The following is a 57671-nucleotide window of genomic DNA, read 5'->3' on the forward strand; positions in this document are numbered from 1 at the left end:
CAATCATTATGGTACAAAGATATAATAACGGAACGATCATTCCGTTATTATTAGCGTTAATTTTTAGTTAAAATAATTAATCTCTTAAAAAACACCCCTAAATACAAGGCTTCTATCTATCGAACCATAAACGAAAGAAATTATAAATTGTAAAACATTCTTAATTTATGCTTAATTTTGTAACCTAAAAACAAAAAAGATGGATATTCATTTACATAACGAAAGTCCTTTTAAAACTATCATTTCTTTTCACAAGCTAATTGAATCTTTTGAAGAAATAGCTTCCTCGAATATTGATTATCGTGCAAACTATGCTAAGGCCATACTACAACAAATTGAATCAATTCCCGAATTAAGAACAGGAATTGAGGATTATTCCATAATTAAAAATAATGAAGCTTTAATCAAATACATATTAGCTGATTTATTCCCGACGGCCTTAACTCAAAACGAAATCAAAGCGGTTACGATTCCTTTTCAAAATATTTCCTTTAATTATACGGAGCGTTTCAAAAAAATCCTGCGTAATGCGGGTGATGAATTTTATATGGAAATTCGGGATTTTGATGATCATCAGTTTTACATTAATAACTGTTGCTTAATTCTGAGTAGTTATTACAAACAGCGTATCGATTTTAACAAACCGTTTTTCTATGATATTCCGGATGAAGATGGGATCGAGAAACATTATAGAATCTTATACAATGCGGATTTTATGGAAATTACTCCAACAGAAAACGCTGTTCCCTTAACTCAGGATGACATTGATACATTAATTGACAACTATGATGATATTGAACTTTGGAAATCTAAATTTCCAAAAGGAAGCTGGATCTTAAAGGGATTCGGAATAGTATCCTTATTTGATGCCACGACAGAAAGTGCCATATCAAATTTGAAAAGTAATCTGTTAAAACCGGATACAAAATCAGTTGCAACTGATGAAATTATAGCTAATATCTTTAAATCAATATTTAAAATTCCTGATTTAAGAGTAGGTTTCATTATTTATAATCCCGAAGAAGAAAAATTTGTCAAACCTACAAAATTAGAAAGTCAGTTACAGAGTTTTTTACTTTCCCATGATCAGGAAATAGATTGTAAAAACGCCTTTTTTGGATGTTCTTTTGAGAATTTATTGAATAAGAAGGAGCCTTTTGTGATTTCGAGCGTAAGCAAATTCATAGAAGAATCACCAAACAAAAAATTGGGTGAACATTTATTAAAACAAAATATTCAAAGTTGTGTCTTTGCACCGGTTATAAAAGAGGATCATTTATTAGGTGTTTTAGAATTAGTATCTTCAGATGTAAGAGCCTTAAACAGTGTTAATGTTAAGAAACTGGAACTAGTCTTACCGTATTTAACCGATACTATCGATCGTTATAATACAGATATGCAACACCAGATTGAGGCGATTATTCAGCGTGAATACACTACAATTCACCCAAGTGTTTATTGGAAATTCAGAAAAGAGTCTCAGAATTACTTCCAAAACAACAATCCTACAAAAGATTATATTTTTAAAGAAATCGTCTTTAAAAATGTGTATCCATTGTATGGACAGATTGATATTAAAGGTTCATCAGAACATCGAAATGAAACCGTAAAAAGAGATTTAAAAAGTCAGCTTAATACGCTTTTGGAAATTTTTGATAACCAAAAACCAAATTCGAATCTGGTTCTTTTAGAACAAAGAAAATTTGAGTTGGAATCGCTTCGTGACGAATTGGATTTTCCATTAAAAGCAGACACAGAACAACATATTCAGAGATATATTGAAGACGAAATACATCCGATTTTAAGAAACACAAAGGGTAATGCCAAAAACGAGAAATTAGAAGAATTGTACTTTGAAAACCTGGATGAAAAAACCGGTTTGTTTTATCAGGAAAGAAAGAAATTTGATAATGCAATGTCTATTATCAATAAAAAATTAGCTTCTGTTTTAGATAAAAAACAATTAGAAGCACAACAAATTTATCCGCATTATTACGAACGTTTTAAAACGGATGGTGTAGAACATAATTTATATATTGGATCTTCAATTTCTCCATCTAAACCTTTCGATATTATGTATTTGCACAACTTGCGTTTATGGCAATTACAAACTTTATGCGAAATGGAATTAGAACATCATCAGCTTAAAGAGTCGCTTCCGTATGAATTGGATGTTACTTCTTTGATTTTAGTTTTTAGTGCGCCACTTTCAATTCGTTTTAGAATGGATGAAAAACGTTTTGATGTTGACGGAACTTACAATGCAAGATACGAAGTCGTAAAAAAACGAATTGACAAAGCAAATATCAAAGGAACAAAAGACCGAATCACAGAGAAAGAAAAAATCACAATCGTTTATTCTCAAAATAACGAAGAAACGGAGTATTTAAAGTATATCAAATACCTACAGCACAAAAAAGTTCTGGAACCTGCTATAGAACAATTTGAAGTTGAAGATCTTCAGGGTGTTTCAGGACTCAGAGCAATTCGTGTCAAAGTGATCAACAATACTGCGAGTCCTGCAAAAAAAATTACCTATCAGGATTTATTAGATGAGCTCAACTAAATTAGTTGAGCTTAACTTTATGCTCCCACTCCTTTAAAAGCAATTACAAACGCAATTACGGTTACGATTATGCCAACCATGAAAATATTGTACGCAATTCGCAATAAATTATACTTTCGCTGTAAAACCAATCCGAGATAATATAAATCTTTGATCATTGTAGAATAAAGATAATCGCGGTCTTTCATCATTTCGTTCATTGCCCAATCATATTCTGCTAAGGGCATTTTGTAGAAATTTCCAAAAAACAATAAATTAATCTTTTTGGCCTCAATATCTTCCCGGGTAAAAATGCCTGTAGTTACTTTTGGGCGTGTAGACAGAATCGCAAAAATAATTGTCGTTACACTTGACATCAACATAATAAAAGTTGGAATCACCAAATGAGCATTTTTAGGGCTGTCTAATTTTGGAATAATTGACGAAAGTGCAATCGAAATAATAATTGCATTTACAGACAATAAAATATTGGCTTTACTATCTGCAATACCACTTAATCGCGTATGATTACCAAGAGTTACGCGGAATAAAGTGTCAACACCACGGTCTGGTTTTTCGACTTTCTCTTTCTTTTTATTTTCTTCTTCAATTGCAGTGGCCGCCTTCAATTCTTGTTTGTCTATCTTTTTCTGAACAAGGATCAGGTTTTTCTCTTTTAGAGGTTGCCATTTTTTTAAAGCATAATCGGTATAAAAGCGGTGTTTGTTCAATAAAAAATTTAAATTTTCTTTTGTCCATTCGGCATTTGAAAAAACTGCTAATCCTGTATTTTTCATTTCCAAACGCAATAATTCACACGTTGTCACATATTCCGTTCCCATCAAATGGGCATAATCTGCATCTTTAATAATTTTCTCTAAATGCGTTTTAGGAACATATTCTTTTGAAGTTGTCAAAATCAAATTAGAAACCTTTGCAATCAATTCATCAGACTGACTTTTCTCTTTCAAAAAAGCTGTCGCAATTCTTATGCTTTCTTTTTCATGATTTTCATAGCCCTCAATATAACCTGTATCATGAAACCATGCTGCCAACAAAAGTGCTTCTTTATCATCACCACTTACATCTTCTTTTTTACAAAGCTCTTTTACAGCATTTACTACAGTTAAAGTATGGTTAAAATTATGATAAGAATATAAATTAGAAAGTTTATCTTTGAGTAAATTACTGACGAAATCTTCGGATTGTTCTATTAGATTCATAGAGATTTTTTTTATACTACTAAATTATGAAATTGTTTTTGTATAACCATTTTATTACGAAGATTAAAACTTATTCTTTTGTAATAAGCATAACACTTCTGCTTAATTCCTGCGCGACACATAAAGCACAATATGGCAAAAATGTAAGTGCAAATGAAACGGAGAACGCAACAGACACCATAAAAATTGCCCATACCCTATTTTTAGTAGGCGATGCCGGAAATGCCGATGAAGAACAAGCGCAACAAACATTAGAATTATTACACCAAAAACTTAAAAACGCGAATAAAAAATCGACTTTAATTTTCCTTGGAGATAATATATATCCAAAAGGTTTTCCTGCTGATAAAAATGATTCAGAAAAGGCTTTAGCCGAAACCAAACTTACCAATCAATTAAAATTGACGAAAGGATTTAAAGGAAAAACGATTGTAATTCCTGGAAACCATGATTGGTATAGTGGCATAAAAGGTTTAGAAAATCAGGCTGATTTTGTTACCAAATATCTTAATGACAAAAAAGCATTTCTTCCTCGAAAAAGTTGTCCTATTGAAGATGTGAAAATTGATAGCACAACTACGTTAATTACTGTTGACAGTGAATGGTTTTTAGAAGATTGGGACAACCATCCAACGATAAACGACAATTGCGATATTAAAACACGCGAAGACTTTTTTGATGAACTGGAAAATATTTTAAATAAAAATCAGGAAAAAACAGTTGTTCTTGCCATTCATCATCCTTTATTAAGCAACGGGTCGCATGGAGGACAATATTCATGGGAAAAACAGTTGTTTCCTTTGGAGAAAAAAATCCCACTGCCTGTAATTGGTTCTTTCATTAATCTGCTTCGAAAGACTTCCGGTGTAAGTCCGCAGGATCTTCAAAACAAACAATATACGATTTATGCCAAGCGAATTAAAACCTTATTGCAAGGCCAGAAAAATGTTATTGTAGTTTCTGGTCATGATCATAATTTGCAATTTATAAACAAGGAAAATATCACACAGATTATTAGCGGCGCCGGATCTAAATCTGAAGCAGCAAGAGCCATCAATCCAAATGATTTTTCGTATGGCGGCAATGGTTACGCAACACTGACTTTATTTAAAAGTGGTGATGTAAAAGTTACCTTCTTTGGAAATGAAAATAAGCACGAAAAAAAGCTTTTTGAACGTGAAATCATTAAGGCAAAAGAAATTAACTGGGCGGCAATTGTAGCCAATAAATTTCCGCCAACAGTTACAACTTCTATCTATTCGGCTAAAATGACAGATAAGAGTATCTTTCATAAATTCTTATTCGGGCAACATTACCGAAAGTATTACAGTATGCCAATCGAAGCCAGAACAGCTACTTTAGACACTTTAATGGGCGGTTTAAAACCTATTCGCGAAGGCGGAGGACATCAATCTGTTTCTTTAAGAATGTCTGACCCGAAAGGAAGAGAATATGTAATGCGCGCAATGAAAAAAAGTGCTACCGCATTTTTACAGTCGGTTGCTTTTAAAGATCAATATGTTGTAAATGATTTTGAACAAACCTATGCCGAAGATTTTCTATTAGATTTTTACACCACTACGCATCCATACACTCCTTTTGCAGTAGCAAGTTTGTCTGACCACTTGGGACTTTTGCATACCAACCCGGTTTTATATTATATTCCGAAGCAAAATGGCCTGAAAGAATTTAATTCGAATTTTGGAGATCAATTGTACATGGTTGAAGAAAGACCCGCTGACAATCATCTTGATGGGAAAAACTTTGGAAAACCTACTGATATTATTAGCACTGACGACATGATGGCTAATCTTCATAAAGACGAAAAATATTCGGTTGATCAAAAAGAATATATCAGGGTTCGTTTATTTGATATGCTTATTGGTGATTGGGACAGGCACAGTGATCAATGGCGTTGGGCAGAACATAAAATTGGCGATAAAGTAGTATATACGCCTATTCCACGCGATCGTGATCAGGCTTTCCCTAAATATGACGGAACTTTACTTTCCCTTTTAATGAACGTTCCTGCTATTCGTCATATGCGAACTTTTAAAAATAAAATTGACAATGTAAAATGGATTAACAGAGAACCTTATCCATTAGATTTGGCTTTCCTAAAAACTACTGAAGAAAAAGACTGGATCGAACAGGCTAAATATATTCAGGAACATTTATCCGACAGCGATATTGATAACGCATTTAAAAATTTACCAAAGGAAGTTCAGGACGAAACAATTGAAGACATTAAACGAAAATTAAAAAACAGAAAAAAAGAGCTTCAAAAATACGCTTCAGAATATTCAGATGTGCTTGATAAAACGGTAATGCTTGCCGGAACTGACAAAAAAGACAAATTTATTTTAAATCATAACGCTAGAAAAAACATCGAAATTCAGGTTTTCAGAATGAAGAAAGAAGGCGATGAATTGATTTACACCAAAACAGTAAATGATGACAAAACTAAAAATTTATGGATTTATGGATTAGATGATGCCGACGTTTTTCAGGTTATTGGAAAACAAAAATCTAATATTAAAATTCGTTTGATTGGTGGTCAAAATAATGATACCTATAACATTGAAAACGGAAGAAAAGTTATTGTTTACGATTTTAAATCAAAAGAAAACACCTACAATCTGGATTCTGAAACAAAAACTCAGTTGACAGATGATTATGATGTGAATTTATACAATTATGAAAAACCAAAATACAATGTAATTTCAGGCCTTCCAAATATTGGATACAATCCTGATGACGGTGTAAAAGTGGGCGTTAATATCAATTATACTGTAAATAATTTTAAGCAAAATCCTTATACACAAAGACATGTTTTTAATGCCTTTTATTATTTTGCTACTGGCGGTTTAGAGTTTAATTATGCCGCTCATTTTCCAGGTTTATTAGGTAAGTGGGTTATTGACGTAGAATCCTTATACACAACACCAAATTTTGCAATTAATTATTTCGGGTATGGAAATGAGACTCAAAATAATGATGATGAGCTGGGATTAGATTATAATCGCGTGAGAATCAAAAAATTTAATGTTTCTGGTGCCATAAGACACGTTGGAAGATATGGAAGCGAATTTAGCGTACAACCTATTTTTCAAAGAATGACCGTTGAAGAAACAGAAAACAGATATATTGATATACCTAATATAGTGAATCCAATTGTTTTTGACAGCCAGAATTATGGAGGTTTAAAAGTAAAATATCTTTTTAAAAATGCTGATTTTGCCGCAAAACCAACTTTAGGAATGGCTTTTATGATTGCGGCTACGTGGACAACAAACTTAAACGAAACCAAGCAAAATTTTCCAACACTGGAAAGTATACTTGGATTTACACATAAAATTGATCCTAATGGAAAGTTGGTTCTAGCAACTCTGATTAAAGGAAAAGCAATTTTAAATAACAATTATGAATTTTATCAAGGTGCGGCTTTAGGTGGAGATACTGATTTACGTGGTTATAGAAACGAACGTTTTTTAGGAAATTCGTATTTCTCTCAAAGTTCTGATTTGAGATTTAGTATTGGAAAAATCCAACGAACTGTTGCTCCTCTGACTTACGGAATTTTAGGTGGTTTTGACTACGGACGAATTTGGCTTGATGGCGAAGATTCTAAAAAATGGCATCAGGATTATGGAGGCGGACTTTGGTTGAATGCTATTAATGTAATTACTGCCAGAATCTCTTATTTTCAGTCTCCTGATGAAAAAGGACGCGTTATTTTTGGAGCGGCATATAGTTTTTAAGAGAAGGTACTGAGGCCCTGAGGCTCTAAGGTTTTTTTGTCACGAATTCACGAATTAAAATTCGTGAATTCGTGACATTTTTTTTCTTAGTACCTCAGTCCCGAAGCTTCGGGGTAGCATCTTAGAACCTTAATTTATTTTAGTTTGAATTCGTAAACGTTACCTCCTACTTTATTCGTTTTCTCGTCAGCTATCAGTAAAGTATTGTTGTCTTTAAAAACTATGGCTTCTTTTTGGGAAAAGTGATTTAGTTTTATTTCGGTTTGCTTGCCTTTGTGAAATAAATCTCCTTTAAAATCTTTGAATAAAACAATTTTATCATGGCTTAACAGCACTACTTTTTTACCATCAGGACTAATGGTTGCACTGGTTAACACACAGTGATTGTAGTTACTGCAGGTTTTAAACTCTCCAATTTTAGTTGCTTTTTGAGTTCCGGCCTTGTTTGCTATTTTATAAATATAGGCTGTTCCGTCAAAATCCTTGCTTCGGTTTTTTGTGAATAAATAGAAGTTGTTTTGATATTCAAAAAAACCTTCAACATCATAAAACATTTCCTTTTTCTTTGGAGGAAATTCTGTTTGTTCCGGATAGGAAAATGAAACTTTATATTCGGCGGAAGCCTGATCTTTATTTAACTGATTTTTATTGACTTTATAAATACAAAGATCTTTTCGGTCATTATCATTATTCCCAAAATCCCCTATATAAATATTGCCGCTTTGATCTTTCGTAATATCTTCCCAATCGACATTTTTTGCATTTGATATAGTGATCGTTTTATCTAATTTTCCTTCAGAATTTATAGCATAAACTGCATTTTTATTCCCTCTGTCTTCTAAGGTATAAATCAATTTAGAATCTGGAAAATAAGTAATTCCAGAAACTTCTTTTAATTTTTTTGGAAGTGAATAAAGCGTTTTTAAATCATCATTCGATTGTTGTTGACAAGCCAATAAAAAAATAGAAGCTACCAATAAAAGAGACTTTTTCATAAATCTTATTTTAGTTTAATTAAACCTTTGTGAACTTAAAGTTAAGCATTTCAAACAATAGTTTTGCGAGCTTCGCGTAAATCTTAGCGAACTTTGTTTGCAGTTAATTTTACCGCAAAGCGCGCAAAGTATTTTTTTCGGTGTGTTTGTAATTGGCTTTATTAAGTTCGCAAAGCTATGTGAGACGACCTTTGCGTAAACCCTTTGCGGCCTTTGCGGTTAAACTCTAAATCAGGTTAGTATTCTTAAAGTTACGGGTAATAAATTCAAATGCCGCGAACATAATATGCCCCATCGATTTTGCATTTTTAAATTTCATATCATTAGTATAACGATACAATTCCATTTTTAGTTGATTCAGATGTTCTTCTGTCGAAATGGTATCGTGACACATAATATTCAGCAATTTTTTAATCCTGTTTTCAGCAGAATGAATACGTTTGGCCAGAATAGCCCTTTCTTCATCTTTATATTGAATAATTGATCGTTCTTCTAATTTCTCTTTAATGAGTTTTATCATCGGATAATTTTCCTTGAAAAACTGCGGACGATAGACTTTAAAATTCCCCTCATAACACTGCTGATCAAAATCAATAGGGCGAATTTTATAAACTACCTGATCAAAATCATGAATCGGGACAATTACATAATTATACGCACGCATATCTCCTAAAAGCCTGATCATACAACGTTCATTGAACTTGACAAATTCTTTTGCAATTTGGGATTTTTCCATTTCAGTACAACTATCCAATAAAGTATCCATGAAAACGTCACCCGGAATTCCGATAATATGTTCTTCGATTAAAGTGTCTTTAAAAACTAAGAAATTGATTTTATCCGGCGAAAGAATATCTTCTAATTCTAATCCGTAGATTCTGGAAGCATCTGCTTTTTTAATGTAAAAATGAACATAATTATCATTCAGAATATTTCTGACTTTGATTCGGAAAGGTTTTGAATTTCCGAAAGTGCAATAGTCAATCGCATCAATATTTAGAAACTGAATAATCTCGCTATTTCCATCAGAATGTAAAAGCGAATAGATTTTTTTCAGATTTAAGTCAATTTCATTTCTTTCAAATTCACTGTAGTAAACACGAATCCACAAAGTATCCGTTTCATTTTTATCGTAGACATTTATAGAACCTGCAAATCGCAACAAATCATCATAGAATACTGATACTTTCGAGATACGTTCATAGCGTTCTAAATAACTTAACAGAGATGGCGTTAAAGGATAAGACGGTTTTTTTAAAACCATTAAAGGTTCGCTCATTTTTCAATATCTTTAGTACAAATTTACATCAATCGCATGATATAAATAAATTTAGCGTAACAATATACAAGTTGGATCGTCATACTAAAAACTAAAACCGAAATAAATTTGGAAACCATTCTTACCATTGAAAATCTTAGTAAAAGATACGGCCGAATTCAAGCCCTAAAAAATGTATCTTTTGAAATACAGAAAGGCCGTGTTTACGGTATTTTAGGCCCAAACGGAAGCGGAAAATCGACTACTTTGGGAATTGTACTTAGTGTTGTAAACAGGACTTCGGGCGATTACCGTTGGTTTAACGGTCAAATGCAAACACATGAAGCTTTAAAAAAAGTGGGAGCTATTATAGAAAGACCCAACTTTTACCCTTATATGACAGCTGAAGAAAACCTGAAATTGGTTTGCAAAATAAAAAGTATCAATTATGCTAAAATTAATGAAAAACTTGATTTAGTTGGTTTAACCGAAAGAAAAGACAGCAGGTTCAGTACCTTTTCTTTAGGAATGAAACAACGTTTAGCAATTGCTTCGGCGCTTTTGAACGATCCTGAAATTTTAATTTTAGATGAACCAACAAATGGTTTAGATCCGCAGGGAATTCATCAGATTCGTGATATTATTAAAAAAATCGCTTCGCAGGGAACTACGATTTTACTGGCTTCGCATTTACTGGATGAAGTCGAAAAAGTGTGTTCGCATGTAATTGTTTTAAGGAAAGGCGAAATTTTATATTCGGGTTCAGTTGACGCAATGTCGGCAAATGAAGGTTTCTTTGAAGTTCAGGCCAATGACAATTTACTTTTAAAAACAGTTTTACAAGAACATCCGGCTATAGACCGAATCGCAGATGAAGATGGAAAATTTTTGGTGTATTTAAAATCAGAATTATCAGCTTCAGAACTCAATCAGTTTTTGTTTTCTAAAAATATTGTTTTAAGTCATTTAGTAAAACGCAAAAACAGTTTAGAAGCACAATTTTTAGAATTAACCAAAAACGCCACCATTCAAAAAAACTAAACCATGAAAAGACTTGTATCTATAGAATTACAAAAAATCTGGAAAAACAAAGCCAGTCGTGTTCTTACTTTAACCTATTTCGTTTTACTTTCCTTTATCGCTTTAATTGCCTCAATAAAGTTTGATTTAGGCGTTTTTAAATTTCATTTGGCCGAAATGGGAATTTTCAATTTCCCGTTTATCTGGCATTTTAATACTTATGTTGCAGCCTGGCTGAAATTTTTCTTAGCTATTGTCATTGTTTCTATGATGGCTAACGAATACAGCTATGGTACACTAAAACAAAATTTGATTGACGGCTTAAGCAAAAAAGAATTCATTTTGTCCAAGTTTTTAACGGTGGTGCTTTTTGCATTGTGTTCGACAGTTTTTGTATTCATAATGAGTTTAATTCTCGGATTATGCTTTTCATCTTATAACGAATTTGATGTCATTTTTATGGATCTGGATTATCTTTTAGCCTTTTTTGTAAAATTGACCGGTTTCTTTTCTTTCTGTTTATTTTTAGGAATATTAGTAAAACGTTCTGCTTTTGCTTTAGGTTTCTTATTAGTATGGAGTGTTTTCGAAGGAATCGCAAAAGCACTTTTAGTTTTTAAACTTTTTCCGGAAAGCACAACTGGCTATACTATAATGAAGTTTTTACCATTAGAAGCGATGTCAAATTTAATTATTGAACCGTTTACAAGATTATCAGTAATCAGAAGTATCGGGACACAAATAGGAGTTGAAAACACGAAAGATTATGGTGTACATTATCTGTCAATTTTTATCGTGCTGGTCTGGACATTTTTATTTGTTTACTTCTCATACAAATTATTAAAAAATAGGGATTTATAGTATATTTGTTACTATGAATTATATTAAATGCTTTTTGCTTACTGTATTTATTTGTTGTTTATCTGGAAGGATAAATGCACAATATATCAATATTAACGATCAAAAAACACCGCAACAACTTGTTGAAGATGTTTTAGTAAACAGTTCGTGCGTTTCTATTGCCAATGCTTCCGGAAAAGGAGATAATTTTACACCCTCACAAAATAGTTTTGCTTATTTTAATGCCGGTACAAGTAAATTTCCTTTTGCGGAAGGCGTTGTTTTAACAACCTCTACAAGTAGAAATGCTGTTGGGCCTTATTCTAGTTATTTGGGAGAAGGGAGTCCTGATTGGTTTGGTGATGCAGATTTAGATCAGGCTTTAGGAATTAATTCTATAAACTCGACGGTACTAGAATTTGACTTTGTTCCCCAAACAGATTTTTTAAGTTTCAATTATATTTTTGCTTCTAACGAATATCAGTTTTTTTATCCTTGCGTATATTCAGATGGATTTGCATTTTTAATTAAAGAAGCCGGAACAAATGATGCTTATAAGAATTTAGCAGTATTACCGGATACTACAACACCAGTTTCGTCAACGATTGTACATCCAACAATTCCACCTAGTGTTGCTATTAATGGAGACCGATATGATGGATGTCCTGCCATAAATGAAAATTACTTTAATGGGGTAAATACTAATACGAGTCCAATAAACTATGCCGGTCAAACTATTGTAATGAATGCCCAAACCAGTGTGGTTGCAGGTAAAAAATACCATATAAAACTAGTTATTGCTGATGATAAAAATAGATATTATGACTCGGCAGTTTTTTTAGAAGCCGGTAGTTTTGCCTCTAAAATTGATTTTGGACCAGACCAGACATCCCTGACCAATAATCCGGTTTGCTATGGCACTCCGAAAACTTTAAATACAAATTTGTCAGCTGCCTATTCTTATAAATGGTATAAAGATGGCGTTGTCATCAATTCAACAAACCAACCCTCTTATACTCCAACTGAATCAGGAACTTATAAAGTAGAAGTTACTTTAACACCTTCAGCTTGTGTGCTAACCGGAGAGATAAAAATTGAATTCGCACCAGAAATAGTAACAACGAATACTTCTATTTATCAATGTGATGATAATACTGATGGAATCTCCATTTTTAATCTGACAAAAGTCAATAACATTGTAAAAAACAATACTACCGAAAATAGCAACCAGGGATTCTATGAAACATTAGCCAATGCTGAGGCAAAAACAAATCCTATTTTAACACCTGAAAAATATAGTAACAAGACAACAAATCAGGTTGTTTTTGCCAGAATTGAAAACAAATATGGCTGTTTTAAAATCGCCGAAGTGACCTTACAGATTTCAAACAACAACACTGCAAATCAAAACCCGATAGGAATTTGTGATGGCGATGAAAATCAGGATGGCCTGTATCAATTTGATCTTAATTCGGAGGTAACTCCACAGGTCATTTCAGGTTTGCCTAATGGATTGACTGTTAATTATTTTTTAAATTCGAATGATGCATTAACAGAAACAAATCCTTTACCAAATATATTTAAGAATACAACCGCTTTCAGTCAGACAATTTACGCAAGAATCATTAATGGTCCTGATTGTTATGATATTGTTCCAATTGCACTTGTAGTAAACACTTTTGATCCTGAAAATTTTGAGGATGAAACTGAATATTTATGCAGCGGAGATGAAATTACCTTAAGCGTTGCGACCGGTTTCAGCAGTTATCTATGGAACACCGGTAGTACAGCAAATTCCATAACAATAAGTGCAATTGGCGATTATTCAGTAACTGTTACCAATACTAATGGTTGTGAAAAAATTAAAAAATATAAGATACTTCCATCAGGGCCTGCAATCATAACAGGAGTGTCTATAAAGGATTTTACTGCCAATGAAAATTCAGTTTTAATTGAATATACGGGTGTTGGAAACTATGAATTCTCATTAGATGGTATAACCTTTCAGGACGAACCTTTATTTAATGGTGTAAATCCGGGAATTTATAATGCCATTGCAAGAGATAAAAATGGCTGTGGACTTTCTAATTCTTATCAGCTAATTGTTTTAGATTATCCTAGATTCTTTACACCAAACGGAGATAGTTATAATGATATATGGTATGTTAAAAATCTGGACCAGCTTCCGGATTATACGATTTCTATTTTTGATCGTTATGGAAAATTAATAAAACAAATGAATCAAAATAGCAGCGGATGGACAGGTTTATTTAACGGACAACAATTACCAGCAGATGATTATTGGTTTAATTTAATTTTTTCTGATGGCAGGATTGTAAAAGGTCATTTTAGTTTAAAAAGATAAAGCTAAAATAAATCCCAAATTTAAAAAATTCTAAATTGCAATGTGAGCTTAAAAATAAAAATCCCAAATTCCGGAAGGAATTTGGGATTTTTTATATTCAAATTTAAATCCTTAGATTTTAAATCTTTTTCTATCAGTTTCTGTTAAATAGATTTTTCTCAAACGAATAGATTTTGGAGTAACCTCTACATACTCATCTTTTTGAATGTATTCTAAAGCTTCTTCTAATGAGAAAATAATTGGAGGAATAATTCTAGCTTTTTCATCATTTCCAGAAGAACGTACGTTAGATTGTTTTTTCTCCTTAGTTACATTTACACACATATCATCAGCACGAGAGTTTTCTCCAATTACCTGACCTTCATAGATTTCAGCATTTGGTTCAACAAAAAACTTACCACGATCTTGCAATTTATCGATAGAATAAGGAATAGCTTTTCCTTTTTCCATAGAAATCAATGAACCTTTGTTACGTCCCGCAATTTCTCCTTTGTAAGGCTCATATCCAATAAAACGGTGTGCCATAATAGCCTCACCAGCTGTTGCAGTAAGCAATTGATTACGCAATCCAATAATTCCACGTGATGGAATATTAAATTTTACAATCATACGTTCTCCTTTAGTTTCCATAGAAAGCATTTCTCCTTTACGCATCGTAACGAATTCAACTGCTCTACCTGAAAGGTTTTCTGGTAAGTCGATTGTCAATTCTTCAATTGGCTCACATTTTTTACCATCAATTTCTTTGATGATAACTTGCGGCTGACCGATTTGCAACTCATAACCTTCTCTTCTCATTGTTTCAATAAGAACAGATAAGTGAAGTACTCCACGACCAAAAACCATGAATTTATCAGCAGAATCAGTTTCACCTAACTTCATAGCTAAGTTTTTCTCTAATTCTTTTGTTAATCTTTCTCTAATATGACGAGAAGTTACAAATTTACCTTCTTTACCAAAGAAAGGTGAGTCGTTAATTGTAAATAACATACTCATTGTTGGCTCATCAATTGCGATAGTTTGTAAAGCTTCAGGGTTTTCAGAATCAGCGATAGTATCTCCAATTTCAAAACCTTCAACTCCAATAATAGCACAGATATCACCAGCAATTACTTGTTGTACTTTTTTACGGCCTAAACCTTCAAAAGTATGTAATTCTTTAATACGTGATTTTATAATTTTACCATCTCTTTTTACCAAAGAAATTGGCATACCTTCATTTAATACACCTCTTTCAAGACGACCGATAGCGATACGACCTGTAAAAGCAGAGAAATCCAAAGATGTAATCAACATTTGAGGAGTTCCTTCAGATACTTTAGGAGCTGGTACATTTTTAATTACCATATCCAACAAAGGCTCGATGTTATCCGTTTGGTTTCTGAAATCATCAGACATCCAGTTGTTTTTAGCAGAACCGTAAACAGTTGGGAAATCTAATTGCTCTTCAGTAGCACCTAATTCAAACATTAAGTCAAAAACTTTTTCATGAACTTCTTCAGGAGTACAGTTTTCTTTATCCACTTTATTGATAACTACACATGGCTTAAGACCTAAGTCAATAGCTTTTTGTAATACGAAACGAGTTTGTGGCATTGGACCTTCAAAAGCATCCACTAGCAAACATACACCATCGGCCATGTTCAATACACGTTCTACTTCACCTCCAAAATCGGCGTGGCCTGGAGTGTCAATAATATTGATTTTTGTTCCTTTATATTGAACTGATACGTTTTTAGAAGTAATAGTAATACCTCTCTCACGCTCTAAATCGTTATTATCAAGAATTAAATCACCTGTATTTTCGTTGTCACGAAATAATTGACAGTGATACATAATTTTATCAACCAAAGTGGTTTTACCGTGATCGACGTGGGCAATAATTGCAATGTTTCTAATAGATTCCATCTGTGATTTTTAATGGGTGCAAAGGTACACTTTATTTTGATATAAAAAACGTTTCTTTGATAGTTTGCGTATATCCAAGTAATTAGTTCCTGATTCAATGTAAATTTAAGTGTCAAATTGGCATCTAATAATTGCTGAATTATAGTTAATTTAACTATATTTGAGTAATGAAAAGTAAAACTCTCCAAATTACTCTAATTTATATTATTATTTCGTTATTTATGGCCATAATCTGTCATAAATTACTCACTAATTACTTTTCATCCACAGAAAACTACAATCTATTCCTTATTAAAGATTTTTTTTTCATTTTAGCCACCGGACTGGTGTTCAAATATATACTCTCAAAAAATGAAGTCAGAAACAAATCTGTTTTTGAAAAATTAAAACAGACAAACGAAGAGATTAAAGAATCGAACGAAAAATATGATATTGTTGCCAAAGCAACAAGCGACACAATTTGGGACTGGAAAATTCAGGAAGACAGTATTAGCTGGAACAAAGGAATAGAAAGCGTGTTTGGCTATAAACAAGAAGATGTTGGCACAACTTCAAAATGGTGGTTTGACAAAATTCATCCCGAAGACAGCATTAGAATGTCAATTAAATTATATTCGTTCATTGAACAAAAAACAGAGAAATGGCAAGACCAATACCGTTTCAGATGTGCTGACGGAACCTATAAATACGTATTAGACCGAGGGTTTTTACTTAAAGATGAAAAAGGAAGAGCCATCAGGATGATTGGAGCTATTCAGGATATTACGAAACAAAAAGAAGAAGAACAGCGATTAAAACTTTTAGAAACTGTAATTACACAATCTAAAGATTCTATTTTAATAACAGAAGCCAATTCTGTGAGCCACAGAATTCCAAAAATAGTATACGTAAACCCGGCATTTTCTGAAATGTCAGGATATCACTCCAACGAAATTATAGGAAAATCTCCAAATATTTTTAAAGGACCAAAATCTGACTCTGACGAGCTGAAAAAACTTTTAAGAGCTATTAAAAATGAAGAAGAATGCCTAATTGAAACTATCAGCTACACCAAACAAAAAGAAGAATACTGGGTTCGTTTTTCAATGATTCCAATTTTTAACAATGAAGGCGTAATTTCCCACTGGATATCAATACAAAGAGACATTACTGATGAGAAAAAACTAGAAACAGAAAAAGAACACTTAATTCGCGAACTAACCCAAAATAACAAGGATTTAAAACAGTTTTCATACATCACATCACACAATCTTAGAGCCCCCCTATCCAATTTAATTGGACTTTTAAATCTTATAGAAGACATTCCTGTCGACAATCCGGAACTCCAGGAAATTATCGCAGGATTTACAAAATCGACACACCTCCTGAACGAAACCATCAATGATCTCGTGAAAGTCATCATTATCAAAGACAATCCTTCAATGCAAAAAGAAGAGGTTTCATTAAAAGAAGTATTCGAAAATGTCTTTAGTCAATTATCGTTTCAAATAGAATTACACAAGCCAATTATCAAACTTAAATTCGACAGAGTGCCTTTATTAAACACAAACAAAGCCTACATAGAAAGCATCTTACTCAACTTACTAACGAATTCCATTAAATACAAATCAGAAAATCGAAAATTAAAAATATCAATAATGGCGGAACAAATAGACCATCAAGCCATATTAACTTTTAAAGACAACGGAATTGGCATAGATCTTGAAAGAAACCGGGACAAGGTTTTTGGTCTTTATCAAAGATTCCACAATTATCCTGATAGTAAAGGATTAGGATTGTATCTGGTAAAATCTCAGGTCGAAACCATGGGCGGAACGATTAGTATAGACAGCGAAGTCAACAAAGGAACCACATTTACAATAACATTTAAAAATTAACTATCATGCTTGAGCAAATCTTATGCATTGATGACGATCCAATCACATTAATGCTATGCAAAAAAGTAATTTCAAAATCGGAGTTTTCGAATGAAATTATTACGGCTCAAAACGGCGAAGAAGCACTACTCCACTTCAATACCCTAAAATATACCAACAATAAAAATAAGGCAAACAAAAAACCTGAGCTTATTTTTTTAGACTTAAACATGCCTGTGATGGGTGGCTGGGAATTCCTGGATCATTTTACATCTGACGATTACACTGAGTTTAACACCGCTGCAAGTGTCATTGTTTTATCTTCCACAATTGATCCTGAAGACTTAGCGAAAGCAAAAAAATACCCAATAATTATTGATTTCCTTTCAAAACCAATTACCCAACCCATGTTGGAATATCTCAAAAAGAAGATAGACATTTAAAAAATTCCAAATGAGAAATTCCAAATTCCAATATTACTTTTAAACGAAAGTTTAGTATTGGAATTTGGAATTCTCATTTGGAATTTATCATTTATCCGTTTTATCCAAACAAAAAAAGTCCTCTAAAAGAGGACTTTTTGTATATTTAGGAAATTGTAGTTAATTACAATTTAGCAACATGTTTCGTTAATTTAGACTTCAAGTTTGAAGCTTTGTTATCGTGAATGATGTTCTTTTTAGCTAATTTATCAATCATAGAGATTACAGTTGATAATTTAGAAGCTGCATCAGATTTTTCAGTAGCTAATCTTAATGCTTTAATTGCATTACGAGTAGTTTTATGTTGGTATCTGTTAAGAACTCTTCTTTTTTCGTTACTTCTGATTCTTTTTAATGCTGACTTATGATTTGCCATTTTTTTTTAATTTTAGATGTAATAATTATTATAAATACTAGTTAAAAAAGAAAAACCTCCCACAATTGCAAAACAATCACTTTGGTTTTAACTAATAAAACAAAAATCGAGACACCAATCTTTATTTTATAAAACTTATTCACAACTAATTTAGTAGTCCGTAAGGGAATCGAACCCCTGTTACCAGGACGAAAGCCTGAAGTCCTAACCCCTAGACGAACGGACCATTATCGTTCTAAGTTTTTCTATATTTAAATAGAGGTATTATTGTAGCCCGTAGCGGAATCGAACCGCTCTTACATGGATGAAAACCATGCGTCCTAACCGATAGACGAACGGGCCATTTTAATTCTCAGTATTTCAAGAACAATTTCGCAGTAAAAGTAGTAGCCCGTAGCGGAATCGAACCGCTCTTACATGGATGAAAACCATGCGTCCTAACCGATAGACGAACGGGCCTGCTTCTCTAATGCGGATGCAAAAATACAACTATTTTTAAGATGTACAATACCTGATGCAAAAAAAATTAAAAAATTTTAATATGCCTTTGCAAATAGCACTCTTTTTGTAGACGGATTCCCAGTAAATATGCAGGTTCCCGCCTCTTCTACACTATCCAAAGGAATACAACGAATTGTTGCTTTTGTCAAGTCTTTTATTTTCTCTTCAGTAGCAGCCGTACCGTCCCAATGAGCCGACACAAACCCTGCTTTACCATCTAAAATTTCCTTAAATTCCTCAAAACTATTTACTTCCGTAATATGTGTATTACGATAGTCCAATGCTTTATTAAATAAATCAACCTGAATCCTTTCTAATAGATCATTTATATAGGTAACGATTCCTTCACCAGAAACTGTCTCTTTTGTCAATGTATCCCGTCTTGCAACCTCAAAAGTTCCATTTTCTAAATCTTTTGGCCCAACTGCAATTCGAACAGGCACACCTTTCAATTCCCATTCAGCAAATTTGAATCCTGGCTTTTGAGTAGTTCTGTCATCATATTTAACAGAGATCTTCAACTTTCTTAGCTTCGCAGCTAAATCATTAACAGCAGTTGTAATTTCAGCTAATTGCTCATCTGTTTTATAAATAGGAACAATTACAACTTGTATAGGTGCTAAATTTGGAGGCAATACCAACCCCTGATCATCAGAGTGAGTCATAACCAAAGCCCCCATTAAACGAGTTGAAACCCCCCATGAAGTCCCCCAAACATGCTCTTGTTTTCCTTCGGCATTCGCAAACTTCACATCAAAAGCTTTTGCAAAGTTTTGTCCTAAAAAGTGAGAAGTGCCAGCCTGCAATGCTTTTCCGTCCTGCATCAAAGCTTCAATACAATAAGTTTCATCTGCACCGGCAAAACGTTCTGTTTCAGTTTTTATACCTTTTACAACCGGAATTGCCATGAAGTTTTCCACAAAATCAGCATAAACATTCATCATTTTTTCAGATTCCTCTATAGCTTCTGCTTTTGTAGCATGCGCAGTATGTCCTTCCTGCCATAAAAATTCTGCAGTTCTTAAAAACAAACGCGTACGCATTTCCCAACGAACAACATTAGCCCATTGGTTAATCAACAAAGGTAAATCTCTATAAGATTGTACCCATCCTTTATATGTAGACCAAATAATAGCCTCACTAGTCGGACGAACAATAAGCTCCTCTTCCAATTTAGCATTTGGATCAACCATTAATTTCCCTGGTTTATCCGGATCATTTTTTAATCTGTAATGTGTTACGATTGCACATTCTTTTGCAAATCCTTCTGCATTTTTCTCTTCCGCTTCAAACATGCTTTTTGGCACGAATAAAGGGAAATATGCATTTTGATGTCCTGTTTCTTTAAACATTCGATCTAACTCCGCCTGCATTTTTTCCCAAATGGCATATCCGTACGGTTTAATAACCATACATCCTCTAACGCCTGAATTTTCAGCTAAATCTGCTTTAACAACCAGTTCGTTATACCATTTCGAATAATCTTCTGATCTTGTAGTGAGGTTCTTACTCATATTGAATAGTTTGGCACAAATTTTGTTTTAATAATTTTAACTAAATAGTTTGACAAAACTAACTATTTTTGTAATGTGCAACAATAAAAAACACCACAGATATGAAAACTTCTACTACTCTCCGCCAAAACTCAAGTTATTTTTACTTAATTGGATTACTGAGTTTTCTGGTTACGTCGTGTGGTTCTTACCAAAATTCATCTTATCAGGACACTGATGGAGTATATGGTGGTTCACAAAGAACGTATACTCAAAATAATACCTCAAACGTTAATAATCAATATAAAGATTACTTTAAATCGTTACAAAATGACGGTCAGCCAACTGAAATTTTTACAGATGTAGACAGCTATGGCAATTACGCCGAAAATGATAGCACCCAGACAGCTTCTGCTACTTCTGCCACCGCTTATCCAGCTTGGGGAAGTGCTAATTCAGACGTATCAGTAACCGTTTATTCTGATCCAATGTGGTCATGGGGAATTGGATTTGGCTGGGGTTATCCATATTACGGATATGGCTATGGTTACGGATGGGGTTACCCTTATTACGGATGGGGCTATTCTGGATATTATCCTGGATGGGGCTACCCAGGTTATTACCCACACTACTATGGTTACAACAACTACTCTTACAACTACGGAAGAAGAGGATCTGCTGCTTATTACGGATCAAGAGGATATTCTACAAGAAGCTCCTATAATAGTACTGGCAGAAATTATGCTGGCAGAGGAAACTACACCACAAACAGAAACAGCTACACAACTAACAGACGTACAGATTACTCTGACTTCAGAAGAAGTTCTAATGTAAACGGAAGAAATTATTCAAGTCCAAATTTTACAAATAGAAGAAGCACTACACAAGGTCAAAGCAACAGTTATGATTACAGAAGATCTGGCACTACAACTACAAACAGAAGTTACAACAATACCAATAGTAACTCGTCAAGATCATACTCTCCTAGTCCATCCCGCTCAATGAATAGCAGCGGCGGAAGCATGAGATCATCTGGTGGTGGATCATACGGCGGTGGCGGTGGTGGTGGTGGTGGTGGAAGATCTGGCGGCGGAGGTGGAGGAAGAAGATAATTCTTCTTTTCGCTAATCAGATAATTCATATTTAAAACTTAACCACATGAAAAAAATACTTTTCCTTTTTATTACAGGACTAACTTTTAGCGTCTCACATTCTCAGGAAGTATCAGATGCTGTTCGTTATGCACAAGACAATTTAACCGGAACTGCCAGATTTAGAGCTATGGGCGGTGCTTTTGGGGCCGTTGGAGGAGATTTATCTGCCTTAACTGTAAACCCTGCCGGTTCTGCAATATTCAACAACAATCAGGTTGGGGTAACTTTTAGCAATCAAAATATTAAAAACAATTCCAATTATTTTGGAACACAAACCAGCGAAAAAGAAAACTCTTTTATTTTAAATCAGGCTGGTGGTGTTTTTGTTTTTAATAATCCAAACAACAACTGGAAAAAAATTGCAATTGGTGCCACTTATGAAAATACCAATAATTTTAACAATCAAGTTTTTTCAGCAGGTACAAATCCAACAAATTCTGTTGATCAATACTTTTTGACTTACGCTAACGGAATTCCATTAAATGTAATTGCTGACGTTCCTTATAGAGACCTGTTTTATGATGAACAACAAGCTTATTTTGGCTACAAAGGATATGTAATAAACCCTGTTTCTAACGATCCAAATAATACACAATACACTTCGAATGTTCCGGCAGGCGGAAATTATTATCACGAAAACGAAATTTACACTAGTGGATATAATAGCAAAGTAAGTTTCAATATTGCAACATCATTTAAAGACAGAATATATTTTGGAGCAAACCTAAATGTACATGTTACAGATTTTAGAAGATCAAGTAGTTTTTATGAAGACAATAGTAATCCGTTAGAACCTACTGAAACTATATCTAATTTACGTTTTAACAATGACCTTTATACTTATGGAAATGGGTTTTCTTTTCAATTAGGTGCGATTGGTAAAGTTACAGAAGCCTTCAGAGTTGGTATCGCTTACGAATCCAATACATGGTATGAACTTTATGACGAAGTCACCCAAAGCCTGCAAACTACAAGACAAGCTGATGGAGGACAACCTATTCACGAGAATATCAATCCAAATGTTGTAAATGTTTATGAATCTTATACTTTACAAACTCCGGCAAAATGGACTTTTAGTGGTGCTTTGGTATTTGGAAAATCTGGTTTGATCAGTGTTGATTATTCTATTAAAGATTATTCAAACACAAAATACAAGCCAACAAGCGATCCTGGTTTCAGAGGATTAAATGGTGATATCAGCAATCAATTAACTAGTAATGGTGAATTAAGAATTGGTGGTGAATACAAAATAAACCGATTGAGCCTGAGAGGTGGTTACCGATTTGAAGGAAGCCCTTATAAAAACGGATCAACAATTGGAGATTTAAACAGCTATTCAGGTGGTTTAGGCTATAGCTTTGGATCTACAAAAGTAGATTTGGCCTATTCTTATTTAGAAAAAAAATCAAATCAGGGATTTTTTGCCACCGGATTTACTGATGGCGCCAACATTTCATCGAAACTTAATAATGTTTCTTTGACTTTATTATTTGAATTGTAATTAAATTAAAATAGATTAATTTGAATTTCCGTTAGGCCTGCTTAACGGATTTTTTTTTTAGCCCTGATGGAAGCGGCAGGAAAAGATATAGCGGACAGCAGGATTAGCTTCACAAAAAACAGCTAAAAGAAACTGAAACAAGCGGTGTTTGAATAAAAAAGTGTAATTTTGCACTCCAATTTATAAAAGTATGAGAACCAAGTCTTTAAAAAAGAACAAAATTAACGTAATCACTCTTGGGTGTTCGAAAAATGTATATGACAGTGAAGTGTTGATGGGACAGCTTCGTGCTAATGGCAAAGAAGTACAACATGAAGCACCTGCAGCAGAAGAAGGAAACATTATCGTAATAAACACTTGTGGTTTTATTGATAACGCTAAAGCCGAATCAGTAAATATGATTTTGGAATATGCTGATAAAAAAGACAAAGGATTAGTTGATAAGGTTTTTGTAACCGGATGTTTATCTGAACGCTACAGACCTGATTTAGAAAAAGAAATTCCGAACGTAGATCAATATTTTGGTACAACTGAATTACCTCAACTATTGAAAGCCTTAGGAGCTGATTATAAACATGAATTACTGGGGGAACGTTTAACTACTACTCCTAAAAATTACGCTTATTTAAAAATTGCCGAAGGTTGCGACAGACCTTGTAGTTTCTGTGCTATTCCGTTAATGAGAGGTACTCATGTTTCTCAACCAATTGAAAAACTGGTTAAAGAAGCCCAAGGATTAGCGAAAAACGGCGTTAAAGAATTAATTTTAATCGCTCAGGACTTAACTTATTATGGTCTTGATATTTATAAAAAGAGAAATCTTGCTGAACTTCTGGAAGAATTAGCAAAAGTAGAAGGCATTGAGTGGATTCGTTTGCACTATGCTTATCCTACCGGTTTCCCGATGGACGTTTTAGAATTAATGAAACGCGAACCAAAGATTTGTAATTACATTGATATTCCGTTGCAACATATTTCGGATTCTATTTTAAAATCAATGCGTCGTGGTACAACTCAGGCTAAAACGACTCAATTATTAAAAGATTTCCGTGCTGCTGTTCCCGGAATGGCAATCAGAACTACTTTGATCGTTGGTTACCCTGGAGAAACTCAGGAAGATTTTGAAATTTTAAAAGATTTTGTTCAGGAAATGAAATTTGACAGAATGGGATGTTTTGCTTATTCTCATGAAGAAAACACTCATGCATATTTATTAGAAGACGATGTCCCTGCTGATGTAAAACAAGCCAGAGCAAATGAAATCATGGAATTGCAATCGCAAATTTCATGGGATTTGAATCAGGAGAAAGTTGGACAAATTTACAAATGTATTATTGACAGAAAAGAAGGTGCACATTTTGTAGGCAGAACTGAGTTTGATAGTCCGGATGTTGACAACGAAGTTTTGATTGATGCCTCTAAACATTATGTAAAAACTGGCGAATTTGTTAATATACGCATAATAGAAGCAACAGAATTTGATTTATACGGAGAACCTGCTTAAATTTACGCTAAACTATTGTCAATTTTAGATAAATAATATTTTATGAAACCTACACACACATTTTTCCTTTTGGTTTTCAGTTTATTCTGTTTCAATTCTGTTTCAGCTCAATATGGAAACGGATACAATAATGGCTATGGCGGTGGCGGTTATGGTGGTGGTGGCTACGGAAGAGGTGGCGGAATGGGGATGGACAGAAGTATGATGGCAGGACCACAAGGCAACACAAGTAAACCTAAAGAAATACCTGCTGAAGAAACAGCTGCAAAGATTGTAGACCAAATGAAGCCGGAAGTAAAACTGGATGATTTACAAGCTATTGCAATTACTAATGTTATTGCTGATAGCATGAGAGAACAAGGAATTCTTTTGAAAAATGAAAATAGCAGCCAGGATCAAAAAATTGAGCAAATGACTGCATTAAGAGAAAGCACTACTAAAAAAATCACTGCTTTTCTGAATCCTGATCAAATAGAAAAATACACCAATTTCATGGCAAATTTTAAAGAGATCAAGAAAACGAAAAACAAAAAGAAAAAAGATTCTGACACAAAAGAAGTAAAAGAGGAAACAGAAACAACAAAAGTTCACGAATAATTGTTTTTTAACTTACTCCTAAAAAGTAACGAACCATGGCGAAAAAGCATTTTTATTATTTGATTTTAGCAATTATAATTACTTCTTGCTCAACGAATCCTTATAAATCCACCGAAAAAGTCTACGACCAACAGCTTAAAACTTTAGAAAATCAAATTACAAGTAAAGAAGCAAAAGCAATACCGGCTGTTAGCCCTGTAGTTATTGATACTTCTTATGCTTCACAATTAGGAATCGTCAAAGACACTTTATCTAAAACAGGCTCAACCGCTTTATTGAACGGTATTAATACAGAATGGATTGGTACTGTTAACTTCAACCTAAGAAAGCCTAGCTTTATCATTATTCATCATACTGCACAAGACTCTGTACAACAAACTATTAGCACTTTTACTAAAACAAAAACACAGGTAAGTGCCCACTATATAATTTCTGAAAACGGAAAAGTAGTACAGATGCTAAACGATTATTTAAGAGCTTGGCACGCAGGGGCATCTACCTGGGGTAAAAATACAGACTTAAACTCCTGCTCTATTGGTATTGAATTGGATAATAATGGCTTTAAACCTTTTACAGAAGCACAAATTAGCAGTTTAGTAGCGCTTTTGACAAAGCTTAAAAAAGATTACAATATACCTACTCAAAATATTCTGGGACATTCTGATATTGCTCCGGGAAGAAAACAAGATCCAAGTGCTTTATTTCCATGGAAAACTTTAGCAGAAAAAGGATTTGGAATCTGGCCGGACCTAGTACTGGAAGAAGCCCCTTTTGATTTCAAAATAGAACCTGCTTTACGCATTATTGGTTATAATACTAAGAATCTTTCAGCTGCCATTCAGGCTTTTAAATTACATTATATTCAAACAGATGCCACAGCTGTTTTAGATCGAAAAACAATAGATGCCATTTATTCGATTTATAAAAAGCAAATTCAGTAAAAGAGTAATTACTAAAATACAAAACGCGTTTCTAAATATTCAGAAACGCGTTTTTTTGTTGTCGCGTAAAAAGTTTGCCGCTAATTACACGAATTAAAATAGAGCGTTTTAGCCACAGATTAAAGGAGTAAAAGGATTATTTTGCATTGCTCCTTTTGCCACGAATCGCACTAATTTTTTCTAATTTTTCACATCGCCTTAATTAAAATTTCTCTTAACTTATTAAACCATGTAATTTAGTAAAAAAGACTTTTTTTAAACTTTTAACCTCTTATCAGAAAATTTACTTTTTAATTTGTGCTAATTCGTGCGATTCGTGGCAAAAAGAAAATAATAAGGAAGAAAATCTTTTTAATCCTTTAATCTATGGCAAAAAATCAAAGCTAAAATAAAAAAGCTGCCAAAACATTTACATGTTTTGACAGCTCCAAAAAAAAAAAAAAATATCAATCTTTATCTCTAGAAAGAGTATGTTGTAGCTATTAATCCGTAGAAAGATCCACCTGTTGGAAGCGCATCGCTATCTAAAAAGATATCTTCTGATGCAGCATCGTATCTTAACTCAGGAATAATGGTTAGTTTTCCAACTTTATAGTTTAATGAAACCGTGTTTGCAAATACATTAGATCCCGTTAATGTCCCTAAACTTGCCGGAGCAGCATCTTTGGCGTCAAAATATTCTATTCTGTACGCTAATAATAAAGAGGGGCTAAAGGAATAATTAGCATACCCTACTAATGAAAACCATTCTCCATCACCTGCGCTTGAAATATCATTTTTAGTTTTAGCGTATGTTGCATTAAATCCAAGTCCAAAACTATCACTTATTGTTTTTGAAGCCACTAAATCAAATTGTGTTTTATTATCTGTAGAAACCGGATTACTGCTTCCTGATGTAAAATTCAAATAAGCACTACCTGTTTCTCCAACGTATCCTACTTGTCCAATGTATGTTTTTTGAGTAGAACCCGCATCCATAGCTGATTTAAAATCAGTAGGATTAGTTATACCTAACATAGCTGTAAATTTTCCCGAAGTATACTGTGCTTTTACCCCAGTATTAAAGAATGGCCCATATGAGAATGCGTATGACATACTGTAGTTTTTATTTGCAACAGCATCTAATACCTCATATCCGATATGTGTACCAAAGCTACCTGCTACAAATTTAAGTTCATCAGTAACCTGATAAGTAAAGAATAATTGTTTTATCAAAAATTTTGCAGTAATATCTTTGTCAGTTGTTTCATTATATGAAAATTCGCCAGCTCTTTTTCCGAATCCTAAGTCAACAAATACAGAAGCTTTTCCGAAAGTATGCCCTGCATTAATAGAAGCCATTCCTAGTTCAAATGAATCCTGAGAGTTGGTAAAGCTCGTTAATCCATTCATTTGTTTTGAAAAATCATATTTATAGTAAGCATCTGCGGATCCTCCCCATGTAGTTGCTGGTACAACTGGAGTTTCAGTATCTTCTTGAGCAAATGCAAAAGAACTCGTCAACATCACGGCTAAAATGTGTAATACTTTTTTCATGTTTTAATTGGTTTTTAGTTATTAATTGATTCTGGTTAGTTAATCTTTTATATATGTATCTGCTACTATAAGTCTATTCTAAAACCTTTAATCTCCCCCTAAAACCTCTTCATTTCCATTAGCGAATTTATTAACTTTTGTATGAGTACAAGAATTGAAATCTATTTTTTTGACGTTTTACAAGCAGAATTATGGATTACAAAAATTAAATTAACAATAATCGTTATTTGACATTAATACTGATTTATTTTTGAAAATTCCCTAACGTTATTTTAGCAAAAATCAGAATTTTTTTAGGGTAAACAACAAAAATACAACCACAAACAACCTAAAATAAACCACAAAACACAATTAAAAAGATGTACCCCTATAAAAAATGGGGGTGTTTTTGTTTTTCAATCAAAAATTACAAAATAATCCTCAATTTGATATTTTAGCAAATAACAGTCATTCAAGAAATAAAAATTCTTACAAAAACAAACACCAAAAAACACGTTCATCAGCCTGAAACACTCAATATAATTCTTAAATCAAAAACAAAAAGCTTTACAATTAAAACGAGAAAAGCCTCTTCAAAACTTGAACAGGCTTTTCTAAAATAAAGTAACTACCTCTACTCTTGCGTATTATACTTTCGTAAAAACTCACGAACTTTAATTCCGGCTTCTTTTAGATCCTCATCCTTCCACTTGCCTTCTGATTTTGCCGATTTTTTAAGAATAGAACAAGTTTCATCTTTATCAGAGACCGACCAGGTTATCCAACTCAACTTTCGGTTCTCAATCCAATCAATATATTCTTGCCAGGCCTTCATGTTTAAGGGTCCGTCACCAGAAGCTTCCATTCCTGCGGACTCGGAAACAAATATCGGCAGGCCTTTTTTCAGGGCTTCATCTGTTCTGTCTCGTAAATCTTTACCATGTGTAGCCGCGTAAAAATGCATGGTATACATTATATTATCATAGCCTTTTATAGGATCTGCCGCCGGAAGATCAACATCCTGATCCCAATGAGGAGAACCCACCAATATAATGTTGTCAGGATCATTTTTTCTAATTACCTTAATTACTTCTTCGGCGTAAGCCTTAATTTCCGGCCAGCTTTCGTGATCAGGTTCATTAAAAATCTCATATATTATATTGGGATATTTAGCATACTTTTTAGACATCTCATTAAAAAATTCTGTTGCTTCTTTGAGATTTATGTTATGACTGTGCCAATCGATAATTACGTAGATATCTGATTTAATTGCTCCATTTACAACTGCTTCAATTTTCTGTTTTGAAAACTCAGGATCTTTGATATAAGACAGTTGCCCAAGTTCGACACCCATCGCTGCACGTACCACATTACAATGGAAATCCTTTTTTAACCAACTTACCGCTTTCTCATTATAAAATCTCGGCCACATACTATGCCAGCCAAAACTCATTCCTCTCAATACAACAGAATTGTTATTTTGATCTGTCAATTGAGTTCCTTGTACACGAAGCCGTCCATGATGTTTTACAAATTGTGCTTTTGAAACACAAAATATAAGCAACATAATAATGGTATAAAATTTAGCTTTTGATTTCATTTAAATCGAATTTACGGAATTAACCTTAATGTGATTACATCATGAGAAGCAATATCAGATTGAAAATTCTTTTTTGTATTACCGATTTCTTTATTCTTCCAAAGATCTTTTAACTTAAAAACCACTTTACTAAAATCAGCTTCATAACCAAAATCGGTATCTTTAATGGAATGTTTTTTCCAATCAAAATTGATTTTTTTAGCAACATCACTTCTGTTTAAAAAAGTAATTGCCCAATTTCCATCTGCTAAAGGTTTTACCCAAACTTCCAAATCATCTTCGGCAGAATACTTAAATCCCTGAATTCCCAATTTATCCTGATTCACCGCAATCAATTCCTTATTGGTTAAAATTGCTAATGTTTCTTTTGACATTTTTCTGAAATCATTTCCTGCAATTAGAGGTGAAGCCATCATACACCACATGGCAAAATGAGATTTATCTTCTGTATTTGTCATTCCGTCACCCACTTCCATCATATCAAAATCGTTCCAATGATCCGGGCCTGAATATTTACGGATGTCTTTTCGCATCTCGATTATTTTCATAAATCCCCAGGAAGACCAGTTTCCTTCTACATGTTTATATTCGCAATCAAAACATGGATAGATATCTCCTGAAATTCTCCAAAGATTTCCTACTAGTTTTCCCCATTCCCATGGCTGGTTGTCTCCCCATTCGCAAAGACTAAAAACAATTGGTTTACCGGCCGTTTTAAGTGCATTACTCATAGTTGTGTATGCTTCTTTGGCTGTAATTCCTTGTGTATTACACCAATCGTATTTTAAGAAATCTATTCCGAGTTTAGCATAAAAACGGGCATCCTGATATTCGTAACCACGTGTACCCGGATATCCTGCACACGTTTGAGTTCCTGCACAATTATACAAACCAAACTTTAACCCTTTACTGTGTACATAATCAATAACAGCTTTCATTCCACTTGGAAATTTAACCGGATCCGGAACCAAATCTCCGTTTGCATCGCGTTCTTTGGTCATCCATCCATCATCAAGTACTATATAATTGTATCCTGCAGCTGCCATTCCTGATGAAACCATAATATCAGCGGTTTCCTTTACTAATTTTTCATCGATATTAGTTTCAAAAGTATTCCATGAATTCCAACCCATTGGCGGCGTCATTGCCAGACCTTCAAATTTGCCTGCTCCCTGTGAATGTGTATTTCCCTGAGTGAAGCCTAAACTTGATATACTTAATGCAATTGCTAAAATGATATTTTTCATTCTTTAAAATTTTAAAAGATATTATAAAAAGATATTCCCTAATCTTTCAATTAGGGAATATCTAAAACTAACTCAAATAATCAATTCTTTTATTTTAGGACAAATCCCATGTCATCCATAAGTATTGTGTTACCTCCAAAATTACCTGATTCCTGAAGCGTCAGCTGATCGAAAGTAGTTGGGTTTCCGATTGCTGAAAATGGAATTTCAATTGTTGTCCATGTCGAAGCAATTGATTTTTGGATTTGATAAGCCCATCCTCCAAATACAAACGTTATTTTAGCATCTGTATTGGCAGAAATACTTCTAACCTTAACTCTGAATGCTTTGTATTTTGAAACATCTCTAGAATTAAATTTCATATCGGCTCCGCCCCATCCAGCAAAAACAAATCTAATTGACGAATCTCCCTGAGTCTTATCTGTTTTATAATTTGTATCGAATACATCTGAACCATTCCACATCCAATGCCCTGCATCTCCTTGCATTACATCATCATATAATGCCGATCCAACAGCAACAGTAGACGATGTGACACCAGAAATATTGGCAACTGATACATATTTATCTAAACCATTTGCTGGCATTTTAAATTTAACTTCTGTTAAAGTAGAAGATATAACAGTGGCATTTTGAGTTCCAACTTTTACAATAGGATTTAGAAAATAATCTCCATTAATAGTTACAACATCACCTTCCGCAGCATTTATAGAATTGAACCACTTAAATGTTGGTATAGGAGGCGCAACCGTTAAATCAAAAACAGCAGTTCCACTTGTGGTCACAACTTTTAATTGATTGGAAGCATTCGCATACGGCGTTTTTTCATCTACCAATACAATTATATCCGTATCAGTTACAAATACTGGTTTAAAGTAGGTATCAAAATCATTAAAATAAACCTTTGTAGTACCAAGAAATCCTTTTCCGTGAATGACATAATAGTTTTTAGGATCTACTAGCGTTGTTGGAGTTAAAGGCTTAAGGCTGCCATCCAGATTATAACCAGAAGGCATAACCGACTCAATAACCGGAGCTCCACCATAAGAAGAAGAAGCACTATCATCATTTGAGCAGGAACTAAAAAGCATTAAAGATAACATCCATGCCATACATGCTGTTAACGAAACAATTTTTATATTTTTCATGTTTTTATTTTTAAAAATTATTTAAAAGTATATGGTACTACTTCTGTCAATTTTGGGTTTTTAATCAAATCATCTGAAGGATAAGGCAATAAAAGGTTAGTTGCTGAAATTGAAATATGTTTTTCAGTTTCTCTGTTTCCTCTGTTTTGCGCTTCTAAAATTGCTTTGGCTTTTGCAAAAGGCAAACGTCCTAAATCAAAATAATAATCTCCTTCGCAAGCTAATTCAGCTCTTCTTTCTTTGAATATATCATCAAAAGAAATAGATACTTTTTGGGCTACACCAGCTCTTTTACGAACTGCATTAAATGATTTAAGCGCATTTGGATCAGAAGTACTTCCTGATTGCGATCCTAAAATTGCTTCTGCGTGAATTAACAATAATTCTGCATAACGCATCATGTAACTGTTCATGCTGCTTTCTCCATTGAAAGGAGGATTAAAAGGACCTGTAATAGGTAAATTTTCTTTTCCGATTACGTATTTCTTCAATCCAGCACCAGATTTTTGCGCTTCATATTGAATATCAAATGTATATCCTAAAAGTTTTGGAGAATCGACAGCAAGCGTTTGCGCATAAGTCAGGTTTGGATAAAAATCTCCAGGTAACATAAAAGTCTCTATTCTTCTTTTATCACCATTTTCATAAACATTTTTAATTAAATCCTGTGAAGGTGCTATTTGACCTGAATAAGTAGTTTCAACCAATCTGTTCTCAGGAGCAAATAATGTATTTGAAAAGTTACCATCAAAGTAAGTTCCTGCACCATTCCATTGCCAGGAAAAAATTGACTCTTCATTATTGTTGTTTTTTTGCAGCCATAGATCAGCAAAAGATTTTGTAGGCAAATCATCTCCACCTAATAATTTAAACTCTCCACTATTAATAACTTCCTGCGCCATTTGTCTGGCTAAATCATATTTCTTTTGATACAAATAAACTTTAGCCAAAAGTGCTTTTGCAGATCCGGAAGATACGTGTGCATTTGCAGCATAATCAGAACCTCTGTTTTTTGTTCTTAAATTTGCAATGGCAAATTTTAAGTCATTTTCAATAAATTTATAAACGTCTTCAGTAGGATTACTTGGAACTACAAAATTCTGAGAATAATCAGCATTGTTTTCTATAATTGGCACATTGCCAAATAGTCTTACTAAAAAGAAATAAGAGAAAGCTCTAATAAAATGTGATTCTCCCATCGCATTATTTAAGGCTTCTTTACTCACATTTGGACCAACACTTTGTGGCAAATTACTAATATAAGCATTAGAGTTTGCAATAGCGCCAAAACAGGATCTCCAGGCATCAGATATAAACGATTGCGTGTTGGTAAAACTCAAATCAGTAAATTTTCCAAAATCATTATATATATCAGCATACATATTACCAGAAATTACATCTGTAATACCGTAAAAAGCTGATTTATTCATATTAAACCACACCAAACCATATAATCCGTTTGTAGCATTATCTAATTTTACATCTGAGTCGTAATAGTTACCTATAGTTGGTGTTCCTTCTGCCGGTACGTCTAAGAATTCCTGAGAACAAGACGTTGATATTAACATTACAAATGTCATAGCAATAGCAACGCTTCTTTTTATTATATTTTTCATATTAATTCGTATTAAAATTCAACATTAAAACCAAAAGTGATCTGTCTAGGCACTGGATAACGACCGTTATCAACCCCTGATAACAAGGCGTCCTGGTTGTAAGCACCTACCTCAGGATCATAACCTTTGTATTTTGTAAAAGTGAAAAGATTTTGTCCAGAAGCATAAATTCTCAATCTTGACAAACTAAGTTTTGAAATCATATCTGAAGGTAAAGAATACCCTAAAGTTACGTTTTGAATTCTTAAATAAGATCCATCTTCAATAATACGTGATGATACTGCATTATTGATATTATCATAAGTCGATGGTCTTGGCAAAGATCCATCAATATTTGAAGCTGAATAAAAATCTGCAGCTTCAGTTAAATAATTTGTTCCAGTACCATTGTTCAAAGTCCCTGACAAACGAGTCAGGTTCATTAACTTGTTTCCAGCTGTACCTTGAAGAAAAACAGATAAATCAACATTTTTGTATTTAAAATTGTTTGTAAATCCGTAAGTGAATTTAGGATTTGGATTTCCAATGGCTTTTAAATCGTTTTGATCAATAATACCATCGTTATTTAAATCTTTATAAATAACATCACCTTTTTGAAATTCCGGAAGCAAAGAATTGGTTCCATTTTTCAAAACTACTTTCGTACCTGTAGCATTTGTATGACCGTAAGTTGTCAAATCTTCGTCTGTTCTATAAATCCCTAAAGCTTCATATCCAAGAAATGAACCAATTGGTAAATCTTCCGTAGTTCTGGATACCGTTACAGTATTATAAGCCAGAGTACCCATTGTTTTCACAATATTTAATCCGGCCATATTAGTAACCTCATTAACATATTTAGTAAAATTCAAACTACCATTCCATGAAAAATTATCAGAGAATTTTTCTGTGTAGCCAATTGTAAACTCTATACCCTTATTCTGCATACTTCCAAGATTAAAGTATGGAGGATTTACACCACCTTCATAATCACCACCTCCGGAAAGGAAGTTTGGTAAAGGAACCTGATACAAGAAATTTTTAGAAACTTTTTTATACATATCTACTGACGCTGTAAGTTTAGATTCAAACATTGTAAAATCTAATCCTATGTTGGTTTGATCCTGAGTTTCCCATTTCAAATTTTTATTTGGTGTATTTGATGGCAAATAAGAAGTTCCCATTGAGCTAATAACCAAATGCAGGTTTGAATCATATAAATTATTTCCTATTTGATTGTTTCCTGTTTGCCCCCAACCTACTCTTATTTTAATATTGTCAACATATTTTCTAGTGCTTTCCATAAAATCTTCATTAGAAAGTTTCCAGGAACCACTAGCAGAACTAAAAACACCCCATTTGTTTCCAACAAAGAATTTTGAAGACCCATCAGTTCTTACAGCTCCGGAAACGCTATATTTATCACCAAAATCGTAAACTACCCTTCCTAAATAAGATGCTAAAGTTTGAGTTCCTGAATACACTCCGCTAGTAACTGCATTAGGCAAATCTGACGCAGCAAGAGATTTATCGTTATTATCTTTATAACCTTCTCCTGTTATAGTATAACCCTCCCAATGCGATCTGTTAGATTCCTGAACAGCTAAAATTGTGAAATTGTGTTTACCAATAGTATTTCTATAAGTAAGCATGTTTTTTAAGTTCCATGAATTACCACTTGAAGGACTGTAATATAAATTGGCAAAGCTTTTTACTGCATTACCCAATGAATACATAGGATCAAATCGCTGTCCTAAATTGTCATACATATATCCACCTACTTCAAAACGATATTCTAAACCTTTTACTATATCAATTTGAGTATAGAAATTTCCTGAATAATTTTTTCTTACCAAAGTATTTGAACCTAATAAAGAGGTCGCTACCGGATTTACAAATGATGTATTACCTCCAGCTGGCGGTCCGGAAAAAGCACCAGACAACTCTCTCACTGCAACATCAGGAGTAGCTAACAAAGAAGTAGCAACAACTCCGTTAAACTGACCATTCAAAGTAAGTTTTTCATCTGTAAGCGCTCCGCTAACGTTTACTCCAACTTTAATGAATTTATTAACTCTTGCATCAATATTAGATCTAAAATTATATCTTTTAAATCCTGATTCAATTACGATACCTTCCTGATTCAAAACGCCACCAGAAATATAATAGTTAATTCCCTCTTTACCACCTGAAAAAGACAATTGGTTCGAAGTCATAATTCCCGTTTCATAAATTGCATCTTGCCAATCAGTACCTTTTCCTAAAAGTTCCGGATGAGCAAATTCAGGACGTTTTGACGACGGGTCATAAACATCAGACAAAGCATTTTGATGAGTTGCATATTCTTGCAAATTCATAGAATGCAATTTTTTCGGCAAATTACTTATAGAATAAGAATTTTCGAAAGTCAATTTTCCAGTTCCTTTTTTACCTGATTTTGTAGTAACAATTACAACCCCGTTTGCTCCACGTGAACCATAAATTGCTGTAGCCGAAGCATCTTTCAAAATATCAATCGATTCAATATCACTAGGATTAATAAGTGCTAACGGACTTTGCGTAATATTACCATTATTAGAGAAATTGCTATTTCCTTGTGCATTTCGTCCAGAAGTAGATGAATTACGAGCATCCCCGGAAATTGGCACGCCGTCAATTACATATAAGGGCTCATTTGTACCAGTCAATGACGAAACCCCTCTAATTCTAACTGAAACGTTACTTCCCGGCTCGCCTGAATTACTGTTAACCACAACTCCGGCAGCCTTACCCTGCATCATCTGGTCAAATGAAGCAACTTTTAAATTTTCCATGTCTTTGGAACTAATACTGGAAATTGCACTGTTTACGTCCTTTCTTTTTTGGGTACCATAACCAATTACAACTACATCCCTTAAATCTTCTACATTAGATTTTAAAACTACGTTTATAGTTGTTTTTCCTGCTACGGCTATCTTTTGCGTATTGAAACCAATAAAAGAGAATAATAATGTAGAATTTGCCGGAACATCGATAGTATACTTACCATCAAAATCGGTTGAAACTGTTGTTTTTAATCCGACAGCCGAAATATTTGCACCTGGAATAGAAAGCCCCTTCTCATCAGAAACGGTTCCCGAAACCTTTACCTGAGCCGTAATAAAATTACTCAGTAATAAGAATAAAATCAAAGGAACTGCTCTGTGGTTAGCATTCCAATGAATAAAGTTAGTCATTAGTTTTTTCATAATAAAGTTTGGTTAGTTTAAATTGTTTTATTCATAATCAAGTAATAAAATGCGTGTGATTTATTTTCTAAATTATTTAACAAATCTATAACAGAAGAAAACATTAAATCGATAGTATTATATCATTTAATGATAATATTTTTACTATATCTTCTTAAAAAAACATATATGAAAATAAAAATAATAAAAAATTGCATTTTTCGCAATCACACTCCCCTAGATCAATACAAATTATAAATAAAAATTAACGAATCACTGAAAAAGCAAACGATTTCGTTAAAAATAATATTTGTTTGTGCAAAAAAAGTATCATTACAAAATGCGCTTTAATCCAGAAAAATCTTCTCTATATTGGCTAGGTGTACAATTTTTAATAGCCTTAAAGCTACGATTGAAGTTGGCAATATTATTAAAGCCTGATTTAAATGCAACTTCTGAAACACTCATATCCTTTTCAACAAGCCAGCGCGCTGCATATCCAATCCGAATATCATTAATATAATTCACAAAAGTTTTTCCGGTACGTTTTTTAATAAATCTATTAAAAGAAATTATCGACATGCTGGCAACATTGGCCACACCTTCTAACGTAATTTTTTCAGCAAAATGTTTTTGCACATACTCGTAAACTAATTTCATTTTATCATAGTCATCAAACGTATCATAGTCGACTGTGTAAGTTGAAAGCAATCGTTGATTTCTTGAATTAGCCAGATCATATAATAAGGAAGTAATTTCCAAAAAATAATCCATACCATCTAATTTAGAAAGTCTTACAAGTCTTGGAGTCAATTCTTCAGCCACTTTTTTAGAAAATAAAATACCATGAATGGAACGATTGAACATATCCCGAATCGGATTCATAATTCGTCTGGACAAAAAAGACTCATGGAACAAATCGTTATGAAACTGAATCGTAATTTCGTGAATTTTTTTACTGGTACATTTACTTAATTCCCAACCGTGATATAAATTTGGGCCAATTAAAACCAATTCAACACTATCGATTTCTTCAATATTATCTCCAACAACACGCTTCACTCCTTTTCCATTTAGAATAAAATTGATTTCAAATTCCGGATGATAATGAACCGGAAAATCAAAACTATCTTTAACTCTATCGAAAACTAAAAAACTGTCTCCAGCCGAAAGCGGAGCAATTTCTCTGTAAAAATTTTTAGCACTACTCATCTTTAAAAGGTATTTATTTTAACAACTCGTGATTTTTTATTTGCAATAATATGATATATAATTGATAAAATAATATTAATTACGCGATAAACATCCGATTATCTTTGAAAAATAGAATTATCATTTTTACAAAAAGTATATTGATAATAAACATTAATCATTTTTAATATAATAACTTTTTAAAGTTTTAATAATTTTAATTGATAAACAATATTAATTTAAAGATTGAAAAAGTGACAGTTTTATAATACATTTATCAATTGTTACTTTTACACTTATATACGAAAAAACAACTATACTTCTAATGAAAAAAAATATACAAATGCTAATAATAACAATACTTATAGGGACTTCATGTTCTTCTAAAGCAATTGTTACTAATACTAATTTGTCACTTTCAGATAAAAAAGCGACATCTGAAACTATTTCTCTTTACAAAAAACTAAATCAATTAGCCCAAAAAGGTTATTTATTTGGGCATCAGGACGACCTTGCCTATGGAGTAAACTGGAAATACGAAAAGGACAGAAGTGATATAAAAGATGTCGTTGGAGATTATCCGGCTGTGTATGGCTGGGATCTGGCAGGCCTGGAAAAAGACAGTTCCAACAATATAGATGGAATTCCCTTTACAAAAATGAAGCAATACATAGAAGAAAGTCATGAAAGAGGCGGAATTACAACCATAAGCTGGCATTTTGACAACCCTGCAACCGGAAAAAGTGCTTGGGATAGTACTCCAAATGCTGCAAAAACAGTTTTGCCGGGTGGAGAAAACCATCAAAAATTCACTCTTTGGCTAGACAAAGCAGCAAACTATCTTTTATCCTTAAAAGATAAAAAAGGAAAAAACATTCCAATTCTTTTTAGACCTTATCATGAACTTACCGGAGGCTGGTTTTGGTGGGGAAAAGGAAATTGTACTCCCGAAGAGTTTAAAACTTTATGGAAATTCACTATTGATTACCTTCAGAAAAAAGGCGTTCATAATTTAATTTATGTCTACAACACCAGCAGTTTTAACTCAAAAGAAGATTTTTTAGCCCATTATCCGGGTGACAATTATGCTGATGTTTTAAGCTTCGATTCGTATCAAAATAATAATGATAAAGAAGGCAAAAAGTTTATTGAAGAAGTTCAGAATCAACTTAAAATAGTAAACGAAATCGGGATTGAAAAACACAAATTAATCGCTGTCGCAGAAGCGGGTTACGAAGCAATTCCAGACCCAAAATGGTGGACAGGCACTTTATCAAAAGCTATTGGTGATTACAAGATATCTTATATTTTATTGTGGAGAAATCATGGCTGGCAGGAAAAAGAACAAAAAATGCATTATTACGTTCCATATACTGGACAAATAAGTGAAAAAGATTTTGTCGATTTTTATAATCTCGACAAAACCTTATTTGAAAAAGATATTCAGAAAGCATTAAAATAATAACCAACTCAAATTACAACCTTTAAAAAGAACCCAATGCACGACAAAATTAGTTTAAAAGAAAAAGTAGGTTATGGTCTTGGAGACGCTGCGTCATCCATGTTCTGGAAAATTTTCAGTATGTATCTGCTCTTTTTCTATACCGACGTTTTCGGATTGGCACCTGCTGTTGTAGGAACCATGTTTTTAATCACCAGAATCTGGGATTCCTGCTTTGATCCAATTGTTGGAATCATTGCCGACAGAACCAAAAGCAAATGGGGAAAATTCAGACCTTATTTATTGTGGGTTGCCGTGCCTTTTGCCGTTATTGGAGTTTTAACTTTTTACACCCCTGATTTTGATGAAAAAGGAAAAATAATTTATGCTTACGTAACGTATTCGGCAATGATGATGATTTATTCGCTTATCAACGTACCGTATGCATCCCTTTTGGGCGTAATGTCGTCTGACCGAAAAGAGAGAAATACCTTATCTTCTTACCGAATGGTTTTTGCATTTGGAGGAAGTCTTTTAGCACTTTGGTTAATTGAGCCTCTGGTAAATTATTTCGGCGGAAGCCTAAACTCTAAATCAGGCTGGTTGACAACAATTGCCGTTTTTGGAGTGATTACAACTGCTTTTTTCTGGGGTTGTTTTTTCTTCACAAAAGAAAGAGTGAAACCAATTTCTGATGAACAGTCCAACTTAAAAGAAGATTTAAAAGACTTATTAAAAAATAAACCATGGTGGATTTTGCTGGGAGCCGGAATTGGCGCCTTAGTTTTCAATTCTATCCGTGATGGAGCTGCCGTTTATTACTTTAAATATTATGTAAGCAGTAGTATCAACTTTGATTTCAATTTATTCGGAACAGATTTCCACATGACACCAACTTCCATTTATTTGGTTTTGGGTCAGGCTGCCAATATCATCGGCGTTATTATCGCAACACCAATTGCTAATAAAGTCGGGAAGAAGAAAACCTTTTTTGGAGCCATGGCTTTAGCCGCCATTTTGAGTTTAGTGTTCTATTTCTTCGGAAAAGAAGATATTCTCCTAATCCTGAGTTTTCAGGTTTTAATCAGCATTTGCGCAGGTTGCATTTTCCCATTAATCTGGTCCATGTATGCTGACAGCGCCGATTATTCAGAATGGAAACAAGGCCGTAGAGCCACAGGATTAGTATTCTCTGCTTCATCCATGTCACAAAAATTTGGCTGGACCATTGGAGGAGCCGGAGCAGGATGGCTTTTAGGATATTATGGTTTTCAGGCTAATGTCGAACAAACGGCCGTTGCTCAAAACGGAATTCAATTAATGTTAAGCATACTTCCTGCAATTGCAGCTTTTATATCAGTCGCTTTTATTTTGTTTTATCCTTTATCTGAAGAAAAACTGCAAACCATAGAACAAGATTTAAACGAAAAAAGAGACCAGACCATTTAAAATTATACAGATACAGAAATCGATTAATATGACAACAATAGCCACTTCCACTACATTTCAGGATAGAAAAGTAGCATTAGAGAAAGAACATAAAACCCTTATAGAGCAAAAAAATGCTCCTGAAGAAAATGCTGGAAACGGCATATACCAACGCTATAAAAAACCAGTAGTTACAGCGGCTCACGTGCCATTGAACTGGCGTTTTGATTTGAATGAAAAAACAAATCCATTTTTGCAGGAACGAATCGGAATGAACGCCGCTTTTAACGCCGGTGCCATGAAATGGAACGGTAAATATTTATTAGCTGTTCGTGTTGAAGGAATTGACAGAAAATCCTTTTTCGCTATTGCTGAAAGTCCAAATGGGGTCGATAATTTCAAGTTTTGGGAGAAACCATGCGTCATTCCACAAACTGCAGAACCGGATACCAACGTTTACGATATGCGTTTGATCAATCATGAAGACGGCTGGGTTTATGGCATTTTTTGTACGGAAAGAAAAGATCCGAAAGCACCAAAAGGCGATACAAGTTCGGCTGTAGCCAATGCGGGAATTGTGCGTACAAAAGATTTAGTGAATTGGGAAAGGCTTCCTGATTTGATTTCAAACACCGGACAACAACGAAATGTCGTTTTGCATCCGGAATTTGTAAACGGAAAATACGCTTTATATACCCGTCCGCAAGATGGATTTATTGATGTTGGAGCTGGTGGCGGAATCGGTTTAGGTTATGTGGATGACATGACAAATCCGGTTGTAAAAGAGGAGAAAATTATTTTCGGAAAACAGTATCATACTATTTATGAATTAAAAAATGGTCTTGGCCCTGCTCCGATCAAAACCGAAAAAGGCTGGCTGCATTTGGCACACGGCGTTCGTAATACCGCTGCAGGTTTACGTTACACACTTTATATGTTCATGACTGATTTGAACGATATTACAAAAGTAACACACGTTCCTGCCGGTCATTTTATGGGACCTGAAGACATTGAAAGAGTTGGCGATGTATCGAATGTGCTGTTCTCTAACGGGTGGATTGAAGATAACGACGGAACAGTTTATATATATTATGCTTCATCAGATACGAGAATGCATGTTGCGGTTTCATCAGTTGCAAAACTAGTTGACTATGTTATGAACGCTCCGGCAGATACTTTTATTTCTGCAGGATCTGTGAAAACCATCATCAGTCAAATTGAAAAAAATAACGCAATTTAATTTATCGTGTCAAAACTAAAGCAACTCAAATCTGAATTAACTGCCGAACTTGATGCTATCCTGAAGTATTGGTCAAAAAATACAATTGACAATCAAAATGGAGGTTTTATTGGTCAGATTGATTTTAACGATCATCTGATTGCTACTGCCGAAAAGGGTTCTGTTTTGAATGCCCGAATTTTATGGTCGTTTTCTGCCAGTTATCAGGTTACTAAAAATGAAGAACATAAAAAAATGGCGACGAGAGCTTTTGACTTTCTTTCAAAATATTTTTATGATGCAGAGTTTGGAGGTCTGTTTTGGAGTATAAATGCTGATAAAACGCCAAAAGACACTAAAAATCAGATTTACGCTTTGGCTTTTGCTATTTATGGATTAACAGAATATTATGCTATTTCTAAAGAGGAAAAAGCTTTAGAAATGGCTATAAACTTATATTTACAAATACAACAACATAGCTACGACCCTGTAAACGGAGGCTATCTGGAAGCTTTTACTCGGGAGTGGAAACCTATGGCCGATTTGCGTCTTAGTGATAAGGATGCCAACGAAAAGAAAACGATGAATACGCATTTGCATATTGCTGAAGCATATGCAAATTTGTTTAAAGTCTGGAAAGACAAAAAACTCCAAAATGTTATTGTTGAATTATTAGCAACAATCGAAGAGCGTTTTATCAATACTGAAACAGGGCATTTAAGATTGTTTTTTAATGAAGAATGGATCGAAAAACCGGATGTAATCTCCTATGGACATGATATCGAAGCAGCCTGGCTTTTACTACAATGTGCCGAAATTTCAGAAGATGAAACTCTAATTGCCAATTATAAAAAACATGCCATTCAAATAGCCGAAGTTACTCAGGAAGGCTTAGATACTGACGGCGGATTATGGTATGAATTAAATCCAAAAAACAACGAGTTAATCGCTGAAAAACATTGGTGGGTTCAGGCCGAAGCTTTAATTGGATTTTATAATGCGTATCAATTAACCGCTGACGAAAAGTATGTAGACCTTGTTTTGAAAAACTGGAATTTCATCAAAAGATACATTTTAGACCAACAAAATGGCGAATGGTTTTGGGGAATTAACCGCGATTATTCTTTGATTGAAAAAGACAAAGCCGGTTTTTGGAAATGTCCTTATCATAACAGTCGCGCATGTTTAGAACTAATTCTGAGAATAAAGGACTAAACTTCTCCACAACAAAAAACAAATTATTGTATTTAAAAATTTTGATTATGAAACAACTCTTATTTTTTAGTTTATTATTTCTAACTACAATAACAAACGCCCAAACCAATCTGGTCAAAAACGGTGGATTTGAAACCGAATTAATCAATTGGCGCGGTGATGTTGCGACAATTTCTCCTTATGATAAAAAAACAGGGAAAAACGGCGCTGTAATTAATCAATTTGTTGGAAACGAATGGAAGGCAATTGACCAAATAATGACGATTCCTAAAAATACTTATGCTGTAGCGTTTAGTGTCTGGATTAAAACAGAAGGTATTGAAGGCGGAAAAGAAGCCTACAATGCAGGCGCCATGATTGCTGAATTTACAAATAATTCCGAAAAGCAAATCAGTTCAGACGCAATTGCACAAGTAAAAGGATCTAATCCCTGGACAAACTACAAAAAAACAATTAAGACGCCTGCTGCTGCGCAAAAAATAAGAATAATGCTGGCTTTGGCACAGACAAGCGGTTCTATTTATTTTGATGATGTAAAAGCTGTTGCTTTATCTGAAGAAGAATATTCTAAATTAAACCCGGTTACAGCAAATCCAGAAAATTAAAAAAATGAAAACAACATTTCTCAAAATAGCATTTTTAAGTTTGTCGATTTTAACATTGGTGAATTGTTCATCGGATAATGAATCAGGCCCTGAAAAGATCGACCCAAATCCCGTAGACGATACTAAAATAACCGCTCAAAACGTAACAAAATTTATTGTAGATAAAGGTGCCACTGCAGAAACTGTAGCTTTATTTTATAATTTAAAAAAACTAGGTGAATCCAAAGTTGCTATTGGACAACAGGATGCTTTTAATAATTTTTATCAGGATGCGGCAGGAGAATCTGACATTAAGAAAAATACAGGCTTTGATCCAGCCGTTTTAGGTTCTGATTTCATATTTATTACAGATAAAAACAATAATAATCAGGCTGATAACTGGTTTTATCAACAGGAAACAAAAACTATAGCTGATGTGAAACTTGCTTACGCCAAAGGTATTGTAAATACTTTTAGCTGGCATTTAAGAGAACCTAATAATGAAGATTCTTTTTATGCATCTGATATGACATCGACACAAAAAAACACTGCTTTTAAAAGTATTTTACCTGGCGGAGCAAATCACGAATGGTACAAGAAAAAACTGGATAAAGTGGCCAGCGTATTTTTAAATCTAAAAGGTTCAAAAGGAGAATTGATTCCGATAATCTTCAGGCCTTTTCATGAATTTGACGGAAGCTGGTTTTGGTGGGGTGCTAATTTTTGTACGCCCGAAGAATACAAAACTGCCTATAAATTTACAGTTGACTATTTAAAAAACACAAAAGGTGTTCATAATGTTTTGTATGCGTTTTCGCCGGATAACTCTTATTCGACAGCCGAATCTTATTTAAGCCGATATCCCGGAGATGCCTATGTTGATGTTTTAGGAATGGACAATTACGGCGACTTCAACAATCAAGGCCTTACTGGTGCCAAAAATGCCAATTTAAAATTAAAACTGATATCGACTTTAGCTTATACCAAAGTTAAAATTGCGGCATTGACCGAAACAGGATACCAGGTTACAGCAACAACTCCGCCTATTACAGATTGGTTTTCTAATTATTTATACACAGCGTTAAATGATCATCCTACACTTGATGTCCCTCTTATTTCAATAAGTTATGTAATGTTTTGGACAAATAGTAAAGAGGCATATTTTGTACCGAATGGTTCTGTATCAAATGCAGCTGATTTTAAAACGTTCACAGAAAAACCAAAATCGGCATTACTGAATTCTTTGCCGAAGATGTATGAATTGCCGAAGTAATTTACTGGGAAATGGCACGCGAATTTGGGCGGATTTATTCTTATTTTTTTGTCATTCCGAGAAACGAGGAATCACACTCGTGAATCGGCAAAGATCGACGAATTTGATTCCGAAATTTCTAGTGTGATTTCTCCTTCGTCTAAATGAAAAATTTGTGAAAAATTGAAAAAAAAAAAACATCTTACAAGCCGTAAACTCCTAGACCTGATAGAAATGGAAATCCTTTTGTATCTGGGTTCGGCACAAAAGATTGAAACGGATAGGAAATAGCCTGCTTTGAATACAAATAGTTATGTTTGGAACATCCGAAAAGACTACTATTACAAATATATCTATTTCAACCAGGTTATTTTCAAAACATTTACAACAAAAAATAAAATCAGCATTAGTAAATTCTTTGCTTAAAAATGCATAAACCATTAAAATAGTCAAGATGAAAAAATTAACTCTTATAGCATTTACAATTATTTTGTTGCAATGCTCCTGCTCAAAATCAGATGAAAACTCCACTGATCAAACTCCAACCCCCGAAGATCCTGTAATAAAAGAACAAATAGATCCTGCTACAGCAAATACTATTGGTTTTTTTCTGGATAATTGGGCAGCTAAAAACTTTACTTCTCCAGCAAGCTTTACAGATGCAACTATTCCTGAAGCAACAAATTCAACTGTAACTGTTGATTATGCTAACGTAATAACAAAAATTCCCTCTTCAATCTACGGAAATAACGCCAATTTATGGTCGGGTAAATTAATTACAAATACGCCTTTAGTAACTGACATCTCAAATCTAAAACCAAATATTATTAGATTTCCTGGCGGAAGCATTAGTGATATCTATTTTTGGAATGCAAACAGTACTCCCTCAACAGCACCTTCAAAATTAATGAAGGCTGATGGAACGGAAGAAAATTCTGGTTTCTGGTTCGGAAAAAATGATGAAGACTGGACCATTTCATTAGATAATTATTATCAGCTTTTACAATCCACGAACAGTAAAGGAATTATTACCATTAACTACGGTTATGCAAGATATGGAACAGGCGCAAATCCTGTTGCAGATGCTGCAAAATTAGCAGCTGACTGGGTAACGTACGACAAGGGAAGAACACAATATTGGGAAATTGGAAATGAAGTTTATGCCGATTGGGAAGCAAGTTACAGAATCAATACAGCCAACAATAAAGATGGACAACCTGAATTATTAAATGGCCAATTATACGCGCAACACTTTAAAATAATTGCCGATGCAATGCGAAAAGCTGCAGCTGCGGTTGGAAATTCAAATATTAAAATTGGTGCCATAATGGTCGAAATCTCCCCTGCAAGTTATCTGCCGGATTGTTATAAAACCTGGAATGACAAACTGCTTAAAAACATTGAAAACAAAGCTGATTATTATGTAATTCATAATTACTATACCAACTACAATACAAATGCCCCTGCAGCTGAAATCTTAGAAACTCCTAAAAAAGTAACGGCCGACATGATGACTTTTTGCAAAAATGCATTGATATCTACCAGTAATGAAATTAAACCTTTTGCTTTAGATGAATGGAATATTTTCTCAATCGGAAGCAAACAGCAAGTATCACACATCAACGGAATGCACGCCGTCTTGATTTTAGGAGAAGTTTTAAAAAACAAAATTGGCCTTGCAGCACGTTGGGATTTAGCAAACGGCTGGGCAAATGGAGATGACCACGGAATGTTTAGCAACGGAGATGAGCCTAATATTCCCAAAGGAAATCCCCGTCCGGCATTTTATCATATGTATTATTTTCAAAAATACATGGGAGATCGTTTAATCGAAGCCAGTAAAGATACCAATGAAAATTACGAAGTATATGCTTCCTCATTTTCTGACGGAAAAATAGGTTTGGCCTTTGTAAATAAAGCAACTACTTCAATAAATATAAAGTTAAAATTGAATAACTTCCTGACAGGTAAAAGAATGTTTTGGTATACTTTAATTGGCGATACTGATAATGGAGAATTCTCAAGAAAAGTAATCATTAACGGAAACGGGCCAACCTTGACAGCAGGCGGACCAACAAATTATGCCACTATTAAGCCTTTTTCTTCCTTGATAACAAATGGAACAAATGTAACCTTACCCGCAAGATCTTCGGTTTTTGTGGTTATTGAAAAAAAATAAATTAAAATTATCAATTTAATAAGAATGAAAAATTCAATTTCAAAATTAGTACTTCTTGCCTTATGTGTGGTAAACTTTAGTTGCCAGGCTCAGGAACAACCAAGAATTACCGTAAAAGGAACGCAATTTTACAAAGGCGATAAACCGTACGCGTACATTGGAACGAATTATTGGTACGGAAGTTTATTGGCGTCGAAAAAAATCGGTGACCGAAAAAGACTTTTACGAGAACTCGATTTAATGCAGAAAAATGGCATTGACAATCTTCGAGTTTTGGTGGGTGGTGACGGCGGAAAATACGATTTTACCGTTCGTCCAGCGTTGCAATATGAGCAAGGAAAATATGATGAAGATTTGCTTGACGGATTGGATTTCCTGATGAATGAAATGCATAAACGTAAAATGTATGCGGTTTTGTACCTGACAAACAACTGGGAATGGTCTGGGGGAATGTCGCAATATTTGGAGTGGAATGGCAAAGGCCCGATTCCGGTTCCGGGAATTGCACCCAATACCTGGCCACAGTTTATGTCCTATACAGAAAAATTTCATAGTTGTGATCCTTGTATGCAGGCTTTAGAAAATCACGTGAAATTTATTATGGGAAGAACAAATGCCTACTCTCATAAAAAATATACGGACGATAATACGATTATGGCGTGGCAAGTTGGAAATGAACCGAGGCTTTTTACAGTTGAAAATGAAGCAAAATTTACGGTTTGGCTCAATAATATTGTGAATTTAATGGACAGTCTGGATAAAAATCATTTGATTTCGACTGGTTCTGAAGGATTGAATAGCTCGAATGATGATATTGGAATTTTTGAGAGAACACATCAAAATCCGAATATTGATTATTTGACGATGCACATCTGGCCGAAAAACTGGGGATGGTTCAAAGCAGATAATCCGGAGAAAACATTACCAACAACACTCGAAAATGCCGGAAAATATATTGACAAACATGTGGCTGTTGCCAATCATTTAAAACGCCCCATTATCATTGAAGAATTTGGTTTAGGGAGAGAAAATGAAAGTTTACTTCCTACCGCATCAGTAGCAAACAGAGATCTTTTCTACAATTATATTTTTGGTCGAGTTGCTCAAAGTGTTAAAAATAATGGCCCGTTGCAGGGAGCCAATTTCTGGGGATTTGGCGGTGAAGGAAAAGCAGTTAATGAAAGTGGAAAATGGAGTCCCGGAGATCCTTTGACGACTGATCCTCCGCAGGAACCACAAGGATTGAATTCGGTTTTTTCTTCGGATAAATCGACTTTGGATATTGTAAAAAAATATAACAACCAACTGAAAAAAAATTAAACCATATAAGTTCATCTAAGAGATTATAAGCTGAACTTTGCTCAATATTAAACTTATATTTTCTAAATCATATAAGCTAACTTTGAGCTATATTTAAATGAACATATATCACTTATATGGTTTAAAAAACATTCCAGTATGAAAAAAATCTTTATTCTTTTTTGTTTCGTTTTTGTAAATCTTTCTTTTTCACAAAAGAAACAAGATTTAATTTTGAAATCTCCTAATGGAAAAATTGAAATTAAAATTTTGGTTAATGATAAAATAAGTTGGACAATTTCACATGAAAAGGATTTGATTTTGACTCCTTCTGAAATGTCTGTGACTTTGGATGAAAATGTTATTTTAGGAAAAGATCCAGTCGTTTTAAATTCAAAAAAAGAAAGTGTTGATAATTCATTTGAATCTCCGTTTTATAAAAAGAAATCGATTCAGAATAAATACAATCAGCTGACTTTAAATTTTAAAAATGATTTCAGTATTGAATATCGGGCTTTTGACGATGGTGTTGCATATCGATTTATAATTAAAAAGAAAAAGGATATTACAGTAAAAAACGAAGAAGTTATTTTGAATTTTGATTCTGATTACAACACTTTGATGCCGTATGTCCGTGATTTAAGAAATCCGAAAGATCCTTATATTTCTTCTTTTGAATCACATTATGAAAACAAGAAAATAAGTGAATTTGCAAAAGATACTTTGGCTTTTTTACCCTTTTTAATTGATTATAAAAATCACAAAAAAGCCGTTTTCCTGGAAGCGAATGTGGAAGATTATCCGGGATTGTTTGTGACGAATAATAAATCAAAATCTGGTTTTGAATCTAGATTTTCAAAATATCCAGTAAAAGAAACCAATGGCGGTTTTAATAACCTCAACAAGTTAATTACGGAACGAGCTGATTATTTGGTTAAAACCAAAGGAACCCGAAATTTTCCGTGGAGAATTATTGTGATCTCTGAAAATGATGCCGAATTAGCCAACAATGATATGGTTCAGAAACTCTCTGAACCATCCAAAATAAAAGACATTTCATGGATCAAACCCGGAAAAGTAGCCTGGGACTGGTGGAACGACTGGAATATCTATAACGTCGATTTTAAAGCCGGAATTAATACGCAAACCTATAAATATTACATTGATTTTGCCTCAAAAAACAAAGTGGAATATGTGGTTTTGGATGAAGGCTGGAGTGTAGAAACCGATATCATGAAACACAATCCGAATGTGGATTTGGAAGCTTTAATCGCCTATGCAAAAGAACGAAACGTTGGCATTATTTTGTGGAGTTCCTGGATGGCATTGAATGAAAATATAGAAGGTATTTTTGAGAATTATTCGAAACTCGGAATCAAAGGATTTAAAGTTGATTTTATTGATCGTGATGATGCTAAAATGGTGAATTCAGTTTATACTATTGCTGAAAAAGCCGCTAAATATAAATTGCTATTGGATTTTCACGGCATGTACAAACCAACCGGCATTCAGAAAACCTATCCAAATATTCTCAATTTTGAAGGTGTAAAAGGACTAGAAAACAATAAATGGACACCAAATGATGATGTTCCGTTATACGATTGTACGATTCCTTTTATCAGAATGATGGCAGGCCCGATGGATTATACACCCGGTGCCATGCGAAATGCTACGAAAACCGAATTCAAACCTAGCAATTCGAATCCTGTAAGTCAGGGAACCAGATGTCATCAATTGGCACTTTACACTATTTTTGAAGCACCTCTGCAAATGATGGCTGATAGTCCCACTGCTTATATGAAGGAACAGGAAAGCACGGATTTTATTGCTAAAATTCCGACCACTTTTGATGAAACAGTTGCCTTAGATGGTGAAGTTGGAAAATTTGTTGCAATCACTCGCAGAAAAGCAAATATCTGGTATTTAGGTGCCATTACCAATTGGGATTCTAGAGAAATTACTATTGATTTTTCTTTTCTTGAAAAAGGTAAAAAATTCCAGGCTGAAATTTTCTCAGATGGGATAAACGCCGATAAATCGGCGGTAGATTATAAAAGAGAAATTATTACAGTTGATTCAACAACGAAATTGAAATATAGATTGGCATCCGGCGGTGGATTGGCGATGATTATAAAATAAAAAATGGGACAAATTGTCCCATTTTTTATTATTTCACATTTCACAAATTACATTTCACAATAAAATCTTTTCAATCGCATTCAACTCATCTGTTGTAAACGCAGTATTTTGCAAACAATCAATATTATTACATAATTGTTTTACAGAGCTTGCGCCAATTAAAACCGAAGTAATTCGTTTGTCTTTTTGCAGCCAGGCCAAAGCCATTTGTGCCAAAGATTGGTTTCTATTTTGAGCAATTTCATTCAGCTGAACTAACTTCTGAATTCTTTCTGCGGTAACTTCATTTTCTTTTAAATGTCCGTTTGGATTGTGCGCTCTTGAGTTCTCCGGAATTCCGTTTAGGTATTTATCGGTTAAAAGTCCTTGTGCCAAAGGCGAAAAAGCAATACACCCTACTCCTTTTTCTTCTAAAACATCCAACAAACCATTTTCAACCCAACGTTCCAACATCGAATATTTCGCCTGATGAATCAAACATGGCGTACCTAATTGTTTTAGAACATCAACCGCAACTCTAGTCTGCTCCGCCGAATAATTACTGATTCCAACATACAATGCTTTTCCGCTTCTTACCGCATAATCTAGAGCCATCATGGTTTCTTCAATCGGAGTTTCAGGATCCGGACGATGCGAATAAAAAATATCAACGTAATCAACTTTCATTCTCTTTAAACTCTGGTCTAAACTCGACAATAAATATTTTCTTGAACCCCAGTCTCCATAAGGACCATCCCACATAGTATAACCGGCTTTGGTCGAAATAATGATTTCATCACGCAAATTTCCCTGAAAATTATGCCACAAAATTTTACCAAAATTGGTTTCCGCAGAACCCGGAACCGGACCGTAATTATTAGCTAAATCAAAATGCGTAATTCCTTTATCAAAAGCTTCAACGGCAATACTTTCGGCATTATCAAAATTATCCACCGATCCGAAGTTATGCCATAATCCCAAAGAAATTTCAGGCAACAATAACCCGCTTTTTCCACATCTGTTATATTTCATTATATTCTTTTAAGGTTGTCGTTTAATAGATTTTAAAGGTAAAAAAAAGTAATAAATAAAGCTGTATTTTTTTAATCTCGCGAAGACGCGATCCCGAGGCTTCGGGAGCAAAGTTTTTTTTGAATTTTAAGATTCAATAGCGTCCGGCTTTAGCTGGATGGACTATAAATCTGTAAGAAGGGGCTTTAGCCAAACTTTGATAGTTTGGCTAAAGCCCCTTCTACTTAAAACTTATTCCCCTGGCTAAAACTAGGGGCTATGCAAAAAAATTTGTGAATTCGTGGCGAAAAAAAACTCTCGCAGATTTTGCAGATTTAGGAGATAAAAAAAATCTGCCGAATCTGCTAAATCTGCGAGAAAAAAAAGAAACCGCCACGAATTCACAAATTTTCAAACAATTCATTCGTGAATTCGTGGCGAAAAAACTTTGCTACTTTGAAATTAAAAACTTCGTGTCTTAGTGCCTTCGTGGCAAATTATTATTTTATCTCAAAGCCACTCTCTAAACCTTTGTCAGAACTTCCTCCAACCATAATTTTAAAAGTCCCTTCTTCCACTAAATAATTCCCTTCGTTATCATAAAAACCAAGTTCCTTATTCGTTAAAGTAAAAGTTACGGTTTTGGTTTCACCTTTTTTCAAATTCACTAATTCAAAACCTTTTAATTCTTTAATCGGGCGAACGATACTGGCAAATTCATCATGAATATACAATTGTGCGACTTCTTTTCCGTCATAATTTCCTGAGTTAGTTACCTCAGCAGTAATTTGCACATTTTCACCTTTTGCAAAAGAGGTTTTGTTTACTTTCAGATTTTTATAATCGAATTTCGTGTAACTCAAACCAAATCCAAACGGAAATTGAGGCGTTTTTTCTACATCCATATAATGCGACCAAAACACGTTTTTATCACTGTCAATTGGTCTTCCTGTACTGTATTTGTTGTAATAAATTGGAACCTGACCCACATTTCTTGGGAAAGACATTGGCAATTTTCCGCTTGGGTTATAATCTCCGTATAAAACCTGTGCCACAGCATTTCCTGTTTGAGTTCCTAAATGCCAGGCTTCAACAATCGCAGGAACATTTTCTGCAGCCCACGGAATACTTAGTGGGCGACCATTATTTAAAACCAAAACTACATTTGGATTTACTTTGTAAATTTCTTCTAACAACTCTTGCTGTAATCCAGGTAAATTAAGATCGGTTCTACTTCGTCCTTCCCCACTCTGAAAACCGTATTCTCCTAAAACCATGACTACAACATCGGCGTTTTTTGCTGCTGTTTTTGCAGCTTCAAAACTACTTTTATCTGTTGTATTGAAAACAGTTTCCGTCAAAAAAGTAGCTTTTTGTGATAGTAAATCCGCTCCTTTTTCAAATACTAATTGATTGTCTTTATATTGCTGCATTCCTTCTAAAACTGAAACAGCCGAATTATCATCTGCTGCAATTCTCCAGCTTCCCAACGGACTGTTTTTATCGTTTGCCAAAGCGCCAATCAAAGCGATTTTTTGCCCGGATTTTTTCAGCGGCAATAAGTTTTTATCATTTTTTAATAATACGATTGACTTCTTCGCCATGTCTAAAACACCATCGTTGTTCGCTTTATTTCCAATAGTTGCTTTTTCACGTTTTTCATCGCAATATCTATACGGGTCATCAAACAAACCTAATTCAAATTTCACACGTAAAATTCGGCGAACAGCATCATCAACCAAAGCTTCTTTTACTTTTCCTTCTTTCACCAAACCAGTCAATTTCGCCACATACAAATACGATTCCATATCCATATCAGAACCGGCATTTACCGCTTTTGCAGTGGCATCGGCTTCGTCTTTTGCATAACCATGCGCGATCATTTCACGAATCGAAGCATAATCTGAAATCACAAATCCGTCAAATTTCCATTTTCCTTTTAAAATATCTCTTTGTAAAAATGTATTTCCAGTCGCCGGAACGCCATTCAAGGTATTAAATGAATTCATAAACGTACGAACTCCAGCCTGCACTGTCGCTTCAAAAGGAGGTAAAACCGAATTATACAATTTAGAATTGCTGATGTCTACAATGTTATATTCCAGTCCAGCTTCAACATAACCATAAGCTGCAAAGTGTTTTGCACAGGCTGCAATCGTATTTACTTTAGCTAAATCGGCAATTGTTTCACCCTGAAAACCTTTTACTCTTGCAATCGCAATTTTGCTTCCCAAATACGGATCTTCTCCTGCACCTTCCATCACACGTCCCCAGCGCGCATCGTTCGCCACATCGACGTTTGGACCAAAAGTCCAGTTGATTCCAGATGCCGAAGCTTCATCCGCCGCAATTGCAGCCGATTTTTTAATGGCTTCTAAATCCCAACTCGCGGCTTCTGCCAACGGAATCGGGCTTAACGTTTTATAGCCATGTATTACATCAAAACCAATAATCAGAGGAATTCCCAAACGGGTTTCTTCCACGGCAATTTTCTGTACGGCACGAACTTCTTTTACACCACGAACAGTTAGCATCGATCCAACCCATCCTTTTCGCAAATGTTCGTATTTTAATTCGGCTGTTCCGCCTTTTGGAGCCGGTCCTGTAACATCCCAAAAACCATTATATTGGTTCATTTGCCCCACCTTTTCCTCCAAAGTCATCAACGGCAAAAGCAAATCAATACGCTCTTCAATGGTTTTATTTTTATCCAGATACGGCTTTTTTTGTGCATTCATATTTCCAACAGTAAACAGGGCAAAAACCCCGATAGTTATTATTTTTTTATTTTTCATTTTAGTTAGTGGTTTATATTTTGGGCGTGTCCCGCCGAAAAAGGCGGGTCGGGCTTTCGGCTATATCTTTTGCTCCGTTCCACTTCACAAAAGGATACCGCCTCAATCCCTCACGCGATTTACGGTAAATGAGAATGTTTTATTTTCAAAAGAACCTTGTCATTCCGAGAAACGAGGAATCACACTAGTGACTCGACAAAGATTGGCGATTTTGATTGTGGAATTTCTAACATTTACAGGAATCACAAAAAAATGTACAAAAATCTAAAATCTAAAATCTTTACTCTTGACTCTTTCCTCTATCTTCTATGTTCTATGTTCTATTCTCTAAAATCCTCTCACTCCGTTACAAAACAAGAAGCCGGCAAATGCGCTTTATTAAACAAATCAGATTGAATCGTATTTCCCCAGGCAAATCTCACTTTCACTGGGTTTGGAACTTTCTTGCTGGTTAAAATCACCTGATTATTTTTTATGGAAGCTTCTGCAGCATAAAAGGTTCCATCGGCTCCAGCCAGTTCAAATTGATTCGAAGTTTTGTTTTTGAAATACAATCCGTCAGCATAATCAAACGAAACTATAACTTTGCTTTTTTCAATTTTAATGTCTTTAAAAAGTGGCCCGTTTACCAAATTAGAATTGACTTTATACGTTTCTGCTAAAGCCAAATTGGCCAAACGAATTCCAACATCTTTTTTATTCTTCGGATGAATATCAATTGTATCTGAAATATCAGAGGTTAAGACCATTCCCGTTTTCGGAACTTGATTTAAGATTTTTCTTTGAGAATTTCTAACCGTAACATTTGAGAAGTTGTTACTTCCGGTTTTATAAGGCGCAATCTGAACGAAATAAAAAGAAAATTCGTCCTGCCAGGCTTTTCTCCAGGAGGAAATTAAAGCTGATAATGTTTTGTCGTAAACCAAAGAACCAACATTCGATTCGCCTTGATACCAAAGCGTTCCCGCAATTTTAAATCCGACAAAAGGATAAATCATCGCATTGTACGCACGTCCGGGTTGGCGTGGTCCATATTCTTGTTCGTTGAGTTTTTTGGCATTTTCTAATAAAACTGCATCATTCTGAATTACTTCTTCCGGCATCCAGATTTCAGCCGGAGTTCCTCCCCAATTCGAAGATATTAATCCGATTGGTACGTTTTTTAAATCTTCTCTCAAGCGTTTGGCAAAGAAGTAGCCAATGGCACTGAAGTTCTTCATGGTTTCCTGAGTCGATTCCGTCCAGTTTCCTAAAAGGTTATTTTGAGGTGTGGTTGCTGTTAATTTCGGAACGGTAAAAAAACGAATGTTAGGATTCGTGGCGTTTTTCATTTCTTCCTCGCCATTGTCAATTCCCCAGCTTACAGACATTTCCATATTCGATTGTCCGGCACAAACCCAGACTTCTCCAATTAAAATGTTTTTAAGGACAACTTCATTATATCCTTTAATTGAAATCGTATAAGGTCCGCCCGCTTCCGGCGTTTTTATATGAAGTTCCCATTGTGCCTGATTGTTTGCAACGACTTTATATTCCTGATTGTTCCAGCTCGAAACCAGTTTGATTTCTTCTTTTGGATTTGCCCAACCCCAAATTTTAACTTCGGAATTACGTTGTAAAACCATATTGTCGCCAAAAATATTCGGAAGGGAAACGTTTGCCATCATAGTTGTGGAAATCATCAGAAAGAAAACAAACTTAAATATATTATTTTTCATTTAACAGCTTTTTTAAAAACGGACCATATTGATCAGCCATTACTTTTTGATCCGCAACATCAGGATGTCCTAAACAGCCTTTCGGCGTCATCGGTTTGAATTTAAAAATCTTGATTTCTTTATGTGTTTTATCCGCAGAAAATACCTCTTTTACTTTATTTAAGCACACTTCAAAAACCACCGCTCTTTCACCGCCCACCATTGGACTATTTGTAATCACAATCTGTGCATTCGGATTATGTTTGTATAACATTTTTATAAAATTGATGTAATTCGAAACGTACTTTTCGGCATTAAAAGGTAAACGCTCTTTTTTGCCATCTCCACCAGAAAAGTCGTTGGTTCCTAAAGCAATGCTGATAATATTCGGTTGAAAAGCAAAATCATATTTAGGTTTTGAATTGTCTTTTGTCAAATACAAATTCTCATACACTTCCGGCATTATTGGTTCTTCTTTATTTTCGTCATTCCAGTTGCGATACATTCCAATTCCGGAAACAGAACTTACCAAATAATCAACATCAATTGCTCTCGAAAGCACCGGTCCATAAGCATAATAACCATTATGATGATCCATGTATTCTCCTTTATCACAATCAACCGAATCACTCGCTGCCGCACAGGTTATTGAATCTCCTATAAATTCGATTTTCTTTTTCTTTTTGGATGAAATTGATGTCAGTTTTGCGGTTGTTCCGGCAAATAAAATTCCTCCGGAATGTGCTTCGGTATTTTTATAAATTTCGAGACGGTGTTCTTTTTTATTTGAAGTAACTTTTATTGGAAAAGATTGTACATCACCTTTTTCAATTCTAATTTTCCCTATATATTTTCCGTCTAAAACTAAATCAACATAATTATGATGCTCATAAGAATCGACGCTTTGCAGTTTAATTGAACATTCACTTCCTGTAAAATTAAATGATACGGACGACGCTGTTCCAATTAAAACAACAGCATCATTTTGAAGTTTTTCAATTCGGCCTGCATATAAAAAAGTGTTTGTGTTTTGTGAAATAGAAACAGTCGAAATCAGCAAAAACAAAATTAAAAACGGTAATTTTCTGATAAACATAATTTATTTGTTAAATAGAAATAGTATTCACAAATATATTTGAAATGAAGAAGACAGAAAGATACTAAAACGTCAAAATGCAATAAAAAAACACCACATAAATACATCAAAACCGTAAATTTTATTCTTTATTCTTACAAAGCCATTTTAAAGCCCTTCTTAGTTATTTAAAAACAAGCTATCTTTATAGAAATAACATCATTAAAATGAAATCATTCTTTTATATACCTATATTTTCAGCAGTCATCTTATGTTCTTGCTTTACTTCAAAAGAAGAACCTAAAACAGAAACAATTCAACTACTAAAAACGGAAACGGATATCGAGCGGGATTCTATCGTAAATTATGCTAAAAAATATTTGGGAACGCCTTACGTATATGCGGGAAATGATCCTAAAACAGGATTTGACTGTTCGGGGTTTATCAGTTATGTCTTCCATCATTTTGATGTCAATTTGCCAAGAAGTTCCGGCAGTTATAAAAATTTAGGAACTGCCTTAAAACCAGAAAATTTT

General features: G+C 34.1%; 39 protein-coding genes and 3 tRNA genes (1 of these 42 only partly in view). 22 read left to right on the top strand and 20 right to left on the bottom strand.

The window, feature by feature from the left end:
• Positions 1 to 199: 199 nt before the first annotated feature.
• A complete protein-coding gene (locus tag ASC72_RS22025) occupies positions 200 to 2566 on the top strand; it encodes a GAF domain-containing protein (protein WP_056196087.1) in 2367 nt (788 codons plus the stop codon).
• 17 nt (positions 2567 to 2583) lie between these two features.
• On the opposite strand, the gene ASC72_RS22030 is transcribed toward ASC72_RS22025, so the two are convergent.
• On the bottom strand, positions 2584 to 3768 hold the full coding sequence (locus ASC72_RS22030) for a Pycsar system effector family protein (protein ID WP_056196091.1): 1185 nt from the start codon (positions 3766 to 3768) through the stop codon (positions 2584 to 2586).
• Positions 3769 to 3794: 26 nt separating this feature from the next.
• On the opposite strand from ASC72_RS22030, the gene ASC72_RS22035 reads away from it, so the two are divergent.
• On the top strand, positions 3795 to 7529 hold the full coding sequence (locus tag ASC72_RS22035; protein WP_056196094.1) for a metallophosphoesterase: 3735 nt from the start codon (positions 3795 to 3797) through the stop codon (positions 7527 to 7529).
• A gap of 134 nt (positions 7530 to 7663) precedes the next feature.
• On the opposite strand, the gene ASC72_RS22040 is transcribed toward ASC72_RS22035, so the two are convergent.
• The gene (locus ASC72_RS22040) at positions 7664 to 8524 is read right to left on the bottom strand and encodes a hypothetical protein (RefSeq protein ID WP_056196097.1); all 861 of its coding nucleotides are present in this window, start codon (positions 8522 to 8524) and stop codon (positions 7664 to 7666) included.
• A gap of 226 nt (positions 8525 to 8750) precedes the next feature.
• A complete protein-coding gene (locus ASC72_RS22045; RefSeq protein ID WP_056196099.1) occupies positions 8751 to 9803 on the bottom strand; it encodes a hypothetical protein in 1053 nt (350 codons plus the stop codon).
• 108 nt (positions 9804 to 9911) lie between these two features.
• Here ASC72_RS22045 and ASC72_RS22050 point away from each other — a divergent pair, with 108 nt between their 5' ends.
• The 3 genes from ASC72_RS22050 to ASC72_RS22060 are packed head-to-tail and all read left to right on the top strand — an operon-like array spanning position 9912 to position 14007.
• Complete coding sequence (locus ASC72_RS22050) at positions 9912 to 10823, top strand: ABC transporter ATP-binding protein (RefSeq protein WP_056196102.1); 912 nt, start codon at positions 9912 to 9914, stop codon at positions 10821 to 10823.
• Positions 10824 to 10826: 3 nt separating this feature from the next.
• Positions 10827 to 11663 carry an ABC transporter permease gene (locus ASC72_RS22055; protein WP_056196105.1) on the top strand — a complete coding sequence of 279 codons (837 nt, stop codon included), beginning with the start codon at positions 10827 to 10829 and terminating at the stop codon, positions 11661 to 11663.
• A 13-nt stretch (positions 11664 to 11676) separates the two neighbouring features.
• Positions 11677 to 14007 carry a T9SS type B sorting domain-containing protein gene (locus ASC72_RS22060; RefSeq protein WP_056196108.1) on the top strand — a complete coding sequence of 777 codons (2331 nt, stop codon included), beginning with the start codon at positions 11677 to 11679 and terminating at the stop codon, positions 14005 to 14007.
• A gap of 111 nt (positions 14008 to 14118) precedes the next feature.
• Here the strand turns inward: ASC72_RS22060 and typA are convergent, their stop codons facing one another.
• Positions 14119 to 15915: a translational GTPase TypA gene (typA, locus tag ASC72_RS22065; protein ID WP_056196110.1), complete on the bottom strand. Its 1797-nt coding sequence runs from the start codon at positions 15913 to 15915 to the stop codon at positions 14119 to 14121.
• Between the two features lie 167 nt (positions 15916 to 16082).
• Between typA and ASC72_RS22070 the strand changes: the two genes are divergently transcribed.
• On the top strand, positions 16083 to 17792 hold the full coding sequence (locus tag ASC72_RS22070) for a PAS domain-containing sensor histidine kinase (protein WP_056196113.1): 1710 nt from the start codon (positions 16083 to 16085) through the stop codon (positions 17790 to 17792).
• A gap of 5 nt (positions 17793 to 17797) precedes the next feature.
• Entirely contained in the window at positions 17798 to 18214 is a 417-nt protein-coding gene (locus ASC72_RS22075; protein WP_056196115.1) for a response regulator, read from the top strand.
• 163 nt (positions 18215 to 18377) lie between these two features.
• On the opposite strand, the gene rpsT is transcribed toward ASC72_RS22075, so the two are convergent.
• From rpsT to proS, 5 genes are all read right to left on the bottom strand, one after another.
• Complete coding sequence (gene rpsT / locus ASC72_RS22080; RefSeq protein WP_007803459.1) at positions 18378 to 18629, bottom strand: 30S ribosomal protein S20; 252 nt, start codon at positions 18627 to 18629, stop codon at positions 18378 to 18380.
• Between the two features lie 154 nt (positions 18630 to 18783).
• Positions 18784 to 18855, bottom strand: a tRNA-Glu gene (locus ASC72_RS22085).
• A gap of 44 nt (positions 18856 to 18899) precedes the next feature.
• A tRNA-Glu gene (locus ASC72_RS22090) sits at positions 18900 to 18971 on the bottom strand.
• A gap of 45 nt (positions 18972 to 19016) precedes the next feature.
• Positions 19017 to 19088: transfer RNA gene (locus tag ASC72_RS22095), tRNA-Glu, on the bottom strand.
• A 77-nt stretch (positions 19089 to 19165) separates the two neighbouring features.
• Positions 19166 to 20644, bottom strand: coding sequence for a proline--tRNA ligase (proS, locus tag ASC72_RS22100; protein ID WP_056196118.1), 1479 nt, complete (start codon positions 20642 to 20644; stop codon positions 19166 to 19168).
• A 101-nt stretch (positions 20645 to 20745) separates the two neighbouring features.
• Here proS and ASC72_RS23990 point away from each other — a divergent pair, with 101 nt between their 5' ends.
• The 5 genes from ASC72_RS23990 (at position 20746) to ASC72_RS22125 (ending at position 26320) form a co-directional block, all read left to right on the top strand.
• The gene (locus ASC72_RS23990; protein ID WP_056196121.1) at positions 20746 to 21735 is read left to right on the top strand and encodes a hypothetical protein; all 990 of its coding nucleotides are present in this window, start codon (positions 20746 to 20748) and stop codon (positions 21733 to 21735) included.
• A gap of 46 nt (positions 21736 to 21781) precedes the next feature.
• Positions 21782 to 23278, top strand: a complete 1497-nt coding sequence (locus ASC72_RS22110; RefSeq protein ID WP_056196124.1) for an OmpP1/FadL family transporter — start codon at positions 21782 to 21784, stop codon at positions 23276 to 23278.
• A 190-nt stretch (positions 23279 to 23468) separates the two neighbouring features.
• Entirely contained in the window at positions 23469 to 24782 is a 1314-nt protein-coding gene (gene rimO / locus ASC72_RS22115; RefSeq protein ID WP_056196126.1) for a 30S ribosomal protein S12 methylthiotransferase RimO, read from the top strand.
• Between the two features lie 42 nt (positions 24783 to 24824).
• On the top strand, positions 24825 to 25379 hold the full coding sequence (locus ASC72_RS22120; protein WP_056196129.1) for a hypothetical protein: 555 nt from the start codon (positions 24825 to 24827) through the stop codon (positions 25377 to 25379).
• A 35-nt stretch (positions 25380 to 25414) separates the two neighbouring features.
• The gene (locus ASC72_RS22125; protein WP_056196132.1) at positions 25415 to 26320 is read left to right on the top strand and encodes an N-acetylmuramoyl-L-alanine amidase; all 906 of its coding nucleotides are present in this window, start codon (positions 25415 to 25417) and stop codon (positions 26318 to 26320) included.
• A gap of 459 nt (positions 26321 to 26779) precedes the next feature.
• Here ASC72_RS22125 and ASC72_RS22130 read toward each other — a convergent pair whose 3' ends face one another.
• The 7 genes from ASC72_RS22130 to ASC72_RS22160 form a co-directional block, all read right to left on the bottom strand.
• Entirely contained in the window at positions 26780 to 27856 is a 1077-nt protein-coding gene (locus ASC72_RS22130) for an outer membrane beta-barrel protein (RefSeq protein WP_056196135.1), read from the bottom strand.
• Positions 27857 to 28469: 613 nt separating this feature from the next.
• Positions 28470 to 29435, bottom strand: a complete 966-nt coding sequence (locus ASC72_RS22135; protein WP_056196137.1) for a glycoside hydrolase family 5 protein — start codon at positions 29433 to 29435, stop codon at positions 28470 to 28472.
• An 11-nt stretch (positions 29436 to 29446) separates the two neighbouring features.
• A complete protein-coding gene (locus tag ASC72_RS22140) occupies positions 29447 to 30682 on the bottom strand; it encodes a glycoside hydrolase family 27 protein (RefSeq protein WP_056196141.1) in 1236 nt (411 codons plus the stop codon).
• Between the two features lie 89 nt (positions 30683 to 30771).
• Positions 30772 to 31830, bottom strand: coding sequence for an IPT/TIG domain-containing protein (locus ASC72_RS22145; RefSeq protein ID WP_056196143.1), 1059 nt, complete (start codon positions 31828 to 31830; stop codon positions 30772 to 30774).
• Between the two features lie 17 nt (positions 31831 to 31847).
• Positions 31848 to 33446, bottom strand: a complete 1599-nt coding sequence (locus tag ASC72_RS22150; protein WP_056196147.1) for a RagB/SusD family nutrient uptake outer membrane protein — start codon at positions 33444 to 33446, stop codon at positions 31848 to 31850.
• Positions 33447 to 33457: 11 nt separating this feature from the next.
• Positions 33458 to 36652 carry a TonB-dependent receptor gene (locus tag ASC72_RS22155; RefSeq protein ID WP_056196150.1) on the bottom strand — a complete coding sequence of 1065 codons (3195 nt, stop codon included), beginning with the start codon at positions 36650 to 36652 and terminating at the stop codon, positions 33458 to 33460.
• 312 nt (positions 36653 to 36964) lie between these two features.
• Positions 36965 to 37843, bottom strand: a complete 879-nt coding sequence (locus ASC72_RS22160) for an AraC family transcriptional regulator (protein ID WP_056196151.1) — start codon at positions 37841 to 37843, stop codon at positions 36965 to 36967.
• Between the two features lie 322 nt (positions 37844 to 38165).
• On the opposite strand from ASC72_RS22160, the gene ASC72_RS22165 reads away from it, so the two are divergent.
• From ASC72_RS22165 to ASC72_RS22205, 9 genes are all read left to right on the top strand, one after another.
• Complete coding sequence (locus tag ASC72_RS22165; protein ID WP_056196435.1) at positions 38166 to 39284, top strand: glycoside hydrolase family 26 protein; 1119 nt, start codon at positions 38166 to 38168, stop codon at positions 39282 to 39284.
• 36 nt (positions 39285 to 39320) lie between these two features.
• Positions 39321 to 40712 (top strand): MFS transporter, encoded by a 1392-nt coding sequence (locus tag ASC72_RS22170; protein WP_056196154.1) that lies wholly within the window; start codon positions 39321 to 39323, stop codon positions 40710 to 40712.
• Positions 40713 to 40740: 28 nt separating this feature from the next.
• The gene (locus tag ASC72_RS22175) at positions 40741 to 41931 is read left to right on the top strand and encodes a glycosidase (RefSeq protein WP_056196156.1); all 1191 of its coding nucleotides are present in this window, start codon (positions 40741 to 40743) and stop codon (positions 41929 to 41931) included.
• Between the two features lie 6 nt (positions 41932 to 41937).
• Positions 41938 to 43125 carry an AGE family epimerase/isomerase gene (locus ASC72_RS22180; protein WP_241775776.1) on the top strand — a complete coding sequence of 396 codons (1188 nt, stop codon included), beginning with the start codon at positions 41938 to 41940 and terminating at the stop codon, positions 43123 to 43125.
• 47 nt (positions 43126 to 43172) lie between these two features.
• Complete coding sequence (locus tag ASC72_RS22185; RefSeq protein WP_131725847.1) at positions 43173 to 43730, top strand: hypothetical protein; 558 nt, start codon at positions 43173 to 43175, stop codon at positions 43728 to 43730.
• Positions 43731 to 43734: 4 nt separating this feature from the next.
• Complete coding sequence (locus ASC72_RS22190; protein WP_056196165.1) at positions 43735 to 44982, top strand: glycoside hydrolase family 26 protein; 1248 nt, start codon at positions 43735 to 43737, stop codon at positions 44980 to 44982.
• 433 nt (positions 44983 to 45415) lie between these two features.
• Complete coding sequence (locus tag ASC72_RS22195) at positions 45416 to 47140, top strand: hypothetical protein (protein ID WP_056196168.1); 1725 nt, start codon at positions 45416 to 45418, stop codon at positions 47138 to 47140.
• Between the two features lie 24 nt (positions 47141 to 47164).
• A complete protein-coding gene (locus ASC72_RS22200) occupies positions 47165 to 48460 on the top strand; it encodes a cellulase family glycosylhydrolase (protein WP_056196170.1) in 1296 nt (431 codons plus the stop codon).
• Positions 48461 to 48598: 138 nt separating this feature from the next.
• Positions 48599 to 50578 carry a glycoside hydrolase family 97 protein gene (locus tag ASC72_RS22205; protein ID WP_056196173.1) on the top strand — a complete coding sequence of 660 codons (1980 nt, stop codon included), beginning with the start codon at positions 48599 to 48601 and terminating at the stop codon, positions 50576 to 50578.
• Positions 50579 to 50632: 54 nt separating this feature from the next.
• On the opposite strand, the gene ASC72_RS22210 is transcribed toward ASC72_RS22205, so the two are convergent.
• From ASC72_RS22210 to ASC72_RS22225, 4 genes are all read right to left on the bottom strand, one after another.
• Entirely contained in the window at positions 50633 to 51589 is a 957-nt protein-coding gene (locus ASC72_RS22210) for an aldo/keto reductase (RefSeq protein WP_056196177.1), read from the bottom strand.
• Positions 51590 to 52068: 479 nt separating this feature from the next.
• A complete protein-coding gene (bglX, locus tag ASC72_RS22215; protein WP_056196179.1) occupies positions 52069 to 54363 on the bottom strand; it encodes a beta-glucosidase BglX in 2295 nt (764 codons plus the stop codon).
• A gap of 338 nt (positions 54364 to 54701) precedes the next feature.
• The gene (locus ASC72_RS22220) at positions 54702 to 56081 is read right to left on the bottom strand and encodes a sialate O-acetylesterase (RefSeq protein ID WP_056196181.1); all 1380 of its coding nucleotides are present in this window, start codon (positions 56079 to 56081) and stop codon (positions 54702 to 54704) included.
• A complete protein-coding gene (locus tag ASC72_RS22225; RefSeq protein WP_056196183.1) occupies positions 56071 to 57156 on the bottom strand; it encodes an SGNH/GDSL hydrolase family protein in 1086 nt (361 codons plus the stop codon). The genes ASC72_RS22220 and ASC72_RS22225 overlap by 11 nt, the downstream gene beginning before the upstream one ends.
• A gap of 206 nt (positions 57157 to 57362) precedes the next feature.
• Between ASC72_RS22225 and ASC72_RS22230 the strand changes: the two genes are divergently transcribed.
• A protein-coding gene (locus tag ASC72_RS22230; protein ID WP_056196186.1) for a C40 family peptidase crosses the window boundary here: on the top strand, positions 57363 to 57671 show its 5' portion. It continues 204 nt past the right edge of the window; the window shows 309 of its 513 coding nt (coding positions 1–309); the start codon lies at positions 57363 to 57365; the stop codon falls past the right edge of the window.

It is taken from the genome of Flavobacterium sp. Root420, from assembly GCF_001427905.1.
Classification (GTDB): domain Bacteria; phylum Bacteroidota; class Bacteroidia; order Flavobacteriales; family Flavobacteriaceae; genus Flavobacterium.

What these genes read in the sequence shown, in the direction of transcription:
- ASC72_RS22025 (WP_056196087.1), top strand. Translation starts at nt 200, where the DNA reads ATGGATATTCATTTACATAACGAAAGTCCTTTTAAAACTATCATTTCT.
- ASC72_RS22030 (WP_056196091.1), bottom strand. Translation starts at nt 3,768, where the DNA reads ATGAATCTAATAGAACAATCCGAAGATTTCGTCAGTAATTTACTCAAA.
- ASC72_RS22035 (WP_056196094.1), top strand. Translation starts at nt 3,795, where the DNA reads ATGAAATTGTTTTTGTATAACCATTTTATTACGAAGATTAAAACTTAT.
- ASC72_RS22040 (WP_056196097.1), bottom strand. Translation starts at nt 8,524, where the DNA reads ATGAAAAAGTCTCTTTTATTGGTAGCTTCTATTTTTTTATTGGCTTGT.
- ASC72_RS22045 (WP_056196099.1), bottom strand. Translation starts at nt 9,803, where the DNA reads ATGAGCGAACCTTTAATGGTTTTAAAAAAACCGTCTTATCCTTTAACG.
- ASC72_RS22055 (WP_056196105.1), top strand. Translation starts at nt 10,827, where the DNA reads ATGAAAAGACTTGTATCTATAGAATTACAAAAAATCTGGAAAAACAAA.
- ASC72_RS22060 (WP_056196108.1), top strand. Translation starts at nt 11,677, where the DNA reads ATGAATTATATTAAATGCTTTTTGCTTACTGTATTTATTTGTTGTTTA.
- typA (WP_056196110.1), bottom strand. Translation starts at nt 15,915, where the DNA reads ATGGAATCTATTAGAAACATTGCAATTATTGCCCACGTCGATCACGGT.
- ASC72_RS22070 (WP_056196113.1), top strand. Translation starts at nt 16,083, where the DNA reads ATGAAAAGTAAAACTCTCCAAATTACTCTAATTTATATTATTATTTCG.
- ASC72_RS22075 (WP_056196115.1), top strand. Translation starts at nt 17,798, where the DNA reads ATGCTTGAGCAAATCTTATGCATTGATGACGATCCAATCACATTAATG.
- rpsT (WP_007803459.1), bottom strand. Translation starts at nt 18,629, where the DNA reads ATGGCAAATCATAAGTCAGCATTAAAAAGAATCAGAAGTAACGAAAAA.
- proS (WP_056196118.1), bottom strand. Translation starts at nt 20,644, where the DNA reads ATGAGTAAGAACCTCACTACAAGATCAGAAGATTATTCGAAATGGTAT.
- ASC72_RS23990 (WP_056196121.1), top strand. Translation starts at nt 20,746, where the DNA reads ATGAAAACTTCTACTACTCTCCGCCAAAACTCAAGTTATTTTTACTTA.
- ASC72_RS22110 (WP_056196124.1), top strand. Translation starts at nt 21,782, where the DNA reads ATGAAAAAAATACTTTTCCTTTTTATTACAGGACTAACTTTTAGCGTC.
- rimO (WP_056196126.1), top strand. Translation starts at nt 23,469, where the DNA reads ATGAGAACCAAGTCTTTAAAAAAGAACAAAATTAACGTAATCACTCTT.
- ASC72_RS22120 (WP_056196129.1), top strand. Translation starts at nt 24,825, where the DNA reads ATGAAACCTACACACACATTTTTCCTTTTGGTTTTCAGTTTATTCTGT.
- ASC72_RS22125 (WP_056196132.1), top strand. Translation starts at nt 25,415, where the DNA reads ATGGCGAAAAAGCATTTTTATTATTTGATTTTAGCAATTATAATTACT.
- ASC72_RS22130 (WP_056196135.1), bottom strand. Translation starts at nt 27,856, where the DNA reads ATGAAAAAAGTATTACACATTTTAGCCGTGATGTTGACGAGTTCTTTT.
- ASC72_RS22135 (WP_056196137.1), bottom strand. Translation starts at nt 29,435, where the DNA reads ATGAAATCAAAAGCTAAATTTTATACCATTATTATGTTGCTTATATTT.
- ASC72_RS22140 (WP_056196141.1), bottom strand. Translation starts at nt 30,682, where the DNA reads ATGAAAAATATCATTTTAGCAATTGCATTAAGTATATCAAGTTTAGGC.
- ASC72_RS22145 (WP_056196143.1), bottom strand. Translation starts at nt 31,830, where the DNA reads ATGAAAAATATAAAAATTGTTTCGTTAACAGCATGTATGGCATGGATG.
- ASC72_RS22150 (WP_056196147.1), bottom strand. Translation starts at nt 33,446, where the DNA reads ATGAAAAATATAATAAAAAGAAGCGTTGCTATTGCTATGACATTTGTA.
- ASC72_RS22155 (WP_056196150.1), bottom strand. Translation starts at nt 36,652, where the DNA reads ATGAAAAAACTAATGACTAACTTTATTCATTGGAATGCTAACCACAGA.
- ASC72_RS22160 (WP_056196151.1), bottom strand. Translation starts at nt 37,843, where the DNA reads ATGAGTAGTGCTAAAAATTTTTACAGAGAAATTGCTCCGCTTTCGGCT.
- ASC72_RS22165 (WP_056196435.1), top strand. Translation starts at nt 38,166, where the DNA reads ATGCTAATAATAACAATACTTATAGGGACTTCATGTTCTTCTAAAGCA.
- ASC72_RS22170 (WP_056196154.1), top strand. Translation starts at nt 39,321, where the DNA reads ATGCACGACAAAATTAGTTTAAAAGAAAAAGTAGGTTATGGTCTTGGA.
- ASC72_RS22175 (WP_056196156.1), top strand. Translation starts at nt 40,741, where the DNA reads ATGACAACAATAGCCACTTCCACTACATTTCAGGATAGAAAAGTAGCA.
- ASC72_RS22185 (WP_131725847.1), top strand. Translation starts at nt 43,173, where the DNA reads ATGAAACAACTCTTATTTTTTAGTTTATTATTTCTAACTACAATAACA.
- ASC72_RS22190 (WP_056196165.1), top strand. Translation starts at nt 43,735, where the DNA reads ATGAAAACAACATTTCTCAAAATAGCATTTTTAAGTTTGTCGATTTTA.
- ASC72_RS22195 (WP_056196168.1), top strand. Translation starts at nt 45,416, where the DNA reads ATGAAAAAATTAACTCTTATAGCATTTACAATTATTTTGTTGCAATGC.
- ASC72_RS22200 (WP_056196170.1), top strand. Translation starts at nt 47,165, where the DNA reads ATGAAAAATTCAATTTCAAAATTAGTACTTCTTGCCTTATGTGTGGTA.
- ASC72_RS22205 (WP_056196173.1), top strand. Translation starts at nt 48,599, where the DNA reads ATGAAAAAAATCTTTATTCTTTTTTGTTTCGTTTTTGTAAATCTTTCT.
- ASC72_RS22210 (WP_056196177.1), bottom strand. Translation starts at nt 51,589, where the DNA reads ATGAAATATAACAGATGTGGAAAAAGCGGGTTATTGTTGCCTGAAATT.
- bglX (WP_056196179.1), bottom strand. Translation starts at nt 54,363, where the DNA reads ATGAAAAATAAAAAAATAATAACTATCGGGGTTTTTGCCCTGTTTACT.
- ASC72_RS22220 (WP_056196181.1), bottom strand. Translation starts at nt 56,081, where the DNA reads ATGAAAAATAATATATTTAAGTTTGTTTTCTTTCTGATGATTTCCACA.
- ASC72_RS22225 (WP_056196183.1), bottom strand. Translation starts at nt 57,156, where the DNA reads ATGTTTATCAGAAAATTACCGTTTTTAATTTTGTTTTTGCTGATTTCG.